Source organism: Pseudofrankia coriaricola, from assembly GCF_032027725.1.
Taxonomy (GTDB): domain Bacteria; phylum Actinomycetota; class Actinomycetes; order Frankiales; family Frankiaceae; genus Pseudofrankia.
The window spans coordinates 115343-173013 of record NZ_JASNFO010000019.1 but is presented as its reverse complement, the minus strand read 5'-3'; the positions used below and the strand labels follow the sequence as shown (position 1 = coordinate 173013).

Below are 57671 nucleotides of genomic sequence, written 5' to 3'. Positions count from 1 at the left end.
GACGGCACTCGACGTCGGTAGTGGTGATGGCCTGCTGGCGGCTGACCTTCGCGAGCTTGTTCCCGACGTGACGGGCATCGATCGGAACTCCGAGGTGGTGGAGCGGGCGCGCCAGCTCGATGCCGACATCCGGTGGGTTGTGGCGGACGTGATGAGTTGCCCGCTGCCCGAAAACCACTTCGACGTTGTCGCTTCGATCGCGGCTGTTCACCATTTGCCCGACCTGGGCGCCGGACTGGCGAAGCTGGCCGCGTTGACGGCCCCGGGAGGGGTGTTGGTCGTGATCGGTTGCGCGCGCAATGGGAATCTGGCTGACCTTGCGATGGAGGGGGTCGGTGTTGTCCAGTACCAGGTGTTCGCGCGCACTCGCGGGGTCTGGCACCACTCGGCGCCCGTTCAGATGAATTACCCCCATACCTATACCCAAGCGCGCAAGATCGCCTCGGCTGTTCTTCCGGGGATGCGGTGGCGGCGTCTTCCGCTGTTTCGCTATGCGGTCACCTGGCGCAAGCCCACCTGATCGCCCAGGGTTCACGAGAGGGCCGGGCCTAATACCGGACGCGACGCCGCGTCCCAAGGCGCGGAAGGAGGGCCAGGTCCCCGTGGACACGGGGACCTGGCCCGACGTTCGTTCGGGGTCAGGGGTGCCCCTCGGTCCGCGGCGGTCGCGCTGAGGATCCCGCATCGGATGCGAGAGGGTTGACGGTCGCGGTCGGTGGCGATTGGGAGTTGGGCCGGTGCGGTCGGTGGCATAGTCCACACATGGCGGGTCCGAGGTCGGGAGAGGTGCTGCTCAGGCCGATCGAGGAGGACGACTGGCTGGCAGTCCATGCCTGGGCGAGCCAGGAGCGGGTCTGCCGCTACCAGGCGTGGGGTCCCAACACGACGGAGCAGACACGTGAGTTCGTACGGGAGGCCGCGAAAGCGTGGACTTCCTCTTCTCGGACGAGGTTCGTCTACGCGGTTGCCCTCGACGGATACGTTGTCGGGAACTGCGAGCTGAACCTTCGCGGCCGGGATCAGGGGGAAATCAGCTACCTGCTGCATCCTGACTACTGGGGGAAAGGGCTGGCCACCGCCGCCGCCAGCCAGCTCGTCCAACTCGGATTCGAGGAGCACAATCTTCATCGCGTCTTCGCCACGTGCGACCCGCGTAACGTCGCGTCGGCCGCTGTCCTGCGGCGGCTCGGGATGAGTTACGAGGGCCGGATGCGCGAGACGATGCTGATACGCGACGGCTGGCAGGTGGACGCGGCCTGGCCGCGCGTTGCCGGCGCGGACCGGCCCGGCGGCCCGGCGGTGCCGGCCCGGATGCCACGCCCGCCGCGCCGGCGGACGTGGACACCGAGCCGGCCTGAGCCGGCGGCGTCCTCACACCCGGGCCGCTGCCTCCGGTTCGCTGGCGTCGGCGGCACTCGCTGCGGCCGGTGGGAGGTCGGGTCGGGACGGCGATGTGGCTCGTGAGTCCAGGCCGAACGAGGCGAGGGCCGCTGCCACGAGCGCTCCGGCCGACACGTACCAGGCGTGCTGGAAGACCGCGTGGCTCGCCGCGCCGGAGGCGCGGCCCAGGATCGCCACCAGGACGCTGATCCCGATGACCGAGCCGAGCTGGGTGGCCATCGTCACGATCGCGCTGCCGGTCGCGGAGTCCTTCGGTGGCAGGCCGACCGTGGCCCGGGTGATCGCGGTCGGCACCGCCAGGCCGTAACCCAGGCCGAGGACCACCCAGGTCGGCAGGAACGCGGCCACGAACCGGGGCTCGTCGGTGACCAGGCGGGTCAGCATGATCGTACCGACGGCGGCCAGCAGCGCGCCCGCGACCGCGATCCGTCCCGCTCGCAGCCGGGTACGCGCCTGGAGGGTCTCCGCGACCGCCGAGCCGACCGCGAACATCACCGGGCCAGGCGTGGAGGCCAGCCCGGTGCGGATCACCGAGTAGTGCCAGTGACCCTGGAGCCACAGGATCGTCGAGAGCAGCTCGATCCCGAAGGCCATGAAGGCGACGGTGGCCACCAGGTTGGCGGTGGTGAACACCCGGTCCCGGAACAGGGAGAGGGTGACGACCGGCGCCGGGTGGCGGGCGGAGCTGGCCAGGAACGACGCCAGCGCGACCGCCGCGAGGACGAACGCGACGACCACCCGGACGCTCGACCAGCCCCAGTCCGGCGCCTTGACCAGCCCCAGGGCCAGCGCGCCGATCGCGACGATGAGCAGCCCGCCGCCGCGCAGGTCGGGCAGGTGGTCGCCGGCGTCCCGGCTGCTGGGCAGGTAGCGGGCGCCCAGCACGATCGCGGCCACCGCGACCGGGATGTTCACCAGGAACAGCCACCGCCAGGACGCCTCCACGAGCAGGCCGCCCAGCACCGGGCCGGAGGCGGCCGACAGCGCGCCGGTGGTGAACCAGATCTTCACGTAGGTGCCGATCTTCGCCGCCGGCGCGGTCAGCAGCACCAGGCCGAGGCTGGCCGGGGTGAGCAGGGCCGCGCCGACGGCCTGCAGGACCCGGAACCCGACCAGCACCCAGATGTCGCCGGACAGGCCGGCGCCGATGCTGGCGACGGCGAACACGGTCAGGCCAAGCAGGAAGCCACCCTTGCGGCCGAACCGGTCCACCAGGCGGCCGGCCGGCACCAGCAGCGCGGCGTAGACGATCGCGTAGCCGTTGAGCACCCAGCTCAGGTCGGCCAGGGAACCGGCGTGGGTGCCGCGCCCGATGGCGGGCAGGCCGACGTTGGTGACCCACACGTCGAGCTGGGCCAGGAAGCTCGCGATCGACAGGATCGCCAGCAGCAGGGCCGGGGAGACGGGCCGGGCGCCGGCGCCCGCACGGCGCTGGCTCGGGATGGGCGGGACGGCGCCGAGATTGGGACCGGCCCGGTCTGGCTGGGCTTCCTGCTGAGTCATGAGGTGGCTCGCATCTCGCGGTCGGGGGCCCGGCGCGTGCGCGCGGCGCCCGGTCGGCATGGAGGCCCAACGATCTGGACTGTTCAGTAAAGAACTCTGAGAGTTCTGGACTATTCCGCCAACAATCAGATCCGTGGATACGATCGCCCGATGGGGCGCCCACCTGGCTTTGACCGGCGGGAGGTGCTGGCGGCCGTCGAGCGCGAGTTCCGCAAGAACGGCTACGACGGGACGAGCCTCGATGACATCTCGGCCGCGACGGGGCTCGGCCGCGGCAGCCTCTACGCCGCCTTCGGCGACAAGCACGCGCTGTTCCTGGCCGCGCTGGGGGACTACTGCGATCAGGACGAGGCGTCCGGCGCGGCCGCGTTGGCCGGCCCGGACGAGACCGCGATGGAGCGCCTGCGGGCCTACTTCATCGACTCCGTCGACCGGCAGCTGAACGACCCCGAGCAGCTGGCCTGCATGGCCAGCCGCTTCACCGTCGAGCTGGCCGGGCGCGACCGGGACGCCACAGCACGGCTGTCCCAGGGCTTCGAAGCGCAGCGGGCGGCCCTGGCCGGCTGCCTGCGGGCGGCGCAGCGCAACGGCGACCTCGATCCAGCGGCCGAGCCGGTCACGCTGGCGACGTTGCTGGTCGTCGACTTCCGAGGCATCGGCTCCCTGATCGGGATTGGGCTGGACCGGGCTGAACTCGTCGCCGTCGTCGACGCGGCCCTGGCCGGACTGCCCGTGCCGCCCCCGTCGGCCGCCGCGTCCTGACCGCGCCGGCGCGTCCACCAAGCCACGCCCTGGACCAACCTTCGGAACCTAAAGCTGATCTTGCGATCGGACCGATCTTGGCCCGTTGATCGACGTCGGCCGCGCGCGCCACGACCGCGAGGGTGGCATCGTCGGCAACCGAAGATCCGCCCGCCTAGATCTCTTCATCTCCCCAGGGAGATGTAGAGATCGGTGGGAATACGAAGATCAACGGGGGAACCTACAAGTGGGTGTAGGTTCCCCGGTTGATCTTCCAGTCAGTGGCGCGCCGCCAGGGGTTCCCAGGTTGGATGTCACTAGGCGCAGTACTGACTTACCGGGTTCTGATGGCAGTTCTGCGCCGTGTTGCCTGGCGGAGGTGCGCAGCGTCTGACCACGTGTGAGTTGACCAGGTCACCGTCGGACGAACTCCTCCCACTCGCGCGCGGCCTGGTGGTCGCCGAGCAGGCGCAGGTCTCTGGCGAGGTTGTTCGCCGAGCGCAGGGTATCGGGATGGTCGTTGCCGAGGATACGGCGGCGGCGAGTCAACGTGTCTTCGTCGAGGGTTCGGGCGGCCTGGTGCTCCCCGAGCTCGCGCAGGTCGGCGGCGAGGTTGTTCATCGAGTCCAGGGTGTGGGGATGGTCGTCGTCGAGGACCCGGCGGTAGCGGGCCAGCGTGTCTTCGTCGAGGGTTCGGGCGGCCTGGTGGTCGCCGAGGGCGTGCAGGTCGGCGGCGAGGTTGTTCGCCGAGCGCAGGGTGAAGGGGTGGTCATCGCCGAAGGTGCGGCGGTAGCGGGCCAGGGTGTCCTCGTTCAGTTCGCGGGCGGCTTGGTACTCCCCGAGCTTGCGCAGGTCGGCGGCGAGGTTGATTGCCGTACGCAGGGTGTCGTAGTGGTCGTTGCCCAGGAGACGGCGGAGGCGGGTCAGGGTGTCCTTGTTCAGTTCGCGGGCGGCTTGGTACTCCCCGAGCTGGTGCAGGGCGGCGGCGAGGTTGATTGCCGAGTCCAGGGTGTGAGGGTGGTCGTCGTCGAGGACCCGGCGGTAGCGGGCCAGGGTGTCCTCGGCGAGGGTTCGGGCGGCCTGGTGCTCCCCGAGCTCGCATAGGTCGGCGGCGAGGTTGTTCGCCGTAAGCAGCGTGTTGGGGTTGTCGTCGCCGAGGACACGGCGCCAGCGCGTCAATGTGTCTTCGTCGAGGTCCCGGGCGGCACGGTAGTCCCCGAGCAGGTACAGGGCGAAGGCGACGCTGTGCGCAGAGCTCAGGGTGGCGGGGTCATCGTCGCCGACCATCCGGCGGCACCGCGCCAGGATGTCCTCGGCCAGGGTCCGGGCGGCCTGGTAATCCCCGAGCAGGAGCAGGGCGTTGGTGAGGGCGCTCGCCGAGGTCAGGGTGTCGGGGTGATCACTACCGAGGATGGTCGTCCACTGCTGGTGCAGCGCGGCGGTGAGGGTGTGGGCGGCGCGGAAGTCGCCTCGGGTATAGAGATACATGCCGGCCTCGGCCAGCAGCTCGCGGGCCTCGCTGCCGATGTCGGCGCCGGCGTCGTTGGGGTGCAGGGCGGGGGCGGTGAGAACCTGGGGCGCCAACTCGGCCCAGACTGGCCAGCCGGCCGGGTCTACCACGTAGTAGGCGGGCCGGTGGGCCACCAGCAGTTCCCGCGCGGTCGCGGCGGCCTTCTCGTGCCGGTCGGGGGGCTGGTGGGCACGAATGACGGCCGCGACCAGCCGGTGCAGCGCGATGGTGTCCCCGAAGCGACGGGCCAGGGAGTAGAGCAGCACCGCGCCGACGGTGTCGTCGAGATCCTCGGGCGCGGCGGCAGGCTTGCGTCTGGTCCACCGTTGGTGCCTGACGGGTCGCCTGAACAGGGCCAGGGGGATTGGTTCGGGTCCGAGGTGGGCGCAGATGTCCAGCAGCGTTACGGCGGCCGGCGCCTGGGTGCGCAGTCGGTCCAGAGCGAGCGACCAGACGGTGTCGAGGTTGCCGCCATAGGCCAGGTCACGGCCCCGGCCGAGCATCTCGGGGCGGCGGGCGCGGAACTTCGTCAGATAGTCGGCTGGGGATACGCCTGTGGTCTCCAGGTAGGCGGCGGCCTGCTCGAGGGCGAGCGGGAGGTCACCGAGTTCGGCGGCGAGCGCGTCCGCGGCCTCCGGGTGGATGTCCGGCACACGGCGGGCCAGCAGCGCGACGGCCTCGTCGCGGGGCGGCACGTTGACGTCGAGGGGCGCGGCGAGCCCGCCCCAGGCCGGGTTCCGCGACGTGACGATGACCTGGCCGGGGCCGCCGGGTAACCAGGGTCGCAGTGCGTCGGGGTCTTCGGCGTTGTCGAACACCAACAGCCACCGCTCCCGGCGACGCAGGGCGTCCAGCACGGCGTCCGCGTCGTCGGGCATCCGTCCGGTGGTAGGCAGGTCGAGCCGGTCCGCGAGGTCGGCGAGACGCTCGCCGACCAGGGCGGCCTGCTCGGCCTCGACCCACCAGACCAGGTCGAACGCGGCCGCGTGCCGGTGGGCGTACTCGATCGCGAGCTGGGTCTTGCCGACGCCGCCGAGGCCGCGCAGAGCGGTGATCGCCACCGGTGAGCCCTCCGCGAGTCCGGCCCGCAGCCGGTCGAGCAGATCCTGGCGGCCGGTGAAGTACCTCAGCCGCGGGGGCACGTTGAAGATCGCGGGGTGCCGGCCTGGGAACGGTGTGCCACCCGCTCCGCCCCCAGACGTCGGCGCTGCGCCGGGAAACCCGGTGGAGACTCGGGTTGTCTTGGCCAGCCCGGTGGCCTCCAACAGCCGCCGCCGGGCGGTGTCCTCGTCGACGCCGTGCAGGTCCCGGTAGGAGACGGTGGCCAGCACCGGGGGCATCGGGCAGTCGGCGACCCGCAGCGGGATCAGTTTCATGCCGGCCAGCGCCCCGGTCCATTCCTGGGTGCACCAGTGGGAGTCGAAGTAGGCGGGCGAGCAGATGGCGACCGTCCGCCCGGCGGCCGCCATCTGATCGTTGATCCAGACGACGAAGTTCGCCCCGGCCGGGGAGTCCCAGACCTGCACGGTGACGGTCTTGCCGGTCCTCTCCAGCGCCTCGGCGACCCAGGTCGCCCACGCCTCGTCGGCACCGGTGTAGGACACGAAAAAATCCACCCGCGCAGGCGGCAGGCCGGCTGGCTCCTCCCCCGGGACCACGCTCACAGCTTGCCAGACCGGTGTGGACCGTCACACCACATCCACACCGAATCATGACGCTGGCGGCCAGCCGAAGACCGACAAATCTGTCCAAATCTCGTCGGACAGTGGGGGACTTCCCGGGGGACGTTCACGCCGCGACCGCCGACTGCGCTGATGCAACTCGCCGTTCACAGGATGCTGGCTGCGCTTGCGCCCGGCGTCAGCTGGAAGATCCGCCGACCTGGATCTTTTCGTGTCCCCGGGGAATATGAAGTCCTCGGCGGGAATATGAAGATCGACGGGGGAACCTACAGGAGTCCGCGGTTGTGGACCGCGACACGATCGAACTAGTGTTCGAACAATTGCTCGCGGTGACCTATGCTCACGCTCTGATAGCGGGCGAGTACGGGTGGGCTGGCGTGAGTGGCGCTGACTGATGCCCCAATGCCGGATCGTGCGCGTATCGCTGGATGTGACCGAAATGGAGCGAGGCCTACGGATAGCGGTGGAACCGCTCGTATGGTCTCAGGGGGCGCGCCCGGGCTGGCGCACGGGGCGATGTCTCGGCATGGCCGAGCCGCTGCCTGAGTGTGCATGCCTGGGCGCGCATGGTGCGGGACGGGAGGGGACGCTCCGGTGGCTCGGCTGGGTATCGACAAGGAGTTCTTGCGGGACTTCGCGCGGCTGGACAAGCCCGTCCAGGAGAAGGTCACCGACACGTTCGCGAAGTTCGAGCACGCCACCCACACCGGCCTGCACCTCGAGAAGATCAGCAACGCGCGCGACGGCCGGCTGCGCACGATCCGGATCGACCAGTTCTGGCGTGGGGTCGTCCTCGCCCCGGACAGCGGCGACTCGTTCACTTTGCTCAAGGTCCTGCCGCATGACGAGGCCTACACCTGGGCCCAGCGGCGCCGGGTCTCGGTGAACGCCGCCACCGGCCGGATCGAGATCCGCGACAGCGTCGCCATCGACGCGACCCTGCCGGAGATGACCCGTTGGGCGAGCCGCGTCGACGAGTACCGGAGGCTGCTCGCCGACGTGGACGACGCGACGTTGCGGCGGCTCGGTGTCGACGACCAGACGCTCGCCTTCGCCCGCGCGCTCACCGACGTCGCCCAGCTCGAGACCGCCAAGGCGTTCCTGCCGGACAGCCAGTGGTCGGTGCTCTACGGCCTGGTCGCCGGGATGTCGCCCGAGGAGGTCTGGGCGGACATCGCGGCCGACGTCACCGGCCTTACCGGTGACAAGGCGCCGCCAGTCCCAGCTGACGGCGTCACGGCCGACCAGGCCCGCTTCGACCCGGACGATGTCACCGCCGCGGTCGAACGCAGCCAGGACCGGGTGGTGCTCGTCTCTGGCCCTGCCGCGCTGCTCGACATGCTGAGCCACCCGTTCGACCTGTGGCGGATCTTTCTACACCCCGTCCAGAACAAGGTCGCCCTCGGCCATTTCCGCGGGCCGGCGCGGGTCACCGGTGGCCCGGGCACCGGCAAGACCGTCGTCGCGCTGCACCGCGCCCGCCACCTCGCAGCCGGCGGTGAGGGCCCCGTCCTGCTGACCACGTTCACCAAGGCGCTGACGTCGACGATCGAGGCGAACCTGGCCCTGCTGGAGGAGAAGGCCGAGATCCGTGACCGGATCACGGTCCTCACCGTCGACCAGGTCGCGAACCGGATCTACCGGACGGCCCACGGCAACCCGCCGCTCCTCGCGGGCGCCGACGAGGCCCTGCTCTGGCAGGAGACCGTCGCCGAGCACGGGCTGCCGCTGGGCGAGCGGTTCGTCGCCGACGAATGGCGCCAGGTCATCCTCGGACACGGGATCACCGACCTGGCCGGCTACCAGGCCGCGTCCCGCGCCGGGCGCGGCCGGGCGCTGACCGCCGCGCAGCGCGCCCGGGTGTGGGCCGCCGTCGAGGCGTTCCAGGCCCGGCTGCGGGAACGGGACGCGCTCACCTACGCGATGGTCTGCGCCGAGGCGACCCGGCTGCTCGAGGCCGGCGCCGTGCCCGCGGACCTGTTCGGCCCGCATGCGCCGGGCGTCCCGGTCCCGTCCGGCGGGCGCCGGCCGTTCCGCCACGTCATCGTCGACGAGGCGCAGGACCTCAGCCCCGTCCAGTGGCGGCTGCTGCGCGCCGTCGCCGGCCCGGACCAGAACGACCTGTTCCTCGCCGGCGACGCCCACCAGCGGATCTACGGCAACCGGGTGACACTGCGCGAGCACGGCATCGTCGTCGCCGGCCGGGCCAGCCGACTGACCATCAACTACCGCACGACCGCCGAGATCCTCGCCTGGAGCCTCGGCATGCTGCGCGACGAGCGGATCGACGACCTCGACGGCGGGCTCGACCGGATCGCGGGCTACCGCTCCGAGCTGCACGGCCGCCGGCCGGTGCTCGTCGGCGCGCTGACGCCGCCCGACGAGCTCAAGGGCCTCGTCGAGGTGGTCCGCGGCTGGCTGGACGCGGGCGTCGAGCCAGCCGAGATCGGCGTCGCGGCCCGCAAGAACATCCTCGTCGACGAGGCGGTCACGGCGCTGACCGACGCGGGGATCATCGCCAGGGCGCTCAGCAGGCCGAAGCTGAAGGGCCGCCGGGGCGTCGCCCCGGCAAGCCCCGTCGCCGTCGGGTCGATGCACGGGATGAAAGGGCTGGAGTTCCGCTGCCTGGCCGTGGTTGGCGTGTCCGACGGGCTCGTACCGGCCCGCAGCCCGGTGACACCGGCCGAGGAGGACCCATACGCACACGCCGTCGATCTCCTGCAGGAACGCTGCGCGCTGTTCGTCGCCTGCACCCGTGCCCGCGAGCAGCTCTACGTCTCCTGGAGCGGCACCCCCAGCCCCTTCCTCACCGCCGTCCGCTGACGGACGTCCCGCCGCCTGGACGGGGAAGTCTCGCCGCGCCTGGCGGCATGCAGGTCCTCACGAGGTGTCCTTCGGGATCCGGGGCCCGCTTCTGGGCCCGCGACCGCCGCCGGGCCAGGATCCGGATCCGGCCCGGGAGCCGGGCGGGCCGGCTGGGCCGGGCGAGTCGGCGGACGGTCGCCGCCGGGTGGCCTGCGGCTGGAGGGCACCGGTTGACCAGTGGCCTGCGGCCGGCCGGTGCCCTCCACCGCCGCGGGGGTGAGCCGGGGCCGGCGGGGCAGCGCACGGCGGACCAGGAGGACGATCGTGACGGCGAGCAGAAGGTCGACGAAGCCGCCGACGGCGTCGAGGAAGTAGTGGTTGCCGGTCGACATGACGACGAGGGTCGTCATGACCGGGTAACACGCCCCGATCACCCTCACGGCCCGATGGCGAGCGAACCTGGCCAGGAGGTAGCCGCACCACAGCGCCCAGCCGCAGTGCAGTGACGGCATCGCCGCGTACTGGTTGGTGAGGCCGCCCAGCCCGCGCGGGGCGCTCGCGTCGCCGCCCCACCAGCCCCAGCCCGAGACGTCGGCCATCGTGTCGTGGTACCAGGTGCCGGCCAGCAGCCGTGGCGGAGTGGTCGGCAGCAGCCAGAACCCGACCAGGCCGATGACCGTCGCCAACAGGATCGTGCTGCGCGCCACCCGGTAGTGGCCCGGGTTGCGCCGGTACATCCAGATCAGCACCGCGGGCGTGAGGATGTAGTGCAGCGTCGCGTAGAAGTAGCAGGCGGGCACCGCCAGCGCGGGCACCTGCGCCAGCACGTTGTTGAGGGTGTGCTCGGGGTTGATGTGCCAGACGTTCTCCAGGCGCAGCAGCTCCCGGCCGAGGTGGTCCGCGCTGGCCAGGTCGTCGCTCTTGAGGCCCCGCACGCCCGTGTACGCGCCGTAGAGGAGCGCGATGCCGATGACCTCCTGCCACCAGTGCGGCAGGCCGTTGCCCGCCGCCACGGCGCGGGCCGGTTTTACATGTGGCTCCGGGTCTGGCCGTCCCTCCGGCTCCTGACCCGGCCCCCGGCGTCGTCCCCGCCGCGGCCTGGGCTGGGCTGAACCTTGGGTGTCGTTGGTCGCGACGGCCACCTGGACCTCCTCGGAGCTCGACGACGGGCAGGCGCAGCCAGCTCCCACCTGAAGGGGGACTTAAGAGAGCGTTATCGAGGACAAATCCGCCCGTCAACTGATTTAGTCCCAGCAAAGACTGGTGTGAGGCCAACCACTCATCGCCGATCGGGAGACGTTTTCCGCCTGTTCACGCGCGCGCCCGCTGCGGCGCGGGCACGTCGGCCGGTCCGGCGCCGGTGCTCGTGGCCACCGGGGACCTGCGACGGAGCGTCACGAGGGGCGTACCGCGGTGCCAGCCGCCGGACAGGCTTTAGTAAGGTCGTAGACAGGTCGAGAGGCGCTGCAACGGGCCACCGATGCTGGGCTACCTGTCGGGTACCAGGGTGGGCCGCCACGCTCGGCTGGTTCCGCATCCCCAAAGGGCGCCTCCCACAACTTATGCGGGAGGTGGTCAGGTGGTCGCCGTCGTCAACGAGGTTCGCGAGCACGAGCGGGCGCGACGGATCCAGGCGCTGAGGGACCGGCTCGCGCAGCGGGTCGTCGTCCTGGACGGTGCCTACGGCACGATGCTGCAGGGAGTGGGCCTTACCCCGGCCGACTATCGGCTCGGCGGTTTCGTCCCCGTCGACCATCCTCGCGACGTCACCGGTGATCCCGACCTGCTCAACCTCACCCGCCCGGACGTCATCCGGGACGTGCACCGCCAGTACCTGACGGCGGGCGCGGACATCGTCACCACCAACACCTTCACCGCCACCAGCGTCGGCCAGGGCGACTACGCCCTGCAGTCGCTGGTCCGGGAGATGAACCTGGCCGGCGCGCGGATCGCCCGCGAGGCCGCCGACGAGGTCGCCGCCGAGACCGGCAGCCCCCGGTTCGTCGCGGGCTCCATCGGCCCGCTCAACGTCACCCTGTCGCTGTCGCCGCGCGTCGACGAGCCCGCCTACCGGGCCGTCACGTTCGACCAGGTCAAGGCCTCCTACTCCGAGCAGATCGCCGCGCTCGCCGACGGCGGCGTCGACCTGCTGCTCATCGAGACGATCTTCGACACGCTCAACGCGAAGGCCGCGATCGCGGCCGCCCAGGAGACCGCGCCCGAGCTGCCGCTGTGGATCTCCGTCACGATCGTCGACATGTCCGGGCGGACGCTGTCCGGCCAGACCGTCGAGGCGTTCTGGACGTCCGTCGCGCACGCGAACCCGCTGGTCGTCGGGCTGAACTGCTCGCTCGGCGCCGCCGAGATGCGCCCCTACGTCGCCGAGCTCGCCCGCCTCGCCGACACGTACGTCGCCAGCTACCCGAACGCCGGCCTGCCGAACGCGTTCGGCGGCTACGACCAGACCCCCGGCGAGGCGGCGAACCTGCTCGGCGAGTTCGTGACCTCGAGGCTCGTCAACATCGTCGGCGGTTGCTGCGGCACCACCCCCGCGCACATCGCCGCGGTCGCCGCCGCGGTCCACGGCGTCGCGGCGCGGCCCGTGGCCGCGCCGCCCGAGCGCACCCGGTTCAGCGGCCTGGAGACGTTCGAGATCGGTCCCGACACCGGCTTCGTCATGATCGGTGAGCGGACGAACGTCACCGGCTCGGCGAAGTTCCGCCGGCTCATCGAGGCCGACAACCACCAGGGCGCCGTCGACGTCGCCCTGGAGCAGGTCCGCGGCGGGGCGAACATCCTCGACGTCAACATGGACGCCGACCTGCTCGACGGCGAGCAGGCCATGACGACGTTCCTCAACCTGATCGCGACCGAGCCCGAGGTCGCCCGCATCCCGATCATGATCGACAGCTCCAAGTGGACCGTGCTCGAGGCCGGGCTGCGCTGCGTGCAGGGCAAGGGCGTGGTCAACTCGATCAGCCTCAAGGAGGGCGAGGAGCCCTTCCTGGAGCACGCCCGACTGATCCGCTCCTACGGCGCGGGCGTCGTCGTCATGGCCTTCGACGAGCGGGGCCAGGCGGACAGCACCGAGCGCAAGGTCGAGATCTGCGAGCGGGCCTACAAGCTGCTGACGGCCCCCGAGGTCGGCTTCCCGGCCGAGGACATCATCTTCGACCCGGCCGTGCTCGCCGTCGCGACCGGCATCGCCGAGCACAACGGCTACGCCAAGGCGTTCATCGACGCCCTGCCGATCATCAAGGAGCGCTGCCCGGGCGTCAGGACCAGCGGCGGCATCTCGAACCTGTCGTTCTCGTTCCGCGGCAACGACGTCGTCCGCGAGGCGATGCACTCGGCGTTCCTGTACTACGCCGTGCAGGCCGGGCTCGACATGGGCATCGTCAACGCGGGCCAGCTGACCGTCTACCAGGACATCCCGGCCGACCTGCTCGAGCTGGTCGAGGACGTGCTGTTCGATCGCCGCGAGGACGCCACCGACCGGCTCGTCACGTACGCCGAGGACCTGCGCGCGTCCGGCGGTGGCGCCACCGGGCCGCGCCGCGGCGCCGACCTGTCCTGGCGTGAGGCGCCGGTGCGCGAGCGGCTCTCGCACGCTCTCGTCCACGGCATCGTGGACTTCATCGAGGCGGACACGGAGGAGGCCCGGCAGCAGGTCGCGCGGCCGCTCGAGGTCATCGAGGGCCCGCTGATGGACGGCATGAAGGTCGTCGGCGACCTGTTCGGCGCGGGCAAGATGTTCCTGCCGCAGGTCGTCAAGTCCGCCCGGGTGATGAAGCGGTCCGTCGCCTACCTCGAGCCGTACATGGAGGCCGAGAAGGAGAAGGCGCTGGCCGAGGGCCGCATCGAGCCGGGCCGCGGCGCCGGCAAGGTGGTCCTCGCGACCGTCAAGGGCGACGTCCACGACATCGGCAAGAACATCGTCGGGGTCGTGCTCGGCTGCAACAACTACGAGGTCATCGACCTCGGGGTGATGGTGCCGGCGACGAAGATCCTCGACACGGCGGTCGCGGAGGGTGTCGACGCGGTCGGCCTGTCCGGGCTGATCACCCCGTCGCTGGACGAGATGGTCAGCGTCGCGGCCGAGATGGAGCGGCGGGGGCTGAAGCTGCCGCTGCTGATCGGCGGCGCGACGACGTCACGCCAGCACACCGCGGTGCGCATCGCCCCCGCGTACAACGGGACGACGGTGCACGTGCTCGACGCGTCCCGCGTCGTCGGGGTCGTCTCCGACCTGCTCGACACCGACCGCGCCGCGACGCTGGACACACGCAACCGCGAGGAGCAGGCGACGCTGCGCGAGCAGCACGAGAACCGCCAGCAGCGTCCGCTGCTCTCGCTCGCGGCGGCCAGGGCCAACCGCGAGCCGGTCAGCTTCGCGGGCCTCCCGACGCCGGCGTTCACCGGGACGCGGACGGTGACGCCCACCATCGCCCAGCTGCGCGAGTTCATCGACTGGCGGTTCTTCTTCCTCGCCTGGGAGCTGAAGGGCACCTACCCGGCGATCCTGGACGAGCCCGTGGCGCGCGAGCTGTTCGATGAGGCCAACGCCCTCCTCGACCAGATCATCGCCGACGGGTCCTTCACCGCCCACGGCGTCTATGGCTTCTGGCCGGCCCACGCCGACGTCGACGACATCGTCTTCGACGTGGCCGGCGCCGACGAGGACGGTGCCGGCGCGAGTGGCCGCGGCGGCGAGGTCCGCTTCCCGATGCTGCGCCAGCAGACCGAGAAGCCGGCCGGCCGGGCGAACCGCTGCCTGGCTGACTACGTGGCCCCGGCCGGCGGCGGAGACCACATGGGCGCGTTCGCCGTCTCCATCCAGGGCGCCGAGAAGCTGTCCGCCGGCTTCGAGGCCGTACAGGACGACTATCGGTCGATCATGGCCAAGTCGCTCGCCGACCGCCTCGCCGAGGCGTTCGCCGAGTACATCCACCTCGAGGCCCGCCGCGCCTGGTTCGAGCCAGACGCGGCCCCGGCGCTGGCCGACCTGCACGCCGAGCGCTTCCGCGGCATCCGCCCCGCCCTCGGCTACCCCGCCTGCCCCGACCACACCGAGAAGCGCGCCCTGTTCGACATCCTCGGCGCTGAGAATCTCGGCATGGAACTGACGTCGTCCTACGCCATGACCCCGGCGGCCGCCGTCAGCGGCCTCATCTTCGCCAACCCCGAGGCCCGCTACTTCACCGTCGGCCGCATCTCCCGCGAGCAGGTCAAGGACTACGCCGCCCGCCAGGGCAAGGACGTCGCCGACGTGGAGCGCTGGCTGCGCCCCAACCTCGCCTACGACCCCGACTGACAGCTCGCCCGCCGGGGCGCCTCCTTGCTTGCGGACAGTACGGAGGCCCTCCGCCGGGTGGGAGGTCGGGGCTGCGGGGGGTGGTAGGTCCGCCACGGTCCGCGATAGGGTGGCCGAACTGTCCGCCCTATACCACGCGGAGACCACACGCATGGTCGAAGAACCGTCGGCAGCCAACCCGCAGGGTTCGAGCCAGACCGTTGCCTTGTCCGATTCGATCGACGCGTCTGTGCCGCATTCGGCGCGAATCTGGAACTACTGGCTCGGCGGCAAGGACTGCTATCCGGTCGATCGGGCCGCGGGCGAGGAATACCTCCAGGTTTTCCCTGGCATCGCGGACCTCGCGCGTGCCTCCCGCGGGTTCCTCGTCCGCTCGGTGCGTTACCTGGCCGGAGAGGCCGGGATCCGGCAGTTCCTCGACATCGGCACCGGTCTGCCCACCGCCGACAACACGCACGAGGTCGCCCAGCGCGTCGCCCCGGAATGCCGGATCGTGTATGTCGACAACGACCCGCTGGTGCTGACACACGCCCGCGCGCTGCTGGCGACCACCCCCGAGGGCGTCACCGACTACATCGACGCCGACCTGCGCGACCCGAGCAGCGTCCTCGCCGCCGCGTCCGGGACCCTGGATTTCACCAGGCCGGTAGCTCTCATGCTGATGGGCGTCCTCGGGCACATCGCGGACGACAACGAGCTGCGGTCCATCGTGAAGCAGTACCTGGACGCATTGCCTTCGGGCAGCTACCTGGCCAGTTATGACGGGACCCAGCCGGCTGGCGACAGCGGCTTCGACGAGGCGCAGGACGACTACAACGAGTCGGGCGCGCTTCCCTACATCCTGCGCACGCCGGAGCGGTTCGCCGAGCGGTTCGAGGGATTGGAGCTCGTGGACCCGGGCGTCGTGCCGCACACCCACTGGCGGCCAGACCCCACCCCGGACGGCGCCCTGCCCGCACCGGTCGACGGCCACTGCGGCGTAGGCCGCAAGTCGTAGTCCGTTCGCTTCTGGCTGGTCGCGTCCGGCGGTCGAGGATGCGTCGCGGGATCAGACGGCCAGCGGATTGCCTTCGGTGTCGACGATCTCCAGCCGAGCCCCGAGCGCGGCGGTCAGTCGGGTCAGGGTCTCGAGTGTCGGGCTGATCTGTCCACGCTCGATCCTGCTGATCTCGGACTGCTGGATGCCGGAGGCTTTCGCGAGCTGCCGTTGCGTCAGGTGGCGTGCCTGGCGCGCGGCGGCCAGCTGGCGGGGGACGTCGAACACGCGCTGCCGCTCGGCGTCGAAGAACTTGGTGTAGATGTCGAGCAGCTCGCGCTCGTCGTCATCTGCCTGTGCTTCCACCCTGGCGACGTAGTCGTCGAACCGGTAGCTCATCGCGCACCTCCCTGTGGACACATGATATGGGTTGAAGCCCATCTCGTCACCTGCGTCGGCGGACCTGGGAGATCCACCACCGGCGGAAGCTGTGCGACTGGCCCGCCACGGGCGTTGTTGGTCTCCTGCGCCGGTATTCGCCAAGACGGGACCGCGCCTTGTCGATCTCGGTCTGTTGTTTGCGAGGGGATGGATCGGAACCCTTGTCGTAGGCTCCGACGATCAGGATGACTCTTTCTCGTTCGCAGCCGAAGAAGATCCTGAGAAGTACATCGCTGGCTGGCGGGGCGCCGAACTTCTCAAGGAGTCTCGGATTGTGGGCCCTCAGCAGTTCGGCTGCATCGTGGCGGATCCGCAGCTCATACAGACCGCCGCCGAGCGCCTTCCCGTATTCGGAGTTGCACACAGCTGGACCCTCCACCGCGAGTACCAGGGACAACCCGCGCATGGCGGCGTTCCGCCGACCGGTGTCGAGACTGTCCAGCCAGTCGCACACAGGTGCTCGGCCGGTGGCGGGTTCGTCGCAAAACACCAACTCGAAACTCATAGCTCCCGTCCGTGGAACCGGACTTACGTAGAGCGGTCGTGTTGGAAGTTATGAGCCCGGGGCTGATCCGTCAAATTATGGCGGTTTATCTCGACTGTAAACAAAGAATATTGTGCTCGAGCGCAAATTGGCCGCCGAGACGATTGCGTGCGCAGATGTGACCGGACGGACACCAGTCACTACCCTGGACAGGTCGAAACGAGGAGTCGCGTCGAAACCGTGACCGGCGGCTACTGCCGTGTCATCGGGGTGCATGTCGCCGGACTGGTGGCTGGATTGGCGGAGTCGGGCCGCTATCGTCCGTCAGGTGGTGATGTTGGGGCCTGAGGATCCATTGCCGGAGCAGCCGCGGCGGGTGGTGGTGGCGGGGACGTCGGGGTCGGGGAAGACGACGTTGGCCCGGCGGGTGGGAGAGGCGCTGGGGATCCCACATGTCGACATCGACGGGCTGTTCCACGGTCCCGGCTGGACGCGTCGGGAGTCGTTCTTGGCGGACGTCGAGGCGTTCAGCGAGGGGGCCGCCTGGGTGACGGAATGGCAGTACCGGGACGCGCGGGACCTGCTCGCCGACCGCGCAGACCTGATGGTCTGGCTCGACCTGCCCCGCCGAACAGTCATGCGCCAGGTCGTTCGCCGTACCCTGCGCCGTCGGCTAAGCCGCGAGGTCCTCTGGAACGGCAACGTCGAGCCGCCGCTGCGCACGATCTTCACCGACCGCGAGCACATCGTGCGCTGGGCCTGGTCGACCCATCACAAGAGCCCGCGACGGATCGCCGCCCTGCGCGAGCGGCGTCCCGGGCTCCCGATCGTCCGCCTGCGCAGCCGTGCCGCCGTCAGCCGCTGGTGCGCCGGCCCGCTGCGCGCCGCGAGCCAGTAACCGCGGGCCGGGCGTCGGCGCGGCGCTAGGCGCTGTCACCGGGGGAGCGCCGGGAACGGCGGCGGGCGCGGAGGGCGGTGAACCAGCCGGCGGTGGCGACGGCGTCACCGACCGCGCCCTGGCTGGCCATGAGTCCGGCGGCGGCGCCCGTCAGTTGGTCGGCGCACTCGACGCACAGCCGCCGGCCGGTCGCGGACGTCGTGCTGGCGCCGCTCCCGCGCCGGCCGCAGTTGTCGCAGGTGAACGTCGGTTTCGCGTTGCCAAGCGCCATGACCTCGCCTCTCGGGTACCTGCGCCCAGGCACCGGGTGGTGGCGGCCTGTACTTGGAGTGTGGCCGGACGGGGCGCATCGGGTGTCCAAAATGCTTTCCCGCGGGACGGCTTCGCCTGATGGGCAGCTTCTGACGGAGACCGATCGCCGCCCCGGTCGCCTCGCGGAAACGGCGTAAACGCCGGCCGAGTCACGGCCCTGTCACGGCGTGGCCTGCCGCGATGCCCACTTCGGCGACCAGGTTCCGGCGTCGGGGCGCTCGAGACCGGTGGACCGGGAGCGGAAATGGTCGCGGAATGTGGCAAGCGCGGGGTGCGGATTCTCGTGATGCCAGATCAGCGAATGCGGGTAGACCGGTGTCGGGTCATGCAGGGGGACGCGGCGCAGGTCGTAGTAGTCGGGCCAGAGGAACCGGGTCTGCTGGCCGATGAGGCTGGCCAGTGTCGAGGAGTCCGCGAGCACGTCCAGGAGATGGTCGGTGCCGAAGTTGGGGCCGATCGCGTCGATGGTGAGGCCGAACGCGGCGGCGAGGTCGTCGTAGTAGGTGGCCCACTCGGTTCCGGGGGCGATGCCGGGTATCCAGATCCGGTGCCCGACGAGCTGGGCGAGCGTGACCGCGTGCGCGGCGGCCAGCTCGTGGCGCGGTCCGGTGAGCAGCTGATGGGGCTCGTCGAGGACCCGGGCTGTCCGGACACCGTCGGGGAGCTGTGACGCGGGCACGGTGACCGCGCGGAACGACACGTCGATCATCCCGGACTGGACCGCGGCAAAGGCGGCGTCGGCGTCGAACAGTGTCACGACGTCGAGCTCGGTGTCGGGGTGCGCGCGGTGAAAGTCGCGCAGCAGTGCCGCCGGCGCGACCCGCCGGCTGATCACGTCGACGCGCAGTGCGCGGCGGCCGGGACGGACAGAGGCGGCTGCCCGCTCCTCGGCCCGGAGAAGACCGCGCGCATGGGGCAGGAACGCCTGCCCGTCGATGGTGAGCTGGACTCCGCGCGCTGTGCGGGTGAACAGCCGCACACCGAGGTCTCTCTCCAGCGTGGCGATGCGCTTGGACACGGCCTGCTGCGTGACCGACAGGTCCGCGGCGGCCTCCTGGAACTGGCCCGCGTCCGCGGCGGCGATGAAGGTGCGCACGGCCTCGAGATCCACGCCTGCCGACACTATTCGCACAACGTGCGGTTGTGGCTCGCCGGCAGGGTGGTTGTTTGATCTGGCTTTTGGATGCCCGCTTTGATGTCCGCGGTCAACGTCACGTTGTGCGAATGCCTTGGAGGGTGTGTTGGGTGTGTGGGCTGGGCGGTCGCTGGGTCGGCCGTTCGGGTGGCTCTGGGCGGCGTTCACGGTCAGCACGGTGGGCGCGCGGCTCGCGTTCGACGCATTTCCGCTGATCGCGATCCTGGTGCTGCACGTGGGGCCGATCGAAGTCGCGGAACTGGCGGCGGCGGGGCTGGCGGTAGGGGCGGTGGCGGCGGTGCCGCTGGGCCCGTGGGTGGAGTTCCGGCGCAAGCGGCCGGTGATGGTGGCGATGGACCTGACTCGGTTCGTCGCGGTCCTGAGCGTCCCGGTGGCGTTCGCGGCGGGCTCGCTCAGCTTCGCCCAGCTCCTGGTCGTGTCGGTCATCGTCGCCGCCGCCGATATCGCCTTTACGGCGGCCAGTGGCGCCTACCTGAAGGACCTCTTGCGGGGAGCGGACCTGCTCGTCGCGAACGCGCGGCTGGAGTCCACGACCTGGACCGCCACCGTGCTCGGACCGCCACTCGGCGGAGCCATGATCGGACTGTTCGGGCCGGTGACGACCGTGGTGGCCGACGCCGTCAGTTACCTGCTCTCGGCGATGGGTATCCGTGCCATCGGCGGTCGGGAGCCACACCCCGCGCGATCCGATTCGCACGGGCTACGAGCCCACGATCTGGTCGAAGGATGGCGGTACATCCTGACCCATCCCGCGCTGCGGCCGCTGTTCGTCAACACGATCATGGTCAATGGGCTGATCATGGCGACGTCGCCGCTGCTCGCCGTCCTCATGGTTGGCCACCTCGGGTTCGAGCCCTGGCAGTACGGCCTCGCGTTCGGTGTGCCCTGCGTCGGCGGCCTGGTCGGTTCTCGCCTGGCGCGACCGCTGGCCGCGCGATACGGACCGCACCGGGTGCTCGTCGTCGCCGGTGCGGCGCGGGCGTGCTGGTCGCTCGGGCTGGCCTTTGTCTGCCCCGGCACGGCCGGGATCGTGCTCGTCATCGCCGTCCAGCTCGGCCTGGTCACCTGCATGGGAGTGTTCACCCCCCTGTTCGCCACCTACCGGCTCGACCACACCGATCCCCAGCGCGTCGCCCGGACGCTGGCGGCCTGGTCGATCACCAGCAAGCTTGGGACGGCGACCCTGACCGCGCTGTGGGGACTGCTGGCCAGCATCACCAGCGCCCGGATCGCGATCGCGGCCGCCGGGCTCCTCCTCCTGGCGACCCCGCTCGCACTTCCGCGACGGACTCCCGCGCCGCGCCCGGGCCCGAACTGGCCCATGGCCGCTGTTGACCCCGCGGCCCCTCCACCCTCGAGCACGGCCGCCGCCGCCGCCGTGGCCGTGGCCACCGAGGGCGCTCAGCGCCCGAGTCGGTTCCGCGGAACGTGGTGATCGTCGGTTCCGCGGGGCGCCGAGGCGAGCCCGCCAGGGAGGTGCTGCCGGGCTTGCCTCGGGCACGGTCAGCGGGCGCCTTCGGCGACGTCGTCGACGCCGAGCTCGGCGAGCAAGCGGGAGCGCAGCACGGCGAACGCGGGATCGGAGCGTAGCCGCGGGGACGCGACGCCTACCGGTACGTCGAGCGACAACCGGCCGTCGGCGAGGACCAGGACACGGTCAGCCAGCAGGATGGCCTCGTCGACGTCGTGGGTGACGAACAGGACCGCCGGGCGGTGGCGGCGGCACAGCTCCTGCAGCAGGGCGTGCATCCGGATGCGGGTCAGGGCGTCGAGCGCGCCGAACGGCTCGTCGAGCATCACCAGGTCCGGCTCGCGCACCAGAGCCCTGGCGAGCGCGACCCGCTGCGCCTCCCCGCCGGAGAGCGTCACCGGCCAGGCCCGTTCGCGGTCCGCCAGCCCCACTTCGGCGAGCGCCACCCGGCCACGGGCCGCGACGTCCTTGCCGGGCAGGCCGAGCGTGACGTTGCCGAGTGCCCGGGTCCAGGGCAGCAGCCGTGCCTCCTGAAAGACCACGGATCGCCGGGTCGCCGCGAGCACGTCGCCGTCGATGCCGGTGTCGAACCCGCCGAGGATGCGCAGCAGCGTGCTCTTGCCCGATCCGCTGCGCCCGAGCAGCGCGACGAACTCGCCGGCGGCGATCGTCAGGTCCAGGCCGTCGAGCACGACCCGCTCGCCGAAGGACCGGCGCAGGCCGTGCACCCGCACCGCCACGCCGTCGGTGTCGCCCCCGGCTGGTCCGGCCGGTCCGGTGTGGCCGGTCAGGCTGGCCAGGCCGGTCGGACCGGCGGCCTGGCCGGCTTCGTCCTGGGCGCTGGTGGGCGCTGGGGGGCTCAGGTACCGCTGAAGCCGCGTCGCCATGACAGCAGACTCCCTTCGAGGACGCGGACGATGCCGTCGCAGAGCAGTCCGAGTACGCCGTAGATCACCAGGCAGAGGATGATGATGTCGGTCCGGTTCCATCCCTGGGCGCTGGTGAGGAGGTAGCCGATTCCGCGGTCGGTGTTGACCTGCTCGGCGAAGACCAGCAGGAGCCAGGCGACGCCGAGCGACCAGCGCAGCCCGATGAGGAATCCCGGCAGCGCGCCGGGGATGATGACGCGGCGGATGAGCCCGAGCCGGCCCAGCCCGAACGTCCGGCCGGCTTCCACGAGCTTGACGTCGACGCCGCGGATGCCCGCGAACGTGTTCATGTAGACCGGGAAGACGACGCCGGCCGAGATCAGGAAGATCTTGGCCGACTCGCCGATGCCGATCCAGACGATGATCAGTGGCAGCAGGGCGATGATGGGGATCGTCCGCAGGAAGTTCATCGACGAGTCGACGATGTGCTCGCCGGCACGGAAGAACCCGGCGAGGACGGCGAGGACGAGGCCGGCCGCGACCCCGAACAGCACGCCCCAGCCGACCCGGACGAGCGACACCGACAGGTTGTTCCAGAGCTCCCCGTCGCCCGCCAGATCCCCGAAGGCACGGGCGACGGCAAGCGGCGAGGCGAGTACCCGGCCGCCGACCAGGCCCGTACCGGTGACCGCCCACCAGACCGCGAACAGCACCGCCGGGCCCGTGAGCCGGCGGATCCAGCCGGGAGCCGACAGCCGGGTCCCGCGGGAGCGTCGACCGCCGGTGGGGTCCTCGAGGGTGGGCGTGGTCGCCGCCGGCGCGGCGTTCGCGCGCGTCTCCCCCGCGGCGCTCCTGGTCGCGGCGCTCCCGGCCGCGGACGGGGGAAGGCCGTGGGGGCCGGCCTTGGGTGGCGGGGCGGTCGCAGGCAGGTAGCTGACGTCGGTCATCGCACGCTCCTCGGCTTCCTCGGGCCGGCTGGCCGCCCTGCCCGCCGCCCGGCCGCGGGCAGGGCGCCCAGCCTGCGGCCCTGACCCGGACTGGTGGCCGTGGCCGTCATGTCGTCAGCCCCGCGGCGGCGAACTTTCCGGTGAGCTCGGCGTTGAAGGCGGCGTCGATCTCGTCGCTGACCTTGAGGGTCTTCGGCAGCTGGCCGGCACCGATCAGCAGGTCGGCCTGCTTCTGCTGGAACTGTGTGAAGTCATCGGTGACCGGCGCGTACTGGGTGGCCGGCAGGCTGTCGAAGAACGCCCGGCTGGTGGTCGGGTCCTGCTTGAGCAGCTGGACGTAGTACGTCTGCACCCACGCGTCCGGGTGTGCCTTCGGCCACGTCGAGGCGCGGGAGAGCCGCACGAGGAAGTCCTCGATGGCGGCGCGCTTCGTCGGGTCCTTCAACGCCGACTTCGCGGCGAGGATGACGGAGTACTGCGGCAGCGGCGCCGTCTTGATCTCCTGGGCGCCGGTACCGGTGAGCGCGGCGCCGTACTGGCTGACCCAGACGACGGCGTCCACCTGGCCGGACGTGAACGTCGAGACGAGGCTCGTGGCCGGGACGTTCACCAGTGTGACGTCCTTCTCGGTGAGCCCGGCCGAGTCCAGCTGCTGGAGCAGGTAGCCGTGCAGCGACGTGCCGACGGTGACGGCGACCTTCTTGCCCTTGAGGTCGGCCAGCGTCTGGATGCCGGAGTCCTTGCCCGCGTAGATCGTCTGCGAGTTCTTGGTCGACTTCGCGACGGCCACCGCCGTGATTCCGGCGGCAGAGGCGTTGGCGAAAAGCACGGGCGTGTCGCCCATGTAGCCGACGTCGAGCCGGTTCGCGCTGAACGCCGCGTTCATGTGCGGCCCGTCGGCGAAGGTGTTGAAGCCGAGGCCGTACGGAGTTCCTTTGCCTTGCCCGGACAGGGTCAGCTGCAGTTCCAGGATCTTTCCTTGGTCGCCGATCCGCAGCGTGGTCCTGTCGCCGGACGAAGAATCGGGCGAGGATCCCCCACCACCACAGGCGGCGGCGCCCACCGCCAGCAGGGCCGCGACGGCGGCGAGGGAGAACAGCCGTCTACGCGGCCGTCGGTGCTGCATCGGATTCTCCATCCAGGGAACGACTGACGCCGTCAGGCATCAGGGGAGCGGGACGCGGCCGCGGCGGGCGGGCCACAGCCGCGGTTGCTGGGCGGACGCGGTCGAAGGAAGGCGCCGAGAGGGGCCGGACGAGGTGCGGAGACAAGGAAAATGCCCGAGAGAAGACGAGAGAGCCCCGGGAGAGAAGGAATGCGCCGAGAGAACGGGAAGGGGCCTCGAGCGCGTCCGGAGGCGTCGCCCGCCGTCGGGTCCGACGGCGCGCACGCTGTCGGACCCGACGGCGTTCCGGCGTCGTTCTTCGGATTAGGGAGACGGCACGCGGCGGCACCGCGCGCCTCTGGGGCGTGGACACGCGCGGCGCCGCCATCTCCCGGAACGGGCCACGGCCGTTCCAGAATCGCGGTTTGGGGAAGGTGCTACCCGGCGCCGCTCAGCCGGCCAGGAACGGCTGGCCGGCGACGAGCTCGGACGAGCGGCCGTCGACGCCCACCGGGACGTCCCCCTCGAGCGTGACCCGGTAGAGCACCCGCTCGAACTCGGTGATGTCCACGTCGGACGGGCCGAGATGCGCGGTCGCCCGGTTGTCCCAGAATGCGATGTCACCCGGGCTCCACCGGAACCGGACGGTGTACTCCGGCCGGGAGATCTGCTCGTAGAACAGGTCCAGGATCGCGCGGCTCTGGCGCGGCCCGAAGCCGATGATCTCGTTGTCGCGGCTGGTGAAGCTCGGGCTGATGAACAGGGCCCGCTCGCCGGTCTCCGGGTGCACCCGAACGACCGGGTGGATCGCCACCAGCGGGTTCGCCCTGATCTTCTTGCCGTACTCGCTGCCCTCGAAGATCGGCTGGCCGAAGCTGTGCTTCGCCCGCAGCCCGTCGGCGAGGCGCTGGAGCGGTTCGGGCAGCCCCTCGTAGGCGGCGACGAGGTTGGTCCACTGCGTGTCGCCGCCGTAGGGCGGCACGATCTCGGCGCGCAGGATGGAGCCGGCCGGCGGGTTCACCAGGGCGGTGACGTCGGTGTGCCAGCCGTTGTCGTAGGTGACCTTGAACTTCTTCTTGAGGTCCTTGGCCTCCGCCTGGCCGAACAGCTTGTTGTAGCGGCGGCTGTCGATCGGCAGGATCTCCGGGAATCCCTCCGGCGGTGCGTCCTCGTGCGGGTGCGCCGGCGTGAGCTTGCCGAACCGCCGGCCGAACGCGATCTGCTGGGCGTGGTCGATGTGCTGGTCGCGGAAGAAGACCACCTTCCAGCGGTGCAGCGCCGCCCGGATCTCGGCGATTGCGGCGTCGTCGAGCTCCTCGCGCAGGTCGACACCGTGGATCTCGGCGCCGATGTTCCCGGCCACCGGCCGGACGTCGATGCCCAGGTCCGCGGGCGCGCTCGTTGTCGGGCTTGTCATGGTCTGGTGTATCCCTTCGGAGGATTGAGCACCGCCGGATGGCGGCACCGAGGACGGCCGGCGGGAGGTCCCGCGGGTGGGAAGCCTCCCGGTGGGGAGGCTTGCCTGCGGGAAGCTCTTCCGGCCATGAGACATCGCCCATGCCTCTCGCCACGGCGCGCGACGGCACATGGGCGGCTGACTGGTGAAAGGACGTCGACCCGCGGCTGGGAACGGCCACGAGAAGAATCCGCGCGTTGGCGCCGGGCCGGGATGTCCGGGCCCGGCGAGAAAATGGCGGCGTTGTTCCGCGGAAGATCCCGGGCCCGGAGAGCCGGCGTGCCTGGCTGTCGCCGTTCCTCAGCGTGGCCGGCGGTTACGGCCGCGCACCACGGCCCGAAATGGCGTGGTGTTCCGGCCGGCCTCTCTCAGGCCGCGAACGGCCTGGGACGACATCGCGACGGCCGTGCGGCGGGCCCACATGCCCGCAGCCCGGTCACCAGGCGGTGGACCGATTCAGTCTGGAGTCTGACCATGATATCCACCGCCTTTCTTGAATTTCGTTCGAAGTGTCGTCGCCGTGGTGGCCGGCGGATTTATCGTCCCGCGCGCCGTGCGAGGGGTCAATGGTTTCCGACTTGATGGAAGTAATACCGCGGGCCCGTCCGCCGTATTTTTCCGTCACCGGCCGGCCGCGGTGGCCGGCAGCGTGCCCCGCGACGGTCGGGCGGTGACGGCGCGGCCTGGGCCGGCGCCCGTGCCCTGGGACGGAAGCGTTCGTGCCAGCGGCGCGCGGACGCTGCGCGGGCTGCGGTGCACCGCGGCGAGGATGCCGGCGGCCGCGGCGACGGCGAGGACGCCCGGCCCGAAGCTGCTCGGCCGCACCACCCGCTCCGGCGCCGAGCGGGCTCGCGAGTGTGCCGCGACCTCGGCGTGCACGTCGGCGATCAGTTCCGGCCACTGGAGCGTCGCGAGCTCCGTGACGACGAGCACCTCAGGGTCGATCATGTCGATCAGCAGCGCCGCGAGCCGGCCGATGAGGCGCAGCCGGGCGCGTACCAGCGCCAGGGCGGCCGGCTCCCGCGCGGCGACGGCGGCGGCCAGCAGGCGGATGTCGGGCCGGGGGATCACGCCTTCGGCGACCGCCCTCGCCAGCCACACCCGCTCGGACAGCGTGGCCTGGGCGCATCCCCTCCCGCCGCAGGCGCACTGCTCGGTGGCGCCGGGGATCCGCAGGTGCGCCACCCCGCCGGCCGCCGAGCGCTGGCCACGCAGCACGGTGCCCTCGAGAGCGATCGCGGCATCGACCACGTGGCCCGCGAACAGGTGCACGAGGCCGTGGCGCGCCCGCGGGTCGCCGAAGAGGATCTCGGCCTGGGCGAGCGCGCGGGCATGGCCCTCGACGTGCACCGGCAGGCCGGTCGCCGCCCGCAGCGGAGCCGCGATTGGCACGTCGCGCCAGCCGAGCGGCGCGTGCTCGAGAATGGCCCCGCCGCGTGCGTCGACCAGCCCGCCGCTGACGACGCCCACGCCGAGCAGACCGCCGCCACCCGGACGCGCCGCGCCGCCGCCACCGGCAGTGGCACTGGCGCGGTAGCTCGCATCCGAGTAGGCCCCCTGGCGGCGGCGGACGAAGTCCGGCAGGTACCGGCTGATCAGCGCGAGCACATGAGCCGGGTCGCCGTCATGGTCGACCTCCTCTTGCGCCACCACCCGGCCGCGCAGGTCGACCAGGCCGAACGTCAGCATCGGCACGGCGATGTGCACGCCGCAGGCGAGGTGGCTTGCGGTGTCGACGTCGACGGGGACGTGCGGGCGTCCGGCCCTGGGCGCGGCCTGCTGGGTGCCGGGCAGGTCCCGCAGCAGGCCCAGCGAGATCAGGTCAGAGGTCTGTCGGGACACGGCCGCCGAGCTGAGCCCGGTCGCCTGTCCGATGGTGGCGCGAGCGAGCGGGCCGTGGTCGAGGACGGCGCGCAGCACAGCCGCCGCCGAACCGCCGGAACGCGCCGGGTCGGCCTCGGCCAGCGCCGTGGCGTCCACCGCGGCGACCCGGACGGCCCCGCCGCGGGGATCGGGTGGATGCTGGCCCGCCAAGGGCTGGCGGGCAGGGGAATGCGCGGGCACGGGAGGACCTCCTGGGCGGCGGGAGTCGCGGGGATCCACGTAGGTCGCGCGGTCAGGCGGGCCGATCGGCCAGCGGGGGCCGACACGCGGGGGAGGGGCGTGACGCGCCTTCCTCGCCGTCGTGGCCGGTCTGCGCGAATCCGGGAAGGCACTCGCGCGGGTCGGGGCGCCGGGCCGTCAGCGGCCGGGCCGACACAGCGCGCTGGCGACGCGCCGCAGGTCGATGTGGGCGCGGCTCACCAGCAGGAGGAGGCAGGCACGCATGCAGGCGACGATAAGGGCCGCCACCAGCAATTTCAACTAAATCGGTGGGGATAGATGTTTATGGCCGTGATGTGGCCTGGTTGTGACAGGAGAGTCGCATGGGTGTGGCTGTCGTTCGCGCGGCACCGCGGGGGCGGGACTCGCCCGGGTAGGCGGACGGGGCCTCCGCCTCGGCGGCGGAGATCCATGGGAGACGTGCCGGGGACGGCCTAGCCAGCACTCGCCGTCGGGCCGGCCGCGTCCAGGAGCTCGGTGCGCAGCTCGTGCGCCCCGTCTGGTCGGCTCGCCTCGTAGTAGATCCGGCTGGCGCCGCCGGGCAGGTCGACGACGCTGAGGTAGCGCAGCGCGCCGTCGCCGTGCGGGGCGCTCGCGTGCGCCGCCGTCCCGACCGCGTGGAAACGGGCGAAGCCGGCCTCCGCCGGGGCCGCGGCCGCGACGCCGGTGCGCTCGTACCAGTTCTCGGCGGCGCTCGCGCGGCCGTCGTAGAAGGCGACGGGCGGGGTGTGCCCGGGGAGCACCGCGGTGATCCGCACGCCGCGGGCGTCCCAGCGGCCGGGCCGGGGGGCGAGGGCGACGCCATGCCAGGTCCAGGTCACGCCGTCCGCGCTGGTCGCGTACCGGCTTTCCATCCGGTCGGTCGCGTCTGGGTCGTCGAGCAGGTGGCAGGAGGCCCACAGATGCCAGCGGCCGTCGTGCCAGAGCACCACCGGGTCCTTGACGGCGGTGTGCTCGTCGCCGGGCAGCGCGGTGCGCCGCTCGGCCGGGTCGAAGCGGGCCGGGTCGTCGGCCTCCAGCAGGTCGACCCACCAGTGCGGGCTGTCGGGGGTGGCGCAGCTGACGTAGAGGCGCCAGCGGCCTTCGGGCGTGTGGACGAGCGCGGGGCGCTCCAGCGACTCGGCGCCGAACGGCTCGCGGCCGATGCGCGCGATCTCGGTGAACCGCTCGCCGTCCGCCGACGAGGCGATCACGACGCCGAAGCCGCGCCCCTCGCCCACCGGGCGGCGCAGCCGGTAGGCCAGGTAGTACGTGCCGTCCACGAGCAGCGCGCTCGGCGCGCCCACCCAGTTGCCCGGGCCGTCCCCCTCGGGGGCCACCACGGTGACCGCCGGCTCCCAACGGGGAAGCGGGAGGGAGGAGGGCGTCTGGTCGGGAACCGGTGAGGTGATCGGCACCCGTCGTACTCCACCGGCGCGCTACATCTTTATTACCTTCCCGGTCGGGAATGTGTATGGGCGGTTATCCTGCGGGTACACCGCATCTGTCCCGCCGGCAGCCGCCGCTCCGGTCCTGGTGCGGGCACACCGGTCGCCACCGCATCCGCCGGCCGGGCTCTCCCACGACTGGCCGCCGCCCGGCCCTGCGTCAGGAGCGAGACCGACGATGCCCCTTCCCGACTTCCTCGTGATCGGCGTGCCCAAGGCCGGGACCACGGCGCTGCACGCGGCGCTGGCCCGGCACCCCGACCTCTTCCTGCCCACGGTGAAAGAGCCGAAGTTCTTCCTCTCGGCCGGCCCGCCACCGGCGCGGGGCGGGCCGGGTGACGCCCAGACCTACCAGGAACGCGTGTGGCGGCCTGCCGACTACGAGGCGCTGTTCGCCCCCGCGCCGGCGCACGCGCTGCTCGGCGAGGCGACACCGTTCTACCTGTACGACCTGGACGCCCAGAACCGGATCAAGCGGCTGCTGCCGAAGGCCCGCCTGGTCGTACTGCTGCGCAACCCGGTGGACCGGGCGCACTCGAACTGGACCCATCTGTGGGCCGCCGGCCTCGAGCCCGAACGCGACTTCGTCCGGGCCTGCGCGCTGGAGGAGCCGCGGCGCGAGGCCGGCTGGGCGCATTTCTGGCACTACGTCTCCCAGGGCCTCTACGGCGCGCAGCTCGCCCACCTGCTCGGCCTGTTCTCCCGCGACCAGGTCCTGCTGCTGCGTTACCGCGACCTGCGTGAGGACCCGGCCCCCACGCTGGACCGGGTCTGCGAGTTCCTCGGGGTACGGATCGGGTTGCTCGACGCGGTGCCGTCGCAGAATGTCACCCCGTTCGTCGCCGACACGTCGGTGAACGCCGCACTGCGGGCGGCGCTGCGTACCGGCGGACAGATCGGCCACCATTTCCCCGTCCCGGTCCGGCAGGTGTTCCGCGGCCCGCTGCTCACCGCGCTGCGGCGCCAGAAGGGCGGACGCCGTCCGCTCACCTCCACCGAGCGCAAGGCGGTGTTGCCGTACTTCGTCGACGACATCGCGCTGCTCGAGGAGGTCACCGGCCTCCGCTACGACGACTGGCTCACCGCCGGCCTCGGGCCGGACGTCATCGACGACGGCAGCTGACCGTCGCCCACCGCCCACCGCCCACCGCCTGGCGGCCGCCCCGACGGCCCGTCCGCGGCCGGGAATTCGTGGCCGAATCCGCGGCCGGGAATCCGCGCCGTCCGCCGGCTGGCCGGCGCCACCGTTCGCCGTCCCGGCGGAGCAGACTGGACGCGTGGACATGGCGGACGGCACGGGGGTTCTGTCGGTCGAGCGGTTCGGGCCGGTGTGGAACCCCGGTCCGTTCGAGCTGGGTACCGACGGGCCGGGCACGGTCGTGGTCGGCGTCGACGGGTCGCGTACCGCGCTGCGGGCCGCCTCGTACGCGGCCGGGGTCGCCCGCCGCCAGCGGGCACGTCTGGTCGTCGTCTACGTCACCATGACACCCGGATGGGAGGCGATGGCCCCGATGGCGGCCGGCGCCATCCAGCAGGCCGCCGTCGACGTCGCCGCCGAGATCCGCGACATCGTCGCGCACCGTGCCGAGGAGCTGGGCCTGTCGACCACGTTCGTCGTCCGCTTCGGCGACCCGCTAGCCGCGCTGCGCCGCACCGCCGACGAGATGCACGCCGACATGGTCGTCGTCGGCGCCTCCGAAAGCGCCGGCCACCGCATCGTCGGCTCCCTCGCCACCCGCCTCGTCCGTGCCGGCAAGTGGCCCGTCACCGTCGTTCCCTGACCCGTAGTGATCAGAGTCGGCCTGGCCGGGCCGCGTGCGGCGACGAAAAGTCGCTGGTGGCCAGTATCGTCGACGACGCCGACGACCTGGCCGCCGAGTGGCGCTCCGCCGGAGTCGAGATCCATTCCCCGGAGGACACCGACTGGGGCCAACGCGAAGGCGCCGTCATCGACCCTGAAGGGAACGTCCTCCGCTTCGGCTCCCCCATCCGAACCTAGAAAGGATCGCCGCGCGGATCCCTGCCCTCCGGATGTCACCGTAGGTAGCCCGAGGCACGGGGTCGAGAAGTACGGCAGTTGTACCGCAACGGGGTGGACGTCAGTGGACGACGGTGGACGACGCCGAGCCCGTCACCTGCACCGATGGACGCTCGTGGACGGCCCGCCGAGGTCTACGGATCAGAAGGTTGGGGGTTCAAGTCCCTCCGAGCGCACAGTACTTGACCTGCAGTTTTGCCATTTGATCCCTCTCTCTGAGAGGTCATGTCGATCTCCCGTGTGCGCGACGTGTGCGCGGGAGCCGTTGGTGGGGGTCGTGGGACGAGCCTCGCCGCTTCCTCGGCGGCGGCGCGGGCCAGCTCGTCGAGCACTGAGGTGTAGCCGCCGGTGGTGACCTCTTAGTCGTTCGTGTCCCGGGAGGGCTTCTTTCGCCAAGCATCTTTGGCTGTGTCTGCCACTCGATGTGCCTGAAGGTCGATCGCGTCGCCTGCGGCGCGGGCCTGCTCCACGATCGCGTCGGCGGCACGGCTCGCATACTCGTCGGCTGCGGCGATGGCCTTCGCGCTGGCGTTCTGAGCAGCGCGGCCGATCGCGGTACCACGTCGGCCAAGTTCTGCGCCGACATCGCCCCAGGTGGGCCGCTGGATGGCCTGCCAATGCGTCACCTGTATCTGGCGGGCGGCCGCGAAGTCGTCAAAGCCACGTCGCAGCGCCTCAACGTCCTCTTCAAGCTTCTTGCGCGAGAGCGCACGGTGTTTCTCCAGCGGGCGCAGCGCGGCATAGAAATCGATGGCTTGGCGAAGGTCATCGAGCAGTTCGCGGTCGAGTTGTACATCGTCGCGAAGGAGCTTGCGGGCTGACGCGATCACATGCTCGAGGTTGTGTGGCTCGGTGGTTCGCGCGTGTTCGATACTTAGGCGGTGCCAGAGGTAGTGCGAGTCTTCGGCCACGACCAGCAGTTGGAACAGTTCACCGATGTTGTTGTTGTCAACGGCGTCGTGAAGCCGCTTGGCTCTTTCAGCGGCAGACTTGGTGACGTCGAGATTCTTCACACGCTGCGACAAGAACTGGCGGATCCTCTCGATACCGACAGCAAGCTGTGGGCCAAGCGCGGCAACGGACTGCCAGGTCGTCTCCGGCAGCACTCCCTTCTCGTCGAGGGTCGCAACGTGCTGCCTGAGTAACCGGTGCGAACCGAGCACGTCGCCGAGCGTGGCTGAGCGTGCCCGCGCGGCGAGGTCATCGACCTTGCCTTCGACACGCTCGACTGCCCGCTCAACGTCCTTGATCGCGGCGCGCAGTGCTGCTGTGGCGACGGCCAACTGGATGGACATGGCCCGTGTCGGACCGAGCGATACTTGCCGGAAGTCGAGGTTGGCGAAGAACTGCCCATTGGCACTCCGAACAGTGCCTTTGAAGCAGCCGTCCGCACCGGGGACGACCCCAAGTTTCATGAAAAGTTCGAGACTGCTCGGCGGCATCTGGAAGTACTCGCCACCGGTCGCATGGAGGGCTTCGAGCACTGAGGCTGCAGCACCGATATCCAGAAGCGACTGCCTGCCGATGCCGAGGTCGCTCAAAGACCGTCCGGCCTTGCGCTGGAGGGCGGCGATGTAGGTGTCGACGACGCTGCGGTCACCGACGCAGAGCAGTCCGTCCTCAGCGACATAGACGGTGAGTTCCTCCGGGTCATATTGTGGTGCCGCCGTCTCGTCGGTCACGTCACCCTCCTTCGACCAGAGCACTGATCGTATCCAGCTCGGGGTGGACGGGCAGGCCGGGTTGTCCTGCACGGGGTGCGGCTGGTCCAGCTCGACGGGTCGACCTCTGACCTGCCGGACACGAAGCTCAACCGGGCCTTCTTCTCCGGGTCGTCGTATGTGGGCGGGCCTGCGTCGCTCCCAAAGGCCCGCTGGCTGATCGCGGCCGAGGCCGGCACCCACGCCCTGCTCGTGGCCGCGTTCGGCCCGTGGACGACCAGCGAGCCGGCGCTGGCCCTTGACCTGCTGCCCCATCTCGGCCCCGGGATGATCACCCTAGCGGACCGCGACTTCCTGTCCCACCGGCTCGCCACCGAGGTGCTGTCGACCGGGGCGCACCTGCTCTGGCGGGGGAAGGCGACCTTCCATCGCAGGTCCGGTTCGCAGGAAAGGGTTGCGCCGAAGTAGCGGGAGAGCCCGATCTTGGTCAGGATCCGACTTCAGCACCCTCCACCGGTGGCTCACCTGGGTAGCGGAAGCGTTTGCGCAGACCTCGGATATCTCACCACCGACCGACAGCCGCACTTGAAGACCGCTGACGGCGTCTTGGACTGACACGGCACTGGTTCCTCGGGACGCGGGGCCTCCGATCTGGCTTCCCGCCGAATCGCCAGCGAGGTGAACGGCGTGCCCGTCGGTGTCACCGCTCAAAATGGGCCAGATCCGCACACCGATGAGTCCGGGCGTCGCATCGGGTCTGCCCCGTATGACTCGCATCGTCGCAGACATCTCGGTCTCCCTCGACGGTTTCGTCACCGGGCCTGACCCGGGCCCGGACAACGGTCTGGGCACCGGCGGCGAGGCCCTGCACACCTGGGCGTTCTCCGACGACCCCGACGACCAGCGGGTCCTGCGCGAGGCGACCGCCCGCTCGGGCGCCGTCGTCCTGGGCCGCCGGCTGTTCGACCTGGTCGACGGGCCGGACGGCTGGAACGACGAGACCGGCTACGGCGCTGGCGAGGTCGGCAAGCCCGCGTTCGTCGTCGTCACGAGCACACCACCGGAGTCGGTGCGGCTCACCGACCTCGACTGGACGTTCGTCACCACCGGCCTGCCCGACGCCGTCACCGCGGCCCGCGAACGCGCGGAAGCAGCGTCATCCGACCGAGGCGAGGAGCTTGACGTGGTCCTCATGGGCGGCGGCGCCACGATCGGCTCGGCGCTCGAGGCCGGGCTGGTCGACGTGCTGACCTTGCACCTCGCGCCCGTCATGCTGGGCGCAGGGACGCCCCTGTTCACCCGCGGAGCGCTCCGCACGCTGGTGCAGCGGAGCGTCACCCCGACGTCGACCGCGACGCACCTGACCTACGACGTCACCTGAGCTGACTCGCCCCGAAGGCCAACTCCGTGGCGTTGGTTTTGTGCTGCTTGCTGCAAGTGTCACGAATTTCAACGGATGCGATTTCAGGTTGGTTTGCGATACGGCGGGCGATGGCCGACTAGATGGCTGCCTGAGCTGCGGGTTTCCGCCGGATACAGGGGACTGAGTGCCTGTCGGCGGCTGCGCTTCCTTCCAGGTAGGGGGCCAGGACCACCCCGATCGCAGCCCCTTTCGCATCAGATGCGAAGATTCCGCATCTGATGCGATCGACGGAGGGTGACTGTTCGTGGGGCATGAGGGGCGCGCACCTGGCGCCGCCGGGTTGCATCTCGCCCGTGGGGTGCCGCTGCTGCGGCCGGAGGAGCAGGTGTTCGCCGCGATGGTGGAGGGGTGGCGCAATCAGCAGTTGGCGCGGAACCTGGCGCTTTCCACGATCTACGGTCGGGAGAAGGCGGTGCAGGCTTTCGCCCGGCACGCGGATGCTTTCCCGTGGCAGTGGACTGCGGCGATGGTCGACGACTGGCTAGGGGACCTGCGGGCGGTGCGACACCTGCGGCACTCGACAGTGCGGTCCTACCAGGAGGCGGTGCGGGCGTTCTGCCACTATTTGACCGACCCCGCTTACGACTGGTCAGCCGAGTGCGAGCGGCAGTTCGGCACTCACCCGGTCCAGGTCGTGCACGCCTGGAACACCGCCGTGCATGTCCAGGACAATGAGTCCGCCCCGGGCAAGCGGGCGTTCACGCTCGACGAGTTGGAGGGGTTCTTCGATCACGCCGATGGTCAGGTCGCCCGGGTTCGCGCAGCCGGTCGGAAGGGCTGGCTGTCAGCATTCCGGGACGCCACGCTGTTCAAGGTTGCCTACGGCTATGGGCTGCGGCGTAACGAGACCCGGATGTTGGACGTGGCCGATCTGGGCCGCAACCCGCACGCCCCTGAGCTCGGCGACTACGGGGTGCTCTACGTCCGGCACGGCAAAGCGATGAAGGGATCGCCGCCGAAGCGCCGCAGCGTGCTGACCGTCTGGGACTGGGTTCCGGAGATCCTCGACCAGTGGGTCCACGAGGTACGCCCGCTGCTCGCCGTGTCAGGCAGTGCGGCGTTGTGGCCGTCAGAACGCGCCGAACGGGTGGCGTTGAGCCAGATCGACGCTCGGTTCGCCGCCTGTCGGGACGCGGTCGGCCTCGACCGCAACCTCGACTTCCACTCGCTGCGCCGCTCCTACGTCACCCATCTGATCGAGGCCGGCCGGGACGCCCTGTTCGTCCAACATCAGGTAGGACACGAGCACGCGTCCACGACGTCGCTCTACACCTGCGTGTCCTCGGACTTCCGCACCCGCACGCTGCGCCGCGTCCTCGACGACACGATGACCGCCGCGCTCAGACCCGCCCAGGAGGCTCGATGAAACGCCAGGTCAGCTACCAGTGGCGGCTGCGGGAGGTGATGGCCGCCCATGGGATTTTCTCCACCACCGAACTCGTGCCGCTGCTTGCCGACCGCGGGATCAGTCTGTCGGTCTCCCAGGTGCACCGGCTGGCCACTGGCGTCCCGGAGCGGTTGTCGCTGCCGGTGCTGGCCGCATTGTGTGACATCTTCGCGTGCAGCCCGGCCGAGCTGATCGTCACCAAGGCGGACGACGTCGCCGTCCGGAAGACGGCGACCGACGACGCGGTGGTCGACCTGGCCGCGTTGCGGCCGAAACGGGCCCGGCTGCGGCCGCAGTGACCGACCGTCCCCACGCCACGGCCGAGCAGTACGAACGCTGGTACAAACGGGATTGCGCCCGCTGCGGCCGGCACCGCGACTTCGCCGCCCATTGGCCCGACGGCCACGTCTGCCGGACCTGTCACGACCGGGCACTCAGGCTCCGCGGCCACTGCCCGAGCTGCGGGCAGGACCGCATCCTGCCCGGGCTGGCCGAGAGCAGGCCCGTGTGCACCCGCTGCGCCGGGTTCCGCCAGTCCTACACCTGCTCGCGTTGCGGCAGTGAAGGCAAGCTGCACGGCGGGCGGCGCTGCACCCGCTGCACCCTGGACAACCGGCTCGCCGAACTGCTTGGCGACGGCACCGGCGAGGTCCGACCGGAGCTGCGGCCACTGCACGCCGCGCTCGTCGCGATGGACAACCCACTGTCCGGACTGACCTGGCTCTATCAGCCCTACGTGCCGGTGTTCCTGCGCGGCTTGGGGACCGGGGAGATCACGCTGACGCACAAGGCGTTCGACGAGCTTGAGCCCTGGCGGGCCGCCGAGCATCTTCGCGAGCTGCTGATGGGCTGCGCCCTACTACCACCGGTGGACAAGCAGATCCTGCTGTTCGAGCGCTGGCTACACGGCTATCTACCCGACCTTCCCGACCCGAGCCGCGCCCGCATCCTCCGGCAGTTCACCACCTGGCAGGTCCTGCCCTGGCTGCGGCGACGCGCCGAGGGACGGCCGCTGGGCACCCACACCCGCAACAGCGCCGCCGCCCAGGTCCGGCGCGCGGCCGAGTTCCTCGCCTGGCTCGCGCGAGAGGGCCGCACCCTGGCGGAATGCGGCCAGGCCGACCTCGACCGCTGGCACGTCGCCCACCGCGACCACGAACACCACAGTCTGCGGCCGTTCCTGCGCTGGGCCATGCACACCGAGCAGATGCCTGCGCTCACCATTCCCCGTCACGAGATTCGCCAGCAGGCCCCCATTAGCCAGCACCGTCGGATCGGCCTGCTGCGCCGGCTGCTCACCGACGACACACCGGCGCTGCGGACCCGGGTCGCCGCCGTGCTGGTCCTGCTCTACGCCCAACCGCTGAGCAGAATCGTCCGGCTGACCACCGCCGACATCCTTCTCGACGGCGACCAGGTGCTCATCCGGCTGAGAGACCCACCGTCGCCGGTACCCGAACCATTCGCCGCTCTGCTGCTCGCCCTCCGAGACAGTCGCACCAACATGCGCACCGCGACCAACCCGAACTCGCCGTGGCTGTTCCCCGGTCGCCGCTCCGGCCAGCCGCTGCGCCCCGAAGGCCTCGCGACCCTGCTCCGCGAACTCGGCATCCCCACCCGACTCGGCCGAACCGCCGCCCTGCGGCAGCTCGTCTTGCAAGCCCCGGCGCCGGTGGTGGCCAGCACGCTCGGCTTCCACCACAGCCACACCGCCCGCCTCGTCGGCGACGCCGGCGGCACCTGGAGCCACTACGCCCCCGGCGACCACGGAACACGCGGCGGAAAATCAGACTCACCAGTCCCGACTGCCCGCCACCGACCCGTCCACACTGAAACCGAAACGTAGCAACCGGTCATCGCCACCCTTCGCGAGCAGCTCGGCGAGCCGGCCGCCGGCATACTCGTCGCCGGCGTCGGCGCGGGCGCGGAGGATCTCGATCGCTCCTGGGCGGTCCCCGGCCTCAACACGTCGCTCGCCGGCTCCGGGAAGCAGTGACACCGCGGCGGTGACGCCGAAGGGGTGACGCCGAAGGGGTGACGCCGGGGCGGCCTCGAGCCTCCCCGGTGTTCCCCGCACCGCGGCGGTGCCGTCGAGGTGGCCGAACTCGGCGCGCCACGCGTCGAACCAGTCACGGAACCACGGGTGACGCTCGGCAAGCGGAACGATGAATCGGACGGTCTCGCGGTAGTAGTCACGGCGTTTCTCCGGCCGCGGATGCGTGCCCAACCGCTGAACGGTGAAGGTCTCCGTCACCGGTCGGTTCCGTCGTCGGCGGCGAACTTCTCCGCCCAAAGATCGAAACTGCGGAACAGGATCAGGCGACGGTATACCTCGTCCGGCTCCGCCGCGGCTTTCGCGTAGGCCTGGGCGATGGCACCGTCCCCGCCGAGCCCGCGCCGGTCCTCCACCGCGAGCAGCCAGGAACGTTCGGTGACGCGCGTGCCCGCGCCGTGCAGGACAGCGTCCGCGTCGGACCGGCTGGTCGAGACGATGCGGCCGGTCGTCGTGTCCAGCCGCCAGGCCGTCACCGGGGTGCCGTCGTCGGCCAGGTCCACCCGCACCGGCTCGGCGCCGACGAGGAAGTAGGCCCGCCTTCGGTGGGCCTGACGCCACATCTCGTAGGTGGCCCGCCGGGACTGCTCGGTTCGTCCGTCACGCGCCGCCTGTTCGTAGGCCGCGAAGATCTCCGGTTTGTCGTGGCGCTGGTAGAAGGAGGTGCGCAGCAGCCTCTCGCGCCGCTCCTCGACCGCCGCGATGAACTCGTCCTCGTCGTGCAGCGGCCAGGTGTCGTCGTCCTCGCCACCATTTGCGCACTGCAGCGCGCGTGGGGTGTCAGCCTCGAACTCTCCTGTATAGCCGTTTAGGCCATATCCCTGCGCCTTGTGGCCCAGAACGGGATCGTAGGGACCCTGTCCTCGTGGGAAGGTCTCGACGAGCTGCCCCCAGCATTCGAAGTGCCGCTCCGAATACATCGGGGCTGGCGGAACGTGGGTGGGGACGGTCGGGTTGGACACGGTGTTGTGCTCCAGATCGGCGGCGACGGATGCCCGCCGCGTGGTCGGCTACAGGTCGAAGGTATAGGCATGCTCGCCCACGTCCGCCGGTGCGACGAGCCCGTGTGCACCATTGGAGGACGCCAACTCGCCGGACGACACACCGGAGCTGATCCAGTCCCTCGCTGTGCTAGCCGCGATGGGGGGCGCTGTACCCGGGCGCTGGTGTGACAGACCCGGGCAGCAACCTCTGGGTCCGTTCGTAACAGTTGCGACAGACAGTGACGACTTGCGAAGTAGATCTTGCAAATACATGACAGTTGAATACGCGACTCCGCCAGTCCGGCAGACCAGATCGGATGACGGCCATTGGCCCCGCGCACGACACCGCACATGGCCTGCCTCAGCTCAACGCCACCCCGGCGGGCCAGATCAACTGACGCCTGACACCCACCCCCATAACCCCAAGTCGTAGTGACCAGCGTCACACACGCCCGGGCATACTACCTTGAGTATTTCGTTTCCTCGCTCTAGCCCCGAACATCCCACCGGATCAGAAGCCGGGTCATGATCACAGGTGGGATTGTCGGTACCGTCCTGATCGATGGCCACGGGGTCGCGCTTTGGCGCTATGCCCGGCCGGATTCCGGTCCCGGCGCGTCTGGGAGGTCGGCGATGTCGAGGGCGTTGGCGAGTGCCGGGCCGCGGGCGCGGTCGCCCAGGGCGTCGGTGTTGTCGATGGACTGGTCGAGGGCGCCGGTCAGCGGGCGGGCATGGAGCTTGGGGTCGGTGATCGTGTCGGTCAGGGCGGTGGTGAAGCGGTCGGCGTCGAGGACCTGGAACGGCCGGTCGTGGAAGGGCCGGGCCGTTGGCTCGACCCAGTCGGTAAGGCCCAGCTCGTTGTGCAGGTCGGCGATGGTCCCGTAGGCACGGGTGAGATGGCGTTCGCGGTCGTGCCAGCCGGTAGCGGCCAGGGCCGCGGTCAGCACCGGGGTCAGGACGCCGGCGCAGGGCAGGCGGGCGAACGCGCTGCCGAGCCACTTGCCATATGGGGGGTAGACCCGGTTCATCAGCAGGCACAGGCGGACCAGGTCGCGGGTCAGCCGGGCGGTGACAATCGCCGAGCCGAGGTCGTCGCCCGCCTCGCCGCAGCGGCCGACGAACGCCTCCTCCTGGCTGATCCGCCGCCACTGGCAGGCCAGCACATAGCGCCACACGTCGTCCGGGTACCAGGCCAGCGCCTGCCGGGCCTGGTGCAGCTGGCGGAGCCCGTCATGGAACACCGCCCCGCCGGTGACCTCGGCCAGAGTCTGCGTCGGCGTGGCCAGCCAGTCGAACGTCGTGACGCCGGTCAGCGGGTCGAATCCGAGGTGGCCGGTCAGCCAGTCCGCCAGCCCGGCGACGACCATCCCGTGACGGACCAGCCCGCGGGCCGGGCGCATGTGCCGCGTGACCCGGAGAAATCCGCCCGTTGGTGGGCCGGCGTGCTCGGCGGCGAGGTCCACCTCGACGTTGACGGCGAGTCCGTGTACGCCCGGCTGACCGTCGCTGGCGTCGCGCTCGGCTTCCACCAGGCAGACGGCGAACGCAACCCGCGCGGCGGATCCCCGGTCGTGTACTGGGCCGTCAACGGCCTCGACACCGTCCGCGCCCGGCTGCTGGCCGCCGGCCGCACCCACCATCGCGGACCACTGACAGCGTCCGAAGGCGCCGTATCTGCCAAACCTCTACTTCGGATTGGGGATGCCGACGACCAATGAAAGCTGAAGCTCACGGCCTTGAGGAGATCGTCATGGCCGTTGAACGCGAGATACAAACTGTTGATCAATTGACGATGACGTCGAACACGCTGTCGACCCTGGTGGTGTGGTCGGTCATGTCAGTTCCTCCCACCGGTGCTCCGGCTGGCGTTCGGCCCGAGGCGCAGCGCAGAGACGAGGAAGAAGACGCCGCCGAGCAGAGCGTAGCCGGCCAGGTTGTTCAGCGAGGCGTCAGAGGCAGCGGCCTGCAGGAAGAACGAGATCCCGGCGAGCGTGGAGATGGTACCGCTGGCGATCATCGCCCACTGGCCTCCGAGCTTGCGTCGCCGCAGAGCGACGATGAGCTGGACTAGGCCCGCTACGACGGCCCAGACCCCCCATACCCGCAGGACCGCCGGAATGCCGGAGGCGGCCGCGAAGACCAGTCCGACGGCGGCGATCGCACTGATCGCGATGTTGACGTGGAGGCCGAGGGCGGACCGGCTCGCTCGGGAGGAGCGGGCGTCGACGATGGCGGCGCCCGCGTCGAACAGAGGGTAGATCACGAGCAGGGTCGCGCTCACCGGCCCGATGCTCGACGCGGTCGAGAAAAGCACGACAGCCCAGACCAGAGCGAATCCGAAACGAACGAAGTAGAGCCGACGAAGCGCCGGCGCGACACTGGCAGCGACAGGGGCCGTAGTCGTGGTCATGGCAGTTCCATTCCAAAGAAGACCGTTGAATCTGGTGTCTGCTGGCGTGGAGCGAGCAGCCGAACTCGTCGTCGGCACGACGTCCCGGTGATCGTGGGTGGATGGAAGGTTTCTGTGCGGCGTGCGCTGGTCGCAGCCAGCGGTGGGGGTGTGTCTGTTGGCTGCCGCGGTGAGCGCGGTGACCTGCTGGCCGGTCAACCGCGGCGTGGTGGCCGCGAGGTTCTGGTCGAGGTGGCGAGCGCGGGGGTGCCGGGGATCGGGCACATCGCTGGCGAGCGCCGGCCAGGGCCTTGGAGACCGGGCAGGCCTGCTCGGCGACGGTGGCCAGTTCTCGGAAGCTGGTCGCGTCTCGGCTCGGCATGATGCCTCCAAGTAGAAAGACCGTTCTCTCTTGCAGCAGTGCAGAGCCTGGCACACGTAGCCGACGACTGCAAGACCGACCGTTCTTTCTGTTACTGTCGGCTCATGGCAACACCGACCCGCTCCGCGCCCGACAGCCCGAACAGCAGTTCGGGCGGGCACGGGCGGTCCGAGGCCCGGGAACGACTGTTGTCCACGGCCAGCAGGCTGTTCTACAGCGACGGAATCCGGGCGGTCGGGGTCGAGCGGATCCTCGCCGAGGCCCCGGCCACGCGAGCGACGTTCTACCGGCACTTCCCCTCGAAGGAAGACCTCGTACTTGCCTACTTGCGCGGCGTCGACGCCCACATCCGCGCCGACGTGCAAGCGGCCATCGAGACCGCGCCGTCGTCGGCCGACGCGCTGCGCGCGATCGGCACCGCCGTCGCCGACGACCTGGCCAGACCAGAGTTCCGCGGGTGTGCTTTCCTCAAGGCCGCCGCCGAGTACCCGGACCCCAACGACCCGGTGCGCAGGGTGGTCCTCGATCACCGAGCCTGGTATGTGACCACGCTCGCCGAGCTGTTCACTCAGGTCTTCGGGACCTCACCGCGGCGCCCCAATCCACAGCACGCCGCACGGCACTTCGTGATGATGCGCGACGGCGCCATGACCGGCGCCCACCTCGACGGCGTCGACAGCGTCGGCGCCGCGTTCCACCGCGGCGTCGAGGGCCTGCTCACCGTCCTCCACTGAGCACCCGCACAGCATCGGACCACGAAGCAACACATAGCGACCGCAAACGATCGTTCGTGAGACGGCTCGGGAAGATCGCCGTTTCCCCGGGACCGATCGGCAACGCTTGCCGTATCCGCGCCAACGTCACGCTGTCGGGGGTTGGCTATACGGTCGGTCCCCAACGGCCGTAGCCGAACAGGTCACCGAGGCCGCCCCAAGACCTGACCATCGGCCCACCGGTCGCATTGCTGCCTTCAACCGGACGGACGGGCGACGGAAGGGTCCTGGAAGACGAGGGCGGTGCCGTCGAGGACGGTGACGGCGTGCTGGTTGGTGATGGTGGTGCGCAGGCGGGTGATCGCCTTGTCGACGCGGTGCTCGAGGACCTCGACGGTGGCGGTAATGACGTCGCCGGGGCGGACGGGGGCGCGGAAGTTCCAGTCGACGTGCAGGAAGACGCTGCCGGGGCCGGGGAGGTCCTCGGCGACGACTGCGTTGAGCAGGCCGCTGGTCACCCCGCCCTGGACGATGATCCCGCCGAACCGGCTCGCCTCGGCCACGTCCGGGTCGCAATGCAGCGGGTTGCGGTCGCCGGTCATCTCGGTGAACAGCTCGATGTCGCGTACCGTGATCGCGCGGGTACGCGTGGCTCGCTGCCCGACGGCGATCGAGGCGAGTCCAGTCATCTTGGGGAGCTTCCTTCCAGGGATGAGGGAGGTGCGGTCTCGCCCGGGGAGCGGCCGGGTGCCGCGGTGGGCGCCTGGCCTGGTATCCACGCGTGGGCGGCGGGGGAGGACAGCGGCAGCGGTGGGAGGGCGAGCAGGGTCTCGAGCCCGGCGTTCATCGCGGCGTTGAGGGCGCGCAGCGTCGGTCGCAGGGACGCCTCGTCCCAGGCGTGGGAGGCGAGCCGGTCCGTCGCGGCCAGGAGCGGGAGCGCCAGGCGGTCGCGAGCTTGCTGGTAGCGGGCCAGGGCCGCGTCGAGGACCGGCCCGGGCGCCGGGCCCGCGTCCAGGACGGCGCGGGCGAGCAGCTCCGCGTCGCGCAGCGCGTCGGAGATCCCGTGGGTGCTCAGCGGGTCGCGGAAGAACCCGGCGTCGCCGGCCAGCGCCCAGCCGGGCCCGAAGGCCTCGCGCAGGTAGCCGCTGCGCCCGCCGAACCCGGCCAGGCGAGCGACCGGCTCGGCGGCGGCGAGCCGATCCGCCAGATCCGGCGCGGCCGCGGCGAGCACCGCGTCGAACGCGGCGCGGGCGTCACCGGTCCCGGCGCGGACCGCGCGCATCCGTCCGGCGGCGTGCCCGACGAACACGCAGGTCAGGCCGTCATTGGTCGGGATGAGGCCCGCCGACGCGCCGGGCCCGTAGAACCACTCGTAGCCGTCGGTGGGCAGCCCGCGCCAGTAGCCGTACAGGTACGACCCGGCGGACGGCCCGACGTGAACGGCCGGCGCGGCGACCGCCCGGGCCACCGTCGAGCCGATCCCGTCCGCGCCGACCGTTAGCGCGGCCCGCACGAGCATCTCCCGCGCGGCCCCGCGACCGCGACCGCGGTCGTCGCGGTCGTCGTCACCGTCGTGGCCGTGGCGGTCGCCGTCGCTGTCCTCGTCGCTGTCCTCGTCGCCGGTGCCAGTGCCGGTGCCGCCTGTGACGGGGCGGGCGGCGACGCCGACGACGTGGCCGGCGCCATCGGTGAGCAGCCGGGTGACCGACATCCCGAAGTGGACCTCGGCGCCGGCGCGGCGGGCGGCGTCGACCAGGATCGCGTCGAGCACCGTCCGGCGCGGCGCGTAGAGCGCGCCCAGCGCCTCCACACCGGGTGTCGGACGCACGGCCACCCGCGCCGTCTCGTCGGGGTAGTGGAGGACGGTGGTGCGTACCGGCGGGGTGCCGGCCGCGACGACCGCGTCCAGCAGCCCCCAACGGTGCAGCTGCAGCACGCCGCCGCGCGTCAGCGCGTGTGTGGAGACGGTGTCGGAGCCCTTGGGGGCGCGGTCGAGCACCACGACCCGCAGGCCGGCGCGGGCGAGCAGCATCGCTGTCGCCGCCCCCGCGCAGCGCGCCCCGACCACCACCACGTCACACGGCCGCTTGACCACCGGGTAGGACCCTCGCCGGTAGGCGGCCGTGGCGGCGGCCGCCGTCGCCGGCGTCGCCACTGGCTTCGTCATCGCCGAGATACCCCGTCCATCCGCCCGCCGACGCGCGGCCAGGGGATCTGGCCGAGGCAGAGGTGGGTCACCACTGTGCGGGCGTCGTGGCGGACGCCGTCGAGGAAGTGCGAGTTGCGCCGGGCGAGGAACGGCAGGCCGATGACATAGAGCCCCGGCCGGGGCGTGACACCGCCGCGCTGGCGGATCTGCCCCGCGGCGTCGCGCACGTCCGGGACCTGGAGCCACGGGTAGGGGTGGCGGTAGCCGGTCGCCCAGACGACGGTGCCGATGCCGGCCGCCTTCAGGTCGAGGCGCGCCGGCGCCGGCGCCGCGGCGACGGGACGAAACGGCTCCGGGTCGGTGAGCTCGGCGGCAAGGCCGCTGCCGCGCATGTTCCGCTCGATCTGGTCGAGGATCCGGCGCATCCGCGCGTCGGCGGCGCCGGTCGTGTCCGCGAGGTCGTCTGCGAGCTCGACGCGGTGCCCGCTCGCCGCGCGCAGCCGCCCGACCAGGCGGACGCCGGCGTCGGCGAGCAGGCCCAGGTCGAGGTCGCGGCCGGCGACGAGCTGCAGCGACGGCTCGCGGCGCGCCAGCTGCCCGGGCGGCATGTCCTCGACGCTCCGGTCGAGGATGCCGAGCCGGTCCAGCCACCACCAGATGTCCATGCCGCGGTAGGCGCGGGGCAGCCGGCGATGCGCGCCGACGCTGATCGTGACCTGCCGGCCGGCCCGGGCCGCCTCCTCGGCGACCTGCAGCCCGGACGACGACGCGCCCACGACGAGCACCCCGCCGGCGGGGAGGCCGCTCGCGCCGCGGTAGTCGGCGGCGTGCAGCTGGTGGACGCCGCCGAGCGCGCCGGCGAACTGTGCGGGCACCGCGGGCTCGTCGCACGCGCCCGCCGCGACGACGATGTTGCGGGTGTGGAAGCCACCCCGGTCGGTGGACACCGCGAACCGGGCGGCCGGCCCGCGCCGCGCCGCGCCGGCGCCGCCCGCGCGGTGAGCGCCGCCCGCGCGGTGAGCGCCGGTCGTGCCGGCCGGGCAGCGGGCGGCCGAGCCGGCCGCGAGGGTCACGGACTCGACGGTGGTGTCCGCCTGGACGGGCGCGTCGAACGACGACGCGTAGTCCTCGAGGTAGCCGACGAGCTCGGGGAAGGCGCGGAACCCGTCGGGGTCGTCGCCCTGGTAGGACCAGAACGGCAGCCGGCTCATCCAGTTCGGGGTGAGCAGCCGCTGGGCCTGCCAGCGGTCCCGCCAGCGCTGCCCGACCGCGCCCCGGTCGAGCACGACGTGCTCCCGCCCGGCGGAGGCCAGGCAGCGGCTGACGGCGAGACCGGCCTGTCCGGCGCCGATCACCACCGTGTCGATGGTCTCCATAGGGCTCATGTCCTTTCTCCACCTCCGCGGGCGGGCGCCGCGTCGGGGCAGCGCCGGGCCGGCCCCCCGGGGGGGGCGGGCTCCTGGGGGGGCCTGCCCGCCGCCCGGACGGCCGTGCCGCCGGGGGAGGGCGGCACGGCCGGGTCTGGGGAGCGGCCGATGCGGTGGTCGGTCCGGCCGGAGGGGCAGGTCCGGCCGGTGTGCTCGTGGTGCTGAGGGAGAAGCTAGGAACCGCGCCTTCCCCGAACCTTCCACCGCCGCGTCGCCCACCTGACACCGCGCCGCGTCCGCGCGCAGTCAGGCCGCCGGAGGCGGCGGGCTCGGGGACCGGCGGGCTCGGGGACCGCCGGGTTTGCGGACCGCGGGGGTCGCCGCTCGCTGGTCTGGCCGGGCCTGTGACAGTTCGCCCGGCGCCGGCCGCGCGGCGGGCTTTAGGCTGCGCGCCGGACGGGAGGTCTGGTAGGCACGGTCACGCGGGCGTTCCGGGCGGCCGCCGCGCTCGGGCGCGGCCGGCACGGGGCGGACCGGTGACCGGCGAGGGTGCCGGAGGAGGGCGGACGGCGTGGGGGTACTGGACGGCAGGGTCGCCATCGTCACGGGGGCGGCGCGGGGGCAGGGGCTCGCGGAGGCGGAACGGTTCGTCGCCGAGGGGGCGAGCGTCGTGCTCGTCGACCGGCTCGGCGAGCAGGGGAAGGCGGCGGCGGGCGGACTCGGCACCGCCGCACGCTTCGTGTGTGGCGACGTCGCCGCCGAGCAGACCTGGGCACAGGCCGTGGACACCGCGACCGGCGAGTTCGGCGGCCTCGACATCCTGGTGAACAACGCGGGGGTCATGGTCAGCCGCGGCCTGGTCGACACCGACGAGGCGACCTTCCGCGACGTGCTGGACACGAACCTCGTCGGCGCGTTCCTCGGGATCCGCGCCGTCGTCCCGGCGATGCGGGCTCGCGGCGGCGGCGCGATCGTCAACACGGCGTCCGCCGCGGGAATCAAGGCGATCCCGATGGGCTCGGCCTACGTTGCCTCCAAGTTCGGGCTGCGCGGCCTGTCGCGGGCCGCCGCGCTGGAGCTCGGGCGGGACCAGATCCGGGTCAACTGCGTCTGCCCCGGCCTGGTCCGCACCGAGATGGCCGCCGACATGCTGCGCTACCACGAGCGGGAGGCGCTCTCCCACATCCCGCTCGGCTTCGCCGCCGAGGCGACGGACGTCGCCGATCTCGTCCTGTTCCTGGTCAGCGACGCCTCCCGCGTCATCACCGGCGGCGAGTACCTCATCGACGGCGGCTCGATCGCCTGACGGTCGCGGCTCCGCCGGCCACCGCGCCCGGCCCCGGCCTTGGCCCCGGGATCGACGGGTCCGCCCTGGCCCGGCCGACCTCCTCGCCGTCGGAGGTCAGCACCACCTCGGCGCGCGGCTCGCCTGCTCGGCTGGGTGGCTGGGCTGAGCCCGGCTACTCGGTGTGGTCGGCCTGGATCTGGTCGCGGCGCTGGGCCATACGGCCGCGGACGCTGTCGGGGCCGTCGCCGGTGAGGAGGGCCAGGTAGCGGGCCGACTCGCCGGTGATGTAGTCGCCCAGGGGGAGGCGCTCGGCCTCGACGAGATTGCGCTTCATCTCGCGGACCGCCTCGGGGCGCCGGCCCGCGAGCTGGGCGACGAGGCCGTCCAGCTCCCGCTGGAACGACTCCGCCGGCCAGACGCGGCTGACGAAGCCGTACTCGCGGGCCTGCTCCGCGTCGATCTTCGGGGCCAGGAACAGCAGCTCCCGGGCGCGCGTCGCGCCGACGCTGCGCGGCAGCGTCCAGGCCAGGCCCAGCTCGCCGGGCAGCCCGACCGCGAGGAACGCCGTGGCGAACCGGGCGGACGCCGAGGCGACCCGCACGTCGCAGGCCGCCGCCCAGGCGAACCCGGCGCCCGCGCAGGCACCGTTGACCGCGGCGACCGTCAGCGCCGGCATCTCGTGCAGTAGGCGGGCCGAGTGGTAGGTCTCCGGGTCGGGCAGCCGCCGTGCCGCCTGGCCGTCCTCGGCGGCGGCGCGCAGGTCTGCGCCGGGGCAGAACGCGTCCCCGTTGCCGGTGAGCACCAGCACGCTGACCGCGTCCAGCGCCGCAAGCTCCGACAGCGCCCCGTACATCTCGACCGCCATCTCGGTGGTGACGCCGTTGCGCCGGTCCGGCCGGTCGAACCGCACCCAGGCGACGGGCCCGTCGACCGAGACGTCCAGGGTCTCCCACCGCGTCACGTCACCCACAGAGAACCACCTCAGCTGCGTCACTGACATCCGCCCGGCTAGAACGTGCTTACCAGACAGCCGGCGGAGGCGCTCCGCGGCGGGCATTCGTGCGCGGCCCGTGGCGTGGGACCTGACGGCCCGATGTCCCGGCGGGCCTGACGGGCCCGACGGGCCGGGGGCTGTCGGCCCGGCGGCCCGGCGGGGACCGCGGGCGCTCCGCGGCGACGGGACGCGGGGGTCAGCGGTGCCGGAAGGAGATCGCGTCCTTGCGGACCGAACCGGTGACCGGGAAGCCGCCGAGAACCAGGGTGCTCCTGGCCCGTTCGGCGAGTTCTGAGTCTACGAGCAGGTCGTAGCTGTGCGCCCGGTAGACATGGCTGTGCGTAACACGCTGGTGGCTCCCACCGGCGAACACCCACGTCAGCAGACCGGCGAACAGGCCGAGAAGGGCGCCGAAGAGCAGACCCCACAGCGCGAGTGAGAAGGCCGCCCGCAGCGGCGTGACCCAATCCAGCAGCCCGAAGACCAGGCCGACCAGGGCGCCGGCCACCGCCCAGCCCCCGACCGCGCGCAGCGTCGAGTCCCGCCAGGACATCCGCCCGATCGTCTCCACGCTGGTCAGGCCGCGGCCGACGATGGCCGTCCGCTCGACCGGGAAACGCGCGTCGGCCAGGTGGTCGACCGCCCGTTCGGCCTGGTCATGGGTCTGGTAGGACGCGACCACCTGCTGGGGTGGGAACCGCCAACTCAGCTCCTGGCCCGGCTTCGTCCCGGGCGCGCTCCGTGCCCGGTCCGCCTCGGCCTCGGGCTCGGCCGGTGCCTGCGCGCCGCCGGCCCGCTCCGTCTCCATCGCGCCGACGGGCATGGCGCCCAAGGAGCCCGCGCCGGCAGAGGCGGCGCTGGTAGAGGCGGCGCTGGTAGAGGCGGCGCTGGTAGAGGCGGCGCTGGTAGAGGCGGCGCTGGTAGAGGCTGAGTCGGCGGAGGCCGCGTCGAACGTCCGTCCAGCCGCCGGTTCGGGTTCCTGGTCGCCAGGCGCGCCAGCCAGCCCGCGCGCACCGGCGTCGCCGTCGTCCCAGCCGGGGCCGTCGTCCCAGCCAGTGTGACCGGGGTCGCCGCCGCCGACGGCTAACCGGGCCTGACCGTCACCCTCCTGGCCGCCGTCCTGGGCGGACCGCGCGCCGCGGCGCTCCGCGGGGCTCTGGCCGCTGGCGGAACGAGTCTCCTGGCGCTTGCCGGCCGGCTTGGCGCCGGGTGCGGGGCGGGCCGGCCGCGCGGCGGGGCCGGCGGGACGGTTCGCCTCGGCGCGGGCCGCCTCCTCGCGTTCCGCGTCGGCCGCCAGGAACTCCTGGTAGCGGTCCCGGTCGACCGCGAGCCGCTCGCCGCGCTCCTGCCCCAGGCCGCCGGCCCGGCCGGCGGACGCCTCCTCACCGGCGGGCCACTGGTCGTCCGCCTGCCCGGCGCCCCCGACGTCACCGACGTCACCGAGGCGCTCGACGGGAGCCTCGAACACCTCGAAACCAGCCGGAGGCCGCTGCCCGGCAGCCGGGGCCGGTGTGGTCAGGAACGACTCGACGTCCGAGGCCGAACCGACCCGCTCCTCGGCGGTCAGGGCCGGCTCACCCGAGAGGGGCCGCGCGCCGGCCGCCTGGCCAGTGCGCTCGCCGACCGGTGGCGACGGCTCGTACCGGAAGGCTCCGGTGTCAGCCGCCCGAGCCGCGCGGTCCCCGGCGGGAGCGGACGGGCCCGTGGGTGTGGGCTGCTCGCGGCCCGTGGCGGCCGGCCGGGCCTCGTTCAGCGAACCCCGGCTCGTCGGGGTGAGATCCGGGGATTCGTCGACGTCGCCGGATCGGAAGACACGATCGCCCCGGTCGACGTCTCCGGGAGACACCGGGCTCGCCGCCCCGGCCTGGTAGTCCTCGCGGTGCTCTCGCTCGTCGGGAACGTCGCGGTCCTCCGGATGCCTGAACTCGGCCGGATAGTCCAGCTCGTCCTGGTACCCGCGTTCGAGGTATGCGCGTTCGTCCTGGTATTCGCCGTCTTCGGCGCGGACACCGCGCTCCTGGGAGCCGCCTTCGTACTCGTGAGCGGGTTCCTCCCGCGGGATGTGGTCCTCGGGGTAGCCGCGGTCGTCATGGGACTGGTCCCGCCCGCGGTCGTCGTGGTCGTAGTCCTGTTCGTGCGGGCGCCGCGGCTCGCGCAGTCCCAGGAACTCGCGCCAACCCATCGCCACCACCTCTCCTCGGGCCGCTTCTGCCGCCTCGCCCGGGCGGGTCGGCCCGCCGCTCCGGTTTGGCGAGGTCACTCGGTGACCTCCCCCGGACACCCACAGTCAACCAGTTGGCGGGGGAGGAGGCGCTCCGACGGGGCTCGGTCCTTGGGGCGCCCGGCAGTCCGTTTCCGTTGTTCCACGGTGGGCGGCCCAGAGGACCTGTCCGGCATGTCACCCATGGCCGATGGCGCGATGGCCGAGCCTGGGCAACCGCCGACGGCGCCATGCCCGCCGCGCTGTCCGCGGCCCCGGTGCGCGCCGTCCTGGGTGGGATCCGCGCTCAGCCGCCGGCGGCCGGCAGGTCGGCGCGGACGGTCGTGCCGCGGCCGGGCGGGCTGTGGACGACGAGAGTGCCGTCCAGCGCGGACACACGGTCGCGCAGGCCGAGCAGGCCGGTCCCGGCGGCGAGGTCGGCCCCGCCGGCGCCGTCGTCGGTGACGGCGACGCGCAGCCGCCCGCCGCCGTGGCCGATCTCGATCGTGACACGCGTCGCCGCGGCGTGGTGGAGCACGTTCGTGACCGCCTCGGCGGCGACGAAGTACGCCGTCGCCTCGACCGCGGCCGGCAGCCGCGGCACATCCGCCGCGACGACCCGGACGTCGAGGGGCACCCGGTCGACGAGCGCCTCGACGGCCGCCACCAGCCCGGCCTCGGTCAGGATCTCCGGATGGATGCCGCGGGCAAGCTCGCGCAGCTCCCGGATCGCCAGGTCCAGCCCGTCGGCGGCGCGCGCGAGCAGCGCGGCGAGCTCAGGGGCGCAGCGCTGGTCCTGCGCCATCCGCACCGCAAGGCGGGCGATGATGAGGCGCTGCTGGGCACCGTCGTGCAGGTCACGCTCGATGCGGCGGCGCTCCGCGTCGGCCGCGGCGACGATCCGGCCGCGCGAGGCGCGTACCTCGGCCAGCTGGGCGCGCACCTCGGCGGCGAGCCGCTGGTTGTCCAGCGCGAGCCCCGCCGCGGCGACGACCGCGTCCAGGCGGCGCGGGTCCTCGCGCAGCGCGGGGTCGTGAAGCAGCGCGGCGACCCGCCGCCCGTCCCGCTCGACGAGCCGCATGGTGGGGCGGTCAGACCGCGGGCGCTGGCCCGGCCTGGCCAGGTCCTCGCCGGGAGCCTCCACGTCGAGCGGCTGGCCGTTCTCGTCGACGAAGCTTGCCGTCTCCGGCCGCCAGTAGGCGATCCGCAGCGACGGGTCGCCCAGGGCGCTGGCGAGCAGCGCGCGCAACTCGGCGTGCGGCAGCGGGGTGGCGAGCTGGGCGAGCAGCGTCCCGAAGCGGGTGCGGCCGAACCGCAGCCGTGGGATCCCGGCCAGGAACCCCAACGGCAGCAGCGCGAAGGCGACGAGGTACACCCACAGCAGCGCGGGTCGCAGCGGGCTGGAACCTGGGCCCAGCCCACTGGCGACGGTCGCGGCGGCACCGACGAGACCGGTGACGAACACCGGCGCGAGCACCCGTCGCCGTGGCCCACTCGCCGTCAGCCAGCGGTGCGTCAGCACGGCGAGCACCCCGGCCCCGACCACGGCGCCGATCGCCGCGTTGATCCGGCTCCACGTCTCGATCATCGACCGGGAGCCCCAGATGTAGAGCGGGTTGACCCGCCCGGCGGGGAGCTCGCTGGTGTCGTTGAACGGGGCGCAGAGCGGGCCGATCCCCAGGACGACCGCGTAGGTCACGCCGGCGAGCACCCGCTGCGCGCGCGAGGTGAGGCGCCCGTCGGGGAAGGCCAGCAGCAGGTGGGTGAGCGGCCCGGTCGACGCCTGGGCCAGCAGCAGGCCGACCCCGAACATCCAGGTGGTCTTGGCGAGCTGCACGTCCTCGGCGAAGTAGGCGGCTCCGGCGAGCACCATGAGCAGCCCGACCCGGTTGGTGGGGTCGCGGGCATGCGCGACCGCTCCCGCGGCGAGGAACAGGTAGCCGCCCACGACCCCGGCAATCGTCTGGGGGAGCGGATGCGAGCCGTCCTCGGCCTTGAGCACCAGCGCGCACACGCCGAGCACGGCGCCCACGAGGACGCCGGCCACCACGACCAGCGTCGAGGGCCACTCCGGTTCGGGCCCGCGCCGCGGCACCGCCGCGAGGGCCTGCCGGCCGACGGGTGACAGCGGGTGACGGTCATCCGCGTCGATGACCCTTGGCGCCAGGCCATGGCCCATGTCGGTGGTCCGCGCCGCGCCGCTGTCGGGCGGGTCGGCGCGTGGCGCTGGGAGGACGGCGGGGAGGCCGGGGAGCGCACCAGGCTGCACGGGGACGACCGCCGTGGGGATGTCCCCGTCGACGTGCACGGCGTGATCATGCACGCGGCCGCGGAGACTGTCAAACGCCGATTCTCCGGACTACGAAATGGGGCTGTCCAGCCGGCGCAGGCAGGTGACCTTGAGGGTGCCGCCGGCGCGCAGCAGCTGCATCACGAGGTCGAACTTCGGCCGGGACCACCCTCAATGTCCCGTACGTCAGGGTGCGGGCCCAGCAGGGCGCCGATCCGGTGACCGTGGCGCCCTACCTCGACCTCGGCACCACCGGCAAGCTGGCCGTTCGCGCCTGGACGCGCCCGCCGGAGTAGGCCCAGTACTCCCGGAGTGAGCCACCGGGTAGGCGTCGTAGCAGGTCAGCGCCTGGTGATGTGCCTGCGATCCCGGTGATCGATTACGGCGCGATGCACACGAAACTGTGTCCGGTTGGGGTACGCCCAGACGCCCCGACGCCAGCCATGCCGACTTCAAGATCCGTGATAGCGTCGTTTGGGCAAACAAGCTCTGTGTTCGGTACAAACATCGATCCCGATAAGGATCACCCGCTGTGGCGCCCCGTCCCGTCCCTCGAAACAAGACGAGCGCTGCCGTCGTGGACTACGTCTTGGAGCAGATCTTCGAGGGACGCTTCAAGTCGGGCGATCGGATCGATCTTGGAGAGGTGTGCCAGGAACTCGACGTGAGCCGTCTCCCGGTCCGCGAAGCTATCGTGATGTTGGAGCGGGACGGCATCGTTGCCTCGACGTATCATCGGGGGGTTTTCGTCGAGCCGTTCGACGCCAAGTCGATCACCGACGATTTTGAGATCATCGGCCTGCTCAGCGGCGTTGCCGTCCGACGGCTGGCCGAGGAGCGGGACCGTGAGGTGATCGCGCGGCTCGAAGGCCTGGTCGACGAGCTTCGAGCCGCGACGCCGAACGATCGGGACCGTGTGGTCGAGCTCGTGCGCACGATCCTCACCACCGAGCACCGTGCCGGTGGTTCGCGCCGCCTCCGCGCCGAGCTGCGCGCCTTCACCGGATACCTGCCGCTGGTGTTCCGCATCAGCATCGACCGCAGCCATAACGACACCGTCGACGCACACGCCCGCGTCGTGCGCGCCATCGCCGCCGGCGACGGGGAGGAAGCGGCCCGCTACCGAGTCGACGACTTCCGCGATGCTGGCCGGAGTGTCGTGGAGGAGCTTGAGCGACGCGGCGTACTCAGCGGCGAGGCCGTACTCAGCGGCGAGGCCGGATCGTAGATCCGTTCCGGCCAGGCATATCTTGATCCAAGACTGCCGCGGAACATCGCGGCATAGACGACGGTCTCGAACTGACAGGTCGGGTCGCAGTCGCGAAACTGGCATCGGGCCGACCGCGAGCTGACCGACTGGGGCGCGAGATCACTGTGCCCTCCCGTCGGGGCCGAGCAGGCGAAGGGGGTTGGTGGCGTCCCAGGCCGCGGACGCCCGCGCGAGTTTGCTCAGGTTGGCCAGGAATCCGGGCGTGCTCTCGATCACCTCGGTGTAGAACCCGAAGTCCGCGACCGTGTCGAGGAAACCCAGCTGGCTGACCGTCGAGATCCGCTCCCGGAGGATCCGCGCGGGAGAGGCTCTACCGGCCTTCGGCGCGCAGGTAGGCGAGGACGGCGAGGACTCGGCGGTTGTCGTCCTGCTCGGGTTCCAGGCCGAGGCGGCCGAAGATGTTGCGGATGTGCGACTCGACGGTGCGCGGGGTCAGTACCAGCTTGTCGCCGATGGCCCGGTTGGACCGGCCCTCGGCCATCAGGCCGAGCACCTCGCGCTCGCGGGCGGACAGCGTTGCCAGCACGTCGCGGCGACGGCGGCCGTCGAGCAGCAGGGCCACGACCTCCGGGTCGAGCACGCAGCCGCCGGCCGCGACGCGCCGGACGGCGTCGACGAAGACCGACGCCCCGCCGACCCGTTCCTTGAGCAGGTAGCCGACCCCGCCTTGGCCGGCGTCCGTGCCGCCGATGGCACGGACGCCGGCTGGGTGCGCGCGGGCGCGGGGGCTCGCGTCCCCGGCCGCCGGCCGGGCCGGCCCGATGGCCGCGCCGAACAGCGTGGGCAGGTAGTGGGACTCGAGGTACTGGGACAGCAGCAGCACGCCGACGCCCGGCTGGTCGCGGCGGATCGCGAGCGCGGCCTCCAGGCCCTCCAGCCTGCGGGTGGGGGGCATCCGGATGTCGATGACGGCGACGTCGGGGCGCAGCCGGGCAACCGCCGCGCGCAGCGCCACCGGGTCGCCGGCCTCGCCGACGACGTCGAGGCCGGATCGTTGCAGCAGCCCCGCGATCGCCTCGCGGAAGAAGGCGGCGTCGTCGGCCAGGACGACCCGTGGCCGCGCCCGCGCCGCGCCAGCCGGGGCGGGGGGTTCGGCCGCGCTCATCGGCAGGCTCGCAACGTCTGGGCTCCGTGGTCGATTTGTCTTGCCGTGGAGAGGTTATCGCCGTGACTGCCAGGCGCGGTAACCGCGGGGACGGGGAGCTTGGCGTGGTCTCGCTGCCACCGGGGCGCTGGATTGTCGGTGTTGCTACCTACGCTTGGATCACGCGCGTTCGCGGGCTCGGCCACGGCCGGCCGAGCCGGGCGCACGGTCGCAGGGGTGGTGGAGGGGGAATCGCGGTGTTGTCCTACCGGGACCGGGTGAGGGGCTGCCTGCTCGGCGGCGCGGTGGGCGACGCGCTCGGCGCCGGCATCGAGTTCCTGTCGCTCGGCGAGATCCGGCGCGCGCACGGGCCGGACGGGGTCACCGGGCTGACCGAGGCCTACGGCGTGTTCGCGCCGATCACCGACGATACCCAGATGACGCTGTTCACCGCCGAGGGCCTCATCCGTGCCTCGGTGCGCGGCCGGTCCCGCGGGATCTGCCACCCGCCGACCGTGCTGTGGCAGGCGTACCAGCGCTGGCTGGTGACGCAGCGGATGAGCGGGCCGCCGGCCGAGGTGAGCGGCTGGCTCGCGGCGCAGCCGGTGCTCTACGCCCGCCGCGCGCCGGGCAACGCCTGCCTGTCCGGCCTGGCGGCGCCGAAGATGGGCACGTCCGAGAGCCCGGCCAACCCGGACAGCAAGGGCTGCGGCACCGTGATGCGCTCGGCGCCGTTCGGCCTGCTGCGCCGCGAGCCGGAGGACGCCTGGTCGCTCGCCGTCGAGTGCGCGGTGCTCACCCACGGCCACCCGTCCGGCTACCTCGCCGCCGGCGCCTTCGCCTGGATCGTCGCCGAGGTGCTGGAGGGCGCGTCGGTGCTCGCGGCCGCGATGTCGGCGCTGCGCCGGGCCGAGGACGAGCCACAGGGCCATGAGGTCGCGCGGGCGCTTAGGGCGGCGCTCGGCGCGGCCGGGGAGATCACGGCCGACGACCGGGGCGCGGGCCGGCCCGCCAAGCCGGCCCTCATGGCGGAGCGGGTGGAGACGCTCGGCGCGGGCTGGGTCGCCGAGGAGGCGCTGGCCATCGCCGTCTTCTGCGCCGTCACCGCGGCGGACGACCCGCGCGCCGCGCTGCTCGCCGCCGTGAACCACTCCGGTGACAGCGACTCCACCGGCGCGATCTGCGGCAACCTCGTCGGCGCGGCGCTCGGCGAGGACGCGCTGCCGGTCGGCTGGCTCGACGAGCTCGAAGGCTACGGCCTGGTTCGCGAGGTCGCCGACGACCTGGTCCGCGAGGTCACCGGCAGCGCCGAGGTCGCCGACCCCTGGGGAGGCGTGACATCAACCTGGGCGGAGCGTTATCCCGGCGCGTAGCTGGCGTTTCCGGGTCCCTGAGGAGGCGCCACCACCGAGTGGGCCTCCCGCTACCCCGGCGGCTGAGCCGACGACATCCCATGGGCTCGGATGTCCAGCCGCGGCGGGCCGCGGCGCCGTTCCATCGACCAGTAAGCGAAACTCAGCCACAACTGGTGACAGCGCGTCGGCGCAGTGCCAACCCAGCCACGTCGTCAGCCCGGTCCAGGCCCCACCACCGCCAAATGCCAGGGCCCGGAACCACGCGGGGAGGGCGCCCAGCGCCCGACACGGGGCGAGCACGCCCAGTGCCTCGCCCCGACTGACGGGCGCGGGCCCTCGTCCGTGCCCGTCTGTGGCTACGGTCTGCCACCACACCCCGACCGCCTTCTCCTCCTGGCATTCCGGTATTCCTGACGGTGACCTCCACGGGTGCCTGCTTCTTTCTCTTTCCCGCTGACACTGGGACTCCTTGACGCTGAATGCGGTCTCGGCGCGGCGACACCGCGGTCGGGGAGGAGATGCGGCCATGAGCGGGGACGAGGCCAGAGAGCGGCTGGTGCGCGGTTCGGGCGTGGACGCGGCGTGGTGGGCCGAGCAGTGCCGGGACCTACCCTGGGGGTGGCGTGTCCGGGAGTCCGAGTGGGGACGGCGCGACATCCCGGACCCGCTGCTGCCGTGGCGCGACGAGGTCCGCGCCGTGCGCGCGCCGGACGCGCTCCTGCGGGCCCTGCTGTTCGGCGGGGCGTCGAGCGCCGCGGCCGATCCTGTCCTTTTCGTGCCCGGCTGGTCGTCGACGCCCTACAGCTGGCGGAAAACCCTGCCGGCGCTCGCGGCGCGCCACCGCACGTGGTACGTCGAGACCCGGGAGAAGGCGTCGTCCCGGCTGCGCCCCGGTGACCAGATGACGGTCGCCGACATGGCCGCGGACGTCGCCGAACTCGCCCGCCAGACGGTCGCCTCCGCCGGCCGCTACGGCGTCATCGCCGCCTCGACCGGCGCGGTCCTGGCCCTGCACGCGCACCCGCTGCTCGACCCGCCGCCCGCCTGGATCATCCTGCTGCTGCCGCACGTCGCCGCGCCGGTCCCGTCCGCGGCGCGGGTGCTGTGGCCATGCCCGCCGTCGGTGCTGGAGATCCTGCGCTGGGTACTCCTGCCAGGGGCGAGGTACGTGCATCGCCGTCGCAAGGCGAACGGGCTGGGCGGGTTCTACCGGGTCCTGCGGACCGCCGACCCGGGCAAGCTGCGGCAGTCGCTGCTCACCTGGCAGGCCTACCCGGGGCTCGACCTGGACGCGCTGGCGGCGATCCGCTGTCCCTGCCTGGTGATCGGGGCGTCCCGCGACCGGCTGCACCCCGCCGCGGCCGCGCGGCTCGTCGCCGACCGGCTGCCGTCGGGAATCTTCGTCGACGGCCGGACGACCGCCTGGGGACACGGCCTCGAGATGGTCGCCACGGCGATGTCGTGGATCGGGGCGGCCGGTCGCGGGGCCGGCCGGTAGCACCGGCCACCAGCAGCGGACCTGACCGATATGTCGGTCTTGGCCGGGTCGTGCCCGTCAGGGCGATGCGGTACCGTCGCACCGAAATGACCATGCGTCGCGACGGACACCTGGCCGGTCGGCCAGTATCAGGGAGAAGAGCTGATGGCCGACGTGCCCGCGAACATGCCCTTCGACCCGGACGAGACGATCGTTCACCCCGCGCCCGGGGCGCCGGGCCCCTCCGCCGCGCCCGAGGAGCCGGCGGTCGACCCGGACGAGACGATCATCCAGCGCGCGCCGGCGGCGCACCCGGCGTGGTCCGAGGAAGCGACCATCAGTCCGGACGAGACGATCGTCCAGCCTGGACCTGGGGCGACGGGTCCGCTCGCCGCACCCGAGGAGCCGGCGACCGGCCTGGCGCCGGACCGCTCGTGGACCACGCCGTATGACCTCGCCGCCGGCTGGCCGCCGGTCGCGTCACCGCCGACGCCGACGCCGACGCCACCGCCGGCTCCGCTCCTTCCGCCCGCGCAGCCGGCGCCGCCCTACGGCTGGGCCGGCGCC

General features: G+C 71.9%; 48 protein-coding genes (2 of these 48 running past the window's edge). 22 read left to right on the top strand and 26 right to left on the bottom strand.

Annotation, left to right across the window (positions count from 1 at the left end; genetic code table 11):
* Together QOZ89_RS12255 and QOZ89_RS12250 are read left to right on the top strand one after the other, a co-directional pair.
* Positions 1 to 520, top strand: partial view of a class I SAM-dependent methyltransferase gene (locus QOZ89_RS12255; protein ID WP_312623800.1) — the 3' portion only. Its footprint begins 83 nt before the window's first position; the window shows 520 of its 603 coding nt (coding positions 84-603); its start codon lies beyond the left edge, outside the window; it ends in the stop codon at positions 518 to 520.
* 266 nt (positions 521 to 786) lie between these two features.
* On the top strand, positions 787 to 1464 hold the full coding sequence (locus QOZ89_RS12250) for a GNAT family N-acetyltransferase (protein WP_312623799.1): 678 nt from the start codon (positions 787 to 789) through the stop codon (positions 1462 to 1464).
* Here the strand turns inward: QOZ89_RS12250 and QOZ89_RS12245 are convergent.
* The gene (locus QOZ89_RS12245) at positions 1372 to 2904 is read right to left on the bottom strand and encodes an MFS transporter (RefSeq protein WP_071046591.1); all 1533 of its coding nucleotides are present in this window, start codon (positions 2902 to 2904) and stop codon (positions 1372 to 1374) included. The genes QOZ89_RS12250 and QOZ89_RS12245 overlap by 93 nt on opposite strands.
* 150 nt (positions 2905 to 3054) lie before the next feature.
* On the opposite strand from QOZ89_RS12245, the gene QOZ89_RS12240 reads away from it, so the two are divergent.
* Entirely contained in the window at positions 3055 to 3666 is a 612-nt protein-coding gene (locus QOZ89_RS12240; RefSeq protein WP_071046590.1) for a TetR/AcrR family transcriptional regulator, read from the top strand.
* A gap of 393 nt (positions 3667 to 4059) precedes the next feature.
* On the opposite strand, the gene fxsT is transcribed toward QOZ89_RS12240, so the two are convergent.
* The gene (fxsT, locus tag QOZ89_RS12235) at positions 4060 to 6759 is read right to left on the bottom strand and encodes an FxSxx-COOH system tetratricopeptide repeat protein (RefSeq protein ID WP_312623798.1); all 2700 of its coding nucleotides are present in this window, start codon (positions 6757 to 6759) and stop codon (positions 4060 to 4062) included.
* Between the two features lie 672 nt (positions 6760 to 7431).
* Between fxsT and QOZ89_RS12230 the strand changes: the two genes are divergently transcribed.
* The gene (locus QOZ89_RS12230; protein ID WP_071046588.1) at positions 7432 to 9660 is read left to right on the top strand and encodes a UvrD-helicase domain-containing protein; all 2229 of its coding nucleotides are present in this window, start codon (positions 7432 to 7434) and stop codon (positions 9658 to 9660) included.
* Here QOZ89_RS12230 and QOZ89_RS12225 read toward each other — a convergent pair.
* Entirely contained in the window at positions 9609 to 10655 is a 1047-nt protein-coding gene (locus tag QOZ89_RS12225) for a phosphatase PAP2 family protein (RefSeq protein ID WP_312623796.1), read from the bottom strand. The two genes, QOZ89_RS12230 and QOZ89_RS12225, sit on opposite strands and share 52 nt — an antisense overlap.
* A 566-nt stretch (positions 10656 to 11221) precedes the next feature.
* Here QOZ89_RS12225 and metH point away from each other — a divergent pair.
* Positions 11222 to 14956 carry a methionine synthase gene (gene metH, locus QOZ89_RS12220; protein ID WP_312623795.1) on the top strand — a complete coding sequence of 1245 codons (3735 nt, stop codon included), beginning with the start codon at positions 11222 to 11224 and terminating at the stop codon, positions 14954 to 14956.
* A gap of 151 nt (positions 14957 to 15107) precedes the next feature.
* Positions 15108 to 15953, top strand: a complete 846-nt coding sequence (locus tag QOZ89_RS12215; protein WP_312623794.1) for an SAM-dependent methyltransferase — start codon at positions 15108 to 15110, stop codon at positions 15951 to 15953.
* Between the two features lie 51 nt (positions 15954 to 16004).
* Here the strand turns inward: QOZ89_RS12215 and QOZ89_RS12210 are convergent, their stop codons facing one another.
* Together QOZ89_RS12210 and QOZ89_RS12205 are read right to left on the bottom strand one after the other, a co-directional pair.
* A complete protein-coding gene (locus QOZ89_RS12210) occupies positions 16005 to 16331 on the bottom strand; it encodes a helix-turn-helix domain-containing protein (protein WP_071046585.1) in 327 nt (108 codons plus the stop codon).
* A 46-nt stretch (positions 16332 to 16377) separates the two neighbouring features.
* Positions 16378 to 16878 carry a type II toxin-antitoxin system RelE/ParE family toxin gene (locus QOZ89_RS12205; RefSeq protein ID WP_131803725.1) on the bottom strand — a complete coding sequence of 167 codons (501 nt, stop codon included), beginning with the start codon at positions 16876 to 16878 and terminating at the stop codon, positions 16378 to 16380.
* 334 nt (positions 16879 to 17212) lie between these two features.
* Here QOZ89_RS12205 and QOZ89_RS12200 point away from each other — a divergent pair, with 334 nt between their 5' ends.
* Positions 17213 to 17755 carry a P-loop NTPase family protein gene (locus QOZ89_RS12200; protein ID WP_241841462.1) on the top strand — a complete coding sequence of 181 codons (543 nt, stop codon included), beginning with the start codon at positions 17213 to 17215 and terminating at the stop codon, positions 17753 to 17755.
* 25 nt (positions 17756 to 17780) lie between these two features.
* Here QOZ89_RS12200 and QOZ89_RS12195 read toward each other — a convergent pair whose 3' ends face one another.
* Together QOZ89_RS12195 and QOZ89_RS12190 are read right to left on the bottom strand one after the other, a co-directional pair.
* A complete protein-coding gene (locus QOZ89_RS12195) occupies positions 17781 to 18026 on the bottom strand; it encodes a hypothetical protein (RefSeq protein ID WP_071046583.1) in 246 nt (81 codons plus the stop codon).
* A 201-nt stretch (positions 18027 to 18227) separates the two neighbouring features.
* Positions 18228 to 19178, bottom strand: a complete 951-nt coding sequence (locus QOZ89_RS12190) for a LysR family transcriptional regulator (protein ID WP_312623793.1) — start codon at positions 19176 to 19178, stop codon at positions 18228 to 18230.
* Between the two features lie 136 nt (positions 19179 to 19314).
* Here QOZ89_RS12190 and QOZ89_RS12185 point away from each other — a divergent pair, with 136 nt between their 5' ends.
* Complete coding sequence (locus QOZ89_RS12185; protein WP_312623813.1) at positions 19315 to 20658, top strand: MFS transporter; 1344 nt, start codon at positions 19315 to 19317, stop codon at positions 20656 to 20658.
* Positions 20659 to 20726: 68 nt separating this feature from the next.
* Here QOZ89_RS12185 and QOZ89_RS12180 read toward each other — a convergent pair whose 3' ends face one another.
* The 7 genes from QOZ89_RS12180 to QOZ89_RS12150 form a co-directional block, all read right to left on the bottom strand.
* Entirely contained in the window at positions 20727 to 21581 is an 855-nt protein-coding gene (locus QOZ89_RS12180) for an ABC transporter ATP-binding protein (RefSeq protein ID WP_312623792.1), read from the bottom strand.
* Positions 21554 to 22510, bottom strand: coding sequence for an ABC transporter permease (locus QOZ89_RS12175; RefSeq protein WP_312623791.1), 957 nt, complete (start codon positions 22508 to 22510; stop codon positions 21554 to 21556). The genes QOZ89_RS12180 and QOZ89_RS12175 overlap by 28 nt, the downstream gene beginning before the upstream one ends.
* 106 nt (positions 22511 to 22616) lie before the next feature.
* Positions 22617 to 23636, bottom strand: coding sequence for an ABC transporter substrate-binding protein (locus QOZ89_RS12170; RefSeq protein WP_312623790.1), 1020 nt, complete (start codon positions 23634 to 23636; stop codon positions 22617 to 22619).
* A 430-nt stretch (positions 23637 to 24066) separates the two neighbouring features.
* Positions 24067 to 25032, bottom strand: a complete 966-nt coding sequence (locus QOZ89_RS12165; RefSeq protein ID WP_071046579.1) for a TauD/TfdA dioxygenase family protein — start codon at positions 25030 to 25032, stop codon at positions 24067 to 24069.
* Between the two features lie 660 nt (positions 25033 to 25692).
* Positions 25693 to 27135 carry an ROK family transcriptional regulator gene (locus QOZ89_RS12160; RefSeq protein WP_083418064.1) on the bottom strand — a complete coding sequence of 481 codons (1443 nt, stop codon included), beginning with the start codon at positions 27133 to 27135 and terminating at the stop codon, positions 25693 to 25695.
* Positions 27136 to 27312: 177 nt separating this feature from the next.
* On the bottom strand, positions 27313 to 27423 hold the full coding sequence (locus QOZ89_RS12155; protein ID WP_312623788.1) for a putative leader peptide: 111 nt from the start codon (positions 27421 to 27423) through the stop codon (positions 27313 to 27315).
* A gap of 185 nt (positions 27424 to 27608) precedes the next feature.
* Positions 27609 to 28571, bottom strand: a complete 963-nt coding sequence (locus QOZ89_RS12150; RefSeq protein WP_071046578.1) for a glycoside hydrolase family protein — start codon at positions 28569 to 28571, stop codon at positions 27609 to 27611.
* Between the two features lie 208 nt (positions 28572 to 28779).
* Between QOZ89_RS12150 and QOZ89_RS12145 the strand changes: the two genes are divergently transcribed.
* From QOZ89_RS12145 to QOZ89_RS12135, 3 genes are all read left to right on the top strand, one after another.
* A complete protein-coding gene (locus QOZ89_RS12145; protein ID WP_312623787.1) occupies positions 28780 to 29724 on the top strand; it encodes a sulfotransferase family protein in 945 nt (314 codons plus the stop codon).
* 160 nt (positions 29725 to 29884) lie between these two features.
* Positions 29885 to 30382: a universal stress protein gene (locus QOZ89_RS12140; RefSeq protein ID WP_071046605.1), complete on the top strand. Its 498-nt coding sequence runs from the start codon at positions 29885 to 29887 to the stop codon at positions 30380 to 30382.
* A gap of 56 nt (positions 30383 to 30438) precedes the next feature.
* Positions 30439 to 30600, top strand: a complete 162-nt coding sequence (locus QOZ89_RS12135) for a VOC family protein (protein WP_157910417.1) — start codon at positions 30439 to 30441, stop codon at positions 30598 to 30600.
* Between the two features lie 398 nt (positions 30601 to 30998).
* Here the strand turns inward: QOZ89_RS12135 and QOZ89_RS12130 are convergent, their stop codons facing one another.
* Positions 30999 to 32321 carry a hypothetical protein gene (locus tag QOZ89_RS12130; RefSeq protein WP_131803722.1) on the bottom strand — a complete coding sequence of 441 codons (1323 nt, stop codon included), beginning with the start codon at positions 32319 to 32321 and terminating at the stop codon, positions 30999 to 31001.
* Positions 32322 to 32396: 75 nt separating this feature from the next.
* Between QOZ89_RS12130 and QOZ89_RS12125 the strand changes: the two genes are divergently transcribed.
* The 5 genes from QOZ89_RS12125 (at position 32397) to QOZ89_RS12105 (ending at position 36956) form a co-directional block, all read left to right on the top strand.
* On the top strand, positions 32397 to 32768 hold the full coding sequence (locus QOZ89_RS12125) for a hypothetical protein (RefSeq protein WP_071046575.1): 372 nt from the start codon (positions 32397 to 32399) through the stop codon (positions 32766 to 32768).
* 298 nt (positions 32769 to 33066) lie between these two features.
* Entirely contained in the window at positions 33067 to 33681 is a 615-nt protein-coding gene (locus QOZ89_RS12120) for a dihydrofolate reductase family protein (RefSeq protein ID WP_071046604.1), read from the top strand.
* A 286-nt stretch (positions 33682 to 33967) separates the two neighbouring features.
* Complete coding sequence (locus QOZ89_RS12115) at positions 33968 to 35089, top strand: tyrosine-type recombinase/integrase (protein WP_312623786.1); 1122 nt, start codon at positions 33968 to 33970, stop codon at positions 35087 to 35089.
* Positions 35086 to 35409, top strand: a complete 324-nt coding sequence (locus tag QOZ89_RS12110; RefSeq protein WP_071046574.1) for a helix-turn-helix domain-containing protein — start codon at positions 35086 to 35088, stop codon at positions 35407 to 35409. The genes QOZ89_RS12115 and QOZ89_RS12110 overlap by 4 nt, the downstream gene beginning before the upstream one ends.
* Positions 35406 to 36956, top strand: coding sequence for a hypothetical protein (locus QOZ89_RS12105; protein WP_312623785.1), 1551 nt, complete (start codon positions 35406 to 35408; stop codon positions 36954 to 36956). The genes QOZ89_RS12110 and QOZ89_RS12105 overlap by 4 nt, the downstream gene beginning before the upstream one ends.
* On the opposite strand, the gene QOZ89_RS12100 is transcribed toward QOZ89_RS12105, so the two are convergent.
* The 4 genes from QOZ89_RS12100 to QOZ89_RS12085 form a co-directional block, all read right to left on the bottom strand.
* A complete protein-coding gene (locus QOZ89_RS12100; protein WP_312623784.1) occupies positions 36903 to 37364 on the bottom strand; it encodes a hypothetical protein in 462 nt (153 codons plus the stop codon). The genes QOZ89_RS12105 and QOZ89_RS12100 overlap by 54 nt on opposite strands.
* Positions 37361 to 38125, bottom strand: a complete 765-nt coding sequence (locus QOZ89_RS12095; RefSeq protein ID WP_131803720.1) for a hypothetical protein — start codon at positions 38123 to 38125, stop codon at positions 37361 to 37363. Before QOZ89_RS12095 ends, QOZ89_RS12100 begins: the two co-directional genes overlap by 4 nt.
* 608 nt (positions 38126 to 38733) lie before the next feature.
* Positions 38734 to 39786, bottom strand: coding sequence for a DUF4037 domain-containing protein (locus QOZ89_RS12090; protein WP_312623783.1), 1053 nt, complete (start codon positions 39784 to 39786; stop codon positions 38734 to 38736).
* Between the two features lie 197 nt (positions 39787 to 39983).
* Positions 39984 to 40556 carry a DUF308 domain-containing protein gene (locus QOZ89_RS12085; RefSeq protein ID WP_071046568.1) on the bottom strand — a complete coding sequence of 191 codons (573 nt, stop codon included), beginning with the start codon at positions 40554 to 40556 and terminating at the stop codon, positions 39984 to 39986.
* 465 nt (positions 40557 to 41021) lie between these two features.
* On the opposite strand from QOZ89_RS12085, the gene QOZ89_RS12080 reads away from it, so the two are divergent.
* Positions 41022 to 41651, top strand: coding sequence for a TetR/AcrR family transcriptional regulator (locus tag QOZ89_RS12080; protein ID WP_071046567.1), 630 nt, complete (start codon positions 41022 to 41024; stop codon positions 41649 to 41651).
* A 236-nt stretch (positions 41652 to 41887) separates the two neighbouring features.
* Here QOZ89_RS12080 and QOZ89_RS12075 read toward each other — a convergent pair whose 3' ends face one another.
* The 3 genes from QOZ89_RS12075 to QOZ89_RS12065 are packed head-to-tail and all read right to left on the bottom strand — an operon-like array spanning position 41888 to position 45164.
* Positions 41888 to 42319, bottom strand: a complete 432-nt coding sequence (locus tag QOZ89_RS12075; RefSeq protein ID WP_071046566.1) for a MaoC family dehydratase — start codon at positions 42317 to 42319, stop codon at positions 41888 to 41890.
* The gene (locus QOZ89_RS12070; protein WP_312623782.1) at positions 42316 to 43797 is read right to left on the bottom strand and encodes an NAD(P)/FAD-dependent oxidoreductase; all 1482 of its coding nucleotides are present in this window, start codon (positions 43795 to 43797) and stop codon (positions 42316 to 42318) included. The genes QOZ89_RS12075 and QOZ89_RS12070 overlap by 4 nt, the downstream gene beginning before the upstream one ends.
* Positions 43794 to 45164: a flavin-containing monooxygenase gene (locus tag QOZ89_RS12065; protein WP_198543041.1), complete on the bottom strand. Its 1371-nt coding sequence runs from the start codon at positions 45162 to 45164 to the stop codon at positions 43794 to 43796. Before QOZ89_RS12065 ends, QOZ89_RS12070 begins: the two co-directional genes overlap by 4 nt.
* A gap of 553 nt (positions 45165 to 45717) precedes the next feature.
* Between QOZ89_RS12065 and QOZ89_RS12060 the strand changes: the two genes are divergently transcribed.
* Positions 45718 to 46452, top strand: a complete 735-nt coding sequence (locus tag QOZ89_RS12060) for an SDR family NAD(P)-dependent oxidoreductase (protein ID WP_071046564.1) — start codon at positions 45718 to 45720, stop codon at positions 46450 to 46452.
* 154 nt (positions 46453 to 46606) lie between these two features.
* Here the strand turns inward: QOZ89_RS12060 and QOZ89_RS12055 are convergent, their stop codons facing one another.
* From QOZ89_RS12055 to QOZ89_RS12045, 3 genes are all read right to left on the bottom strand, one after another.
* Entirely contained in the window at positions 46607 to 47404 is a 798-nt protein-coding gene (locus QOZ89_RS12055; RefSeq protein ID WP_312623781.1) for an enoyl-CoA hydratase/isomerase family protein, read from the bottom strand.
* Between the two features lie 220 nt (positions 47405 to 47624).
* Positions 47625 to 49610, bottom strand: coding sequence for a general stress protein (locus QOZ89_RS12050; protein WP_312623780.1), 1986 nt, complete (start codon positions 49608 to 49610; stop codon positions 47625 to 47627).
* Positions 49611 to 49935: 325 nt separating this feature from the next.
* Positions 49936 to 51936, bottom strand: a complete 2001-nt coding sequence (locus QOZ89_RS12045) for a sensor histidine kinase (protein ID WP_241841460.1) — start codon at positions 51934 to 51936, stop codon at positions 49936 to 49938.
* 514 nt (positions 51937 to 52450) lie between these two features.
* Between QOZ89_RS12045 and QOZ89_RS12040 the strand changes: the two genes are divergently transcribed.
* Positions 52451 to 53146, top strand: a complete 696-nt coding sequence (locus tag QOZ89_RS12040) for a GntR family transcriptional regulator (RefSeq protein WP_071046563.1) — start codon at positions 52451 to 52453, stop codon at positions 53144 to 53146.
* Positions 53147 to 53498: 352 nt separating this feature from the next.
* Here QOZ89_RS12040 and QOZ89_RS12035 read toward each other — a convergent pair whose 3' ends face one another.
* Complete coding sequence (locus QOZ89_RS12035) at positions 53499 to 54293, bottom strand: response regulator transcription factor (protein WP_071046562.1); 795 nt, start codon at positions 54291 to 54293, stop codon at positions 53499 to 53501.
* 236 nt (positions 54294 to 54529) lie between these two features.
* On the opposite strand from QOZ89_RS12035, the gene QOZ89_RS12030 reads away from it, so the two are divergent.
* The 3 genes from QOZ89_RS12030 to QOZ89_RS12020 form a co-directional block, all read left to right on the top strand.
* Positions 54530 to 55645, top strand: coding sequence for an ADP-ribosylglycohydrolase family protein (locus QOZ89_RS12030; protein ID WP_071046561.1), 1116 nt, complete (start codon positions 54530 to 54532; stop codon positions 55643 to 55645).
* 508 nt (positions 55646 to 56153) lie between these two features.
* Complete coding sequence (locus QOZ89_RS12025) at positions 56154 to 57125, top strand: alpha/beta fold hydrolase (RefSeq protein ID WP_083418058.1); 972 nt, start codon at positions 56154 to 56156, stop codon at positions 57123 to 57125.
* Between the two features lie 144 nt (positions 57126 to 57269).
* Positions 57270 to 57671, top strand: partial view of a WD40 repeat domain-containing protein gene (locus QOZ89_RS12020; protein ID WP_312623779.1) — the 5' end (the start) only. Its footprint extends 1269 nt past the window's final position; the window shows 402 of its 1671 coding nt (coding positions 1-402); the start codon lies at positions 57270 to 57272; its stop codon lies off the right edge, out of view.

What these genes read in the sequence shown, in the direction of transcription:
- QOZ89_RS12240 (WP_071046590.1), top strand. Translation starts at nt 3,055, where the DNA reads ATGGGGCGCCCACCTGGCTTTGACCGGCGGGAGGTGCTGGCGGCCGTC.
- QOZ89_RS12085 (WP_071046568.1), bottom strand. Translation starts at nt 40,556, where the DNA reads ATGACCACGACTACGGCCCCTGTCGCTGCCAGTGTCGCGCCGGCGCTT.
- QOZ89_RS12170 (WP_312623790.1), bottom strand. Translation starts at nt 23,636, where the DNA reads ATGCAGCACCGACGGCCGCGTAGACGGCTGTTCTCCCTCGCCGCCGTC.
- QOZ89_RS12025 (WP_083418058.1), top strand. Translation starts at nt 56,154, where the DNA reads ATGAGCGGGGACGAGGCCAGAGAGCGGCTGGTGCGCGGTTCGGGCGTG.
- QOZ89_RS12050 (WP_312623780.1), bottom strand. Translation starts at nt 49,610, where the DNA reads ATGGGTTGGCGCGAGTTCCTGGGACTGCGCGAGCCGCGGCGCCCGCAC.
- QOZ89_RS12065 (WP_198543041.1), bottom strand. Translation starts at nt 45,164, where the DNA reads ATGAGCCCTATGGAGACCATCGACACGGTGGTGATCGGCGCCGGACAG.
- QOZ89_RS12140 (WP_071046605.1), top strand. Translation starts at nt 29,885, where the DNA reads ATGGCGGACGGCACGGGGGTTCTGTCGGTCGAGCGGTTCGGGCCGGTG.
- QOZ89_RS12175 (WP_312623791.1), bottom strand. Translation starts at nt 22,510, where the DNA reads ATGACCGACGTCAGCTACCTGCCTGCGACCGCCCCGCCACCCAAGGCC.
- QOZ89_RS12205 (WP_131803725.1), bottom strand. Translation starts at nt 16,878, where the DNA reads ATGAGTTTCGAGTTGGTGTTTTGCGACGAACCCGCCACCGGCCGAGCA.
- QOZ89_RS12070 (WP_312623782.1), bottom strand. Translation starts at nt 43,797, where the DNA reads ATGACGAAGCCAGTGGCGACGCCGGCGACGGCGGCCGCCGCCACGGCC.
- QOZ89_RS12215 (WP_312623794.1), top strand. Translation starts at nt 15,108, where the DNA reads ATGGTCGAAGAACCGTCGGCAGCCAACCCGCAGGGTTCGAGCCAGACC.
- QOZ89_RS12075 (WP_071046566.1), bottom strand. Translation starts at nt 42,319, where the DNA reads ATGACTGGACTCGCCTCGATCGCCGTCGGGCAGCGAGCCACGCGTACC.
- QOZ89_RS12080 (WP_071046567.1), top strand. Translation starts at nt 41,022, where the DNA reads ATGGCAACACCGACCCGCTCCGCGCCCGACAGCCCGAACAGCAGTTCG.
- QOZ89_RS12210 (WP_071046585.1), bottom strand. Translation starts at nt 16,331, where the DNA reads ATGAGCTACCGGTTCGACGACTACGTCGCCAGGGTGGAAGCACAGGCA.
- QOZ89_RS12195 (WP_071046583.1), bottom strand. Translation starts at nt 18,026, where the DNA reads ATGGCGCTTGGCAACGCGAAACCGACGTTCACCTGCGACAACTGCGGC.
- QOZ89_RS12165 (WP_071046579.1), bottom strand. Translation starts at nt 25,032, where the DNA reads ATGACAAGCCCGACAACGAGCGCGCCCGCGGACCTGGGCATCGACGTC.
- QOZ89_RS12110 (WP_071046574.1), top strand. Translation starts at nt 35,086, where the DNA reads ATGAAACGCCAGGTCAGCTACCAGTGGCGGCTGCGGGAGGTGATGGCC.
- QOZ89_RS12035 (WP_071046562.1), bottom strand. Translation starts at nt 54,293, where the DNA reads ATGAGCGCGGCCGAACCCCCCGCCCCGGCTGGCGCGGCGCGGGCGCGG.
- QOZ89_RS12180 (WP_312623792.1), bottom strand. Translation starts at nt 21,581, where the DNA reads ATGGCGACGCGGCTTCAGCGGTACCTGAGCCCCCCAGCGCCCACCAGC.
- QOZ89_RS12120 (WP_071046604.1), top strand. Translation starts at nt 33,067, where the DNA reads ATGACTCGCATCGTCGCAGACATCTCGGTCTCCCTCGACGGTTTCGTC.
- QOZ89_RS12090 (WP_312623783.1), bottom strand. Translation starts at nt 39,786, where the DNA reads ATGGTGGGTGCGGCCGGCGGCCAGCAGCCGGGCGCGGACGGTGTCGAG.
- QOZ89_RS12145 (WP_312623787.1), top strand. Translation starts at nt 28,780, where the DNA reads ATGCCCCTTCCCGACTTCCTCGTGATCGGCGTGCCCAAGGCCGGGACC.
- QOZ89_RS12245 (WP_071046591.1), bottom strand. Translation starts at nt 2,904, where the DNA reads ATGACTCAGCAGGAAGCCCAGCCAGACCGGGCCGGTCCCAATCTCGGC.